The organism is Streptomyces sp. R818, from assembly GCF_056172735.1.
The window spans coordinates 1,153,758-1,210,541 of sequence record NZ_JAOCNE010000003.1; the positions used below are offsets into that span (position 1 = coordinate 1,153,758).

At 70.9% G+C, this 56,784-nt stretch carries 51 protein-coding genes, 1 tRNA gene and 2 pseudogenes (2 of these 54 running past the window's edge); 22 read left to right on the plus strand and 32 right to left on the minus strand.

Features of this window, described 5'->3' with window-relative positions; all coding sequences use genetic code 11:
* From N5I75_RS10390 to N5I75_RS10430, 9 genes are all read right to left on the minus strand, one after another.
* On the minus strand, positions 1–990 hold the 5' portion of the coding sequence (locus N5I75_RS10390) for an MCE family protein (RefSeq protein WP_476676414.1). It extends 21 nt beyond the left edge of the window; the window shows 990 of its 1,011 coding nt (coding positions 1–990); its start codon is at positions 988–990; its stop codon lies beyond the left edge, outside the window.
* 2 nt (positions 991–992) lie between these two features.
* Positions 993–2,060 (minus strand): MCE family protein, encoded by a 1,068-nt coding sequence (locus N5I75_RS10395; RefSeq protein WP_476676415.1) that lies wholly within the window; start codon positions 2,058–2,060, stop codon positions 993–995.
* Complete coding sequence (locus N5I75_RS10400) at positions 2,060–3,121, minus strand: MCE family protein (protein WP_476676416.1); 1,062 nt, start codon at positions 3,119–3,121, stop codon at positions 2,060–2,062. The genes N5I75_RS10395 and N5I75_RS10400 overlap by 1 nt, the downstream gene beginning before the upstream one ends.
* Complete coding sequence (locus N5I75_RS10405) at positions 3,118–4,365, minus strand: MCE family protein (protein ID WP_476676417.1); 1,248 nt, start codon at positions 4,363–4,365, stop codon at positions 3,118–3,120. Before N5I75_RS10405 ends, N5I75_RS10400 begins: the two co-directional genes overlap by 4 nt.
* Before the next feature lies 1 nt (position 4,366).
* A complete protein-coding gene (locus tag N5I75_RS10410) occupies positions 4,367–5,173 on the minus strand; it encodes an MlaE family ABC transporter permease (RefSeq protein ID WP_476676418.1) in 807 nt (268 codons plus the stop codon).
* Between the two features lie 8 nt (positions 5,174–5,181).
* Complete coding sequence (locus tag N5I75_RS10415) at positions 5,182–6,039, minus strand: MlaE family ABC transporter permease (protein ID WP_476676419.1); 858 nt, start codon at positions 6,037–6,039, stop codon at positions 5,182–5,184.
* A 193-nt stretch (positions 6,040–6,232) separates the two neighbouring features.
* Positions 6,233–7,213, minus strand: coding sequence for an ABC transporter ATP-binding protein (locus tag N5I75_RS10420; RefSeq protein WP_476676420.1), 981 nt, complete (start codon positions 7,211–7,213; stop codon positions 6,233–6,235).
* Positions 7,214–7,613: 400 nt separating this feature from the next.
* Positions 7,614–7,862 (minus strand): hypothetical protein, encoded by a 249-nt coding sequence (locus tag N5I75_RS10425; protein WP_476676421.1) that lies wholly within the window; start codon positions 7,860–7,862, stop codon positions 7,614–7,616.
* Positions 7,863–8,105: 243 nt separating this feature from the next.
* The gene (locus tag N5I75_RS10430; protein ID WP_476676422.1) at positions 8,106–9,041 is read right to left on the minus strand and encodes a hypothetical protein; all 936 of its coding nucleotides are present in this window, start codon (positions 9,039–9,041) and stop codon (positions 8,106–8,108) included.
* Positions 9,042–9,494: 453 nt separating this feature from the next.
* Between N5I75_RS10430 and N5I75_RS10435 the strand changes: the two genes are divergently transcribed.
* The 3 genes and pseudogenes from N5I75_RS10435 to N5I75_RS10445 all read left to right on the plus strand — a co-directional run bounded on the left by N5I75_RS10435 (position 9,495) and on the right by N5I75_RS10445 (position 13,209).
* Positions 9,495–10,097 carry a hypothetical protein gene (locus N5I75_RS10435; RefSeq protein ID WP_476676423.1) on the plus strand — a complete coding sequence of 201 codons (603 nt, stop codon included), beginning with the start codon at positions 9,495–9,497 and terminating at the stop codon, positions 10,095–10,097.
* Positions 10,098–10,558: 461 nt separating this feature from the next.
* Positions 10,559–11,803, plus strand: a pseudogene (locus tag N5I75_RS10440) (DUF6801 domain-containing protein); the annotation flags it as partial.
* A 194-nt stretch (positions 11,804–11,997) separates the two neighbouring features.
* On the plus strand, positions 11,998–13,209 hold the full coding sequence (locus N5I75_RS10445; protein WP_476676424.1) for a PucR-like N-terminal domain-containing protein: 1,212 nt from the start codon (positions 11,998–12,000) through the stop codon (positions 13,207–13,209).
* Here N5I75_RS10445 and N5I75_RS10450 read toward each other — a convergent pair.
* Genes N5I75_RS10450 through N5I75_RS10460 form a run of 3 tightly spaced genes read right to left on the minus strand, consistent with a single transcriptional unit; the run spans position 13,196 to position 16,263 of the window.
* Positions 13,196–13,393, minus strand: coding sequence for a DUF397 domain-containing protein (locus N5I75_RS10450; protein WP_476676425.1), 198 nt, complete (start codon positions 13,391–13,393; stop codon positions 13,196–13,198). The genes N5I75_RS10445 and N5I75_RS10450 overlap by 14 nt on opposite strands.
* The gene (locus N5I75_RS10455; RefSeq protein ID WP_476676426.1) at positions 13,362–14,207 is read right to left on the minus strand and encodes a helix-turn-helix domain-containing protein; all 846 of its coding nucleotides are present in this window, start codon (positions 14,205–14,207) and stop codon (positions 13,362–13,364) included. Before N5I75_RS10455 ends, N5I75_RS10450 begins: the two co-directional genes overlap by 32 nt.
* Before the next feature lie 31 nt (positions 14,208–14,238).
* Positions 14,239–16,263 (minus strand): bifunctional glycosyltransferase 87/phosphatase PAP2 family protein, encoded by a 2,025-nt coding sequence (locus N5I75_RS10460; RefSeq protein ID WP_476676427.1) that lies wholly within the window; start codon positions 16,261–16,263, stop codon positions 14,239–14,241.
* A gap of 401 nt (positions 16,264–16,664) precedes the next feature.
* Here N5I75_RS10460 and N5I75_RS10465 point away from each other — a divergent pair, with 401 nt between their 5' ends.
* Positions 16,665–18,071: an MFS transporter gene (locus N5I75_RS10465; RefSeq protein ID WP_476676428.1), complete on the plus strand. Its 1,407-nt coding sequence runs from the start codon at positions 16,665–16,667 to the stop codon at positions 18,069–18,071.
* A 37-nt stretch (positions 18,072–18,108) separates the two neighbouring features.
* Positions 18,109–18,792: an O-methyltransferase gene (locus tag N5I75_RS10470; RefSeq protein WP_476676429.1), complete on the plus strand. Its 684-nt coding sequence runs from the start codon at positions 18,109–18,111 to the stop codon at positions 18,790–18,792.
* A 3-nt stretch (positions 18,793–18,795) separates the two neighbouring features.
* Here N5I75_RS10470 and N5I75_RS10475 read toward each other — a convergent pair whose 3' ends face one another.
* On the minus strand, positions 18,796–19,197 hold the full coding sequence (locus N5I75_RS10475; protein ID WP_476676430.1) for an FHA domain-containing protein: 402 nt from the start codon (positions 19,195–19,197) through the stop codon (positions 18,796–18,798).
* Between the two features lie 103 nt (positions 19,198–19,300).
* Between N5I75_RS10475 and N5I75_RS10480 the strand changes: the two genes are divergently transcribed.
* Complete coding sequence (locus N5I75_RS10480; RefSeq protein ID WP_476676431.1) at positions 19,301–19,618, plus strand: antibiotic biosynthesis monooxygenase family protein; 318 nt, start codon at positions 19,301–19,303, stop codon at positions 19,616–19,618.
* Positions 19,619–19,696: 78 nt separating this feature from the next.
* Here the strand turns inward: N5I75_RS10480 and N5I75_RS10485 are convergent, their stop codons facing one another.
* Positions 19,697–20,329 (minus strand): hypothetical protein, encoded by a 633-nt coding sequence (locus N5I75_RS10485; RefSeq protein ID WP_476676432.1) that lies wholly within the window; start codon positions 20,327–20,329, stop codon positions 19,697–19,699.
* Positions 20,330–20,335: 6 nt separating this feature from the next.
* Entirely contained in the window at positions 20,336–20,986 is a 651-nt protein-coding gene (locus N5I75_RS10490) for a hypothetical protein (RefSeq protein ID WP_476676433.1), read from the minus strand.
* Between the two features lie 170 nt (positions 20,987–21,156).
* On the opposite strand from N5I75_RS10490, the gene N5I75_RS10495 reads away from it, so the two are divergent.
* Positions 21,157–21,660: a GNAT family N-acetyltransferase gene (locus N5I75_RS10495; protein WP_476676434.1), complete on the plus strand. Its 504-nt coding sequence runs from the start codon at positions 21,157–21,159 to the stop codon at positions 21,658–21,660.
* Between the two features lie 103 nt (positions 21,661–21,763).
* Here N5I75_RS10495 and N5I75_RS10500 read toward each other — a convergent pair whose 3' ends face one another.
* Positions 21,764–23,806, minus strand: a complete 2,043-nt coding sequence (locus tag N5I75_RS10500; RefSeq protein WP_476676435.1) for an MDR family MFS transporter — start codon at positions 23,804–23,806, stop codon at positions 21,764–21,766.
* 172 nt (positions 23,807–23,978) lie between these two features.
* Between N5I75_RS10500 and N5I75_RS10505 the strand changes: the two genes are divergently transcribed.
* The gene (locus N5I75_RS10505; protein WP_476676436.1) at positions 23,979–24,836 is read left to right on the plus strand and encodes a peptidoglycan-binding domain-containing protein; all 858 of its coding nucleotides are present in this window, start codon (positions 23,979–23,981) and stop codon (positions 24,834–24,836) included.
* Between the two features lie 230 nt (positions 24,837–25,066).
* Here the strand turns inward: N5I75_RS10505 and N5I75_RS10510 are convergent, their stop codons facing one another.
* The gene (locus N5I75_RS10510; protein ID WP_476676437.1) at positions 25,067–25,723 is read right to left on the minus strand and encodes an HAD-IA family hydrolase; all 657 of its coding nucleotides are present in this window, start codon (positions 25,721–25,723) and stop codon (positions 25,067–25,069) included.
* Between the two features lie 456 nt (positions 25,724–26,179).
* On the opposite strand from N5I75_RS10510, the gene N5I75_RS10515 reads away from it, so the two are divergent.
* The 3 genes from N5I75_RS10515 to N5I75_RS10525 all read left to right on the plus strand — a co-directional run bounded on the left by N5I75_RS10515 (position 26,180) and on the right by N5I75_RS10525 (position 29,293).
* Entirely contained in the window at positions 26,180–26,836 is a 657-nt protein-coding gene (locus N5I75_RS10515) for an HNH endonuclease family protein (RefSeq protein ID WP_476676438.1), read from the plus strand.
* A 138-nt stretch (positions 26,837–26,974) separates the two neighbouring features.
* The gene (locus N5I75_RS10520; RefSeq protein ID WP_476676439.1) at positions 26,975–28,669 is read left to right on the plus strand and encodes an alkaline phosphatase D family protein; all 1,695 of its coding nucleotides are present in this window, start codon (positions 26,975–26,977) and stop codon (positions 28,667–28,669) included.
* A gap of 174 nt (positions 28,670–28,843) precedes the next feature.
* Entirely contained in the window at positions 28,844–29,293 is a 450-nt protein-coding gene (locus N5I75_RS10525; protein WP_476676440.1) for a DoxX family protein, read from the plus strand.
* A 63-nt stretch (positions 29,294–29,356) separates the two neighbouring features.
* Here the strand turns inward: N5I75_RS10525 and N5I75_RS10530 are convergent, their stop codons facing one another.
* Positions 29,357–29,968, minus strand: coding sequence for a superoxide dismutase family protein (locus tag N5I75_RS10530; protein ID WP_476676441.1), 612 nt, complete (start codon positions 29,966–29,968; stop codon positions 29,357–29,359).
* Between the two features lie 239 nt (positions 29,969–30,207).
* Between N5I75_RS10530 and N5I75_RS10535 the strand changes: the two genes are divergently transcribed.
* Complete coding sequence (locus tag N5I75_RS10535; RefSeq protein ID WP_476676442.1) at positions 30,208–30,855, plus strand: DedA family protein; 648 nt, start codon at positions 30,208–30,210, stop codon at positions 30,853–30,855.
* A gap of 339 nt (positions 30,856–31,194) precedes the next feature.
* On the opposite strand, the gene N5I75_RS10540 is transcribed toward N5I75_RS10535, so the two are convergent.
* Complete coding sequence (locus N5I75_RS10540) at positions 31,195–31,434, minus strand: DUF2277 domain-containing protein (RefSeq protein WP_476676443.1); 240 nt, start codon at positions 31,432–31,434, stop codon at positions 31,195–31,197.
* Between the two features lie 85 nt (positions 31,435–31,519).
* Between N5I75_RS10540 and N5I75_RS10545 the strand changes: the two genes are divergently transcribed.
* Complete coding sequence (locus N5I75_RS10545) at positions 31,520–31,858, plus strand: hypothetical protein (RefSeq protein WP_476676444.1); 339 nt, start codon at positions 31,520–31,522, stop codon at positions 31,856–31,858.
* A 202-nt stretch (positions 31,859–32,060) separates the two neighbouring features.
* Here N5I75_RS10545 and N5I75_RS10550 read toward each other — a convergent pair.
* A tRNA-Val gene (locus tag N5I75_RS10550) sits at positions 32,061–32,135 on the minus strand.
* Between the two features lie 1,159 nt (positions 32,136–33,294).
* Here N5I75_RS10550 and N5I75_RS10555 point away from each other — a divergent pair.
* The 3 genes from N5I75_RS10555 (at position 33,295) to N5I75_RS10565 (ending at position 35,698) form a co-directional block, all read left to right on the plus strand.
* The gene (locus N5I75_RS10555; protein WP_476677016.1) at positions 33,295–34,677 is read left to right on the plus strand and encodes a hypothetical protein; all 1,383 of its coding nucleotides are present in this window, start codon (positions 33,295–33,297) and stop codon (positions 34,675–34,677) included.
* An 82-nt stretch (positions 34,678–34,759) separates the two neighbouring features.
* Positions 34,760–35,467 (plus strand): FadR/GntR family transcriptional regulator, encoded by a 708-nt coding sequence (locus tag N5I75_RS10560; RefSeq protein ID WP_476676445.1) that lies wholly within the window; start codon positions 34,760–34,762, stop codon positions 35,465–35,467.
* A gap of 9 nt (positions 35,468–35,476) precedes the next feature.
* Positions 35,477–35,698 (plus strand): FmdB family zinc ribbon protein, encoded by a 222-nt coding sequence (locus tag N5I75_RS10565; protein WP_476676446.1) that lies wholly within the window; start codon positions 35,477–35,479, stop codon positions 35,696–35,698.
* A 286-nt stretch (positions 35,699–35,984) separates the two neighbouring features.
* Here N5I75_RS10565 and N5I75_RS10570 read toward each other — a convergent pair whose 3' ends face one another.
* From N5I75_RS10570 to N5I75_RS10580, 3 genes and pseudogenes are all read right to left on the minus strand, one after another.
* Entirely contained in the window at positions 35,985–36,716 is a 732-nt protein-coding gene (locus N5I75_RS10570) for an HAD family hydrolase (RefSeq protein ID WP_476677018.1), read from the minus strand.
* Between the two features lie 80 nt (positions 36,717–36,796).
* Positions 36,797–39,204 (minus strand): annotated as a pseudogene (locus tag N5I75_RS10575) (phosphoribosyltransferase).
* Positions 39,205–39,266: 62 nt separating this feature from the next.
* The gene (locus tag N5I75_RS10580; protein ID WP_476676447.1) at positions 39,267–40,433 is read right to left on the minus strand and encodes an HpcH/HpaI aldolase/citrate lyase family protein; all 1,167 of its coding nucleotides are present in this window, start codon (positions 40,431–40,433) and stop codon (positions 39,267–39,269) included.
* Between the two features lie 215 nt (positions 40,434–40,648).
* On the opposite strand from N5I75_RS10580, the gene N5I75_RS10585 reads away from it, so the two are divergent.
* Entirely contained in the window at positions 40,649–41,521 is an 873-nt protein-coding gene (locus N5I75_RS10585) for a TerD family protein (protein WP_476676448.1), read from the plus strand.
* A 43-nt stretch (positions 41,522–41,564) separates the two neighbouring features.
* Here the strand turns inward: N5I75_RS10585 and N5I75_RS10590 are convergent, their stop codons facing one another.
* The 6 genes from N5I75_RS10590 to N5I75_RS10615 form a co-directional block, all read right to left on the minus strand.
* On the minus strand, positions 41,565–42,311 hold the full coding sequence (locus N5I75_RS10590) for a TerD family protein (RefSeq protein ID WP_476676449.1): 747 nt from the start codon (positions 42,309–42,311) through the stop codon (positions 41,565–41,567).
* A 195-nt stretch (positions 42,312–42,506) separates the two neighbouring features.
* The gene (locus N5I75_RS10595) at positions 42,507–43,652 is read right to left on the minus strand and encodes a DUF475 domain-containing protein (RefSeq protein WP_476676450.1); all 1,146 of its coding nucleotides are present in this window, start codon (positions 43,650–43,652) and stop codon (positions 42,507–42,509) included.
* A gap of 81 nt (positions 43,653–43,733) precedes the next feature.
* Positions 43,734–44,309 (minus strand): TerD family protein, encoded by a 576-nt coding sequence (locus tag N5I75_RS10600; RefSeq protein WP_365561353.1) that lies wholly within the window; start codon positions 44,307–44,309, stop codon positions 43,734–43,736.
* Between the two features lie 160 nt (positions 44,310–44,469).
* Positions 44,470–45,045 carry a TerD family protein gene (locus N5I75_RS10605; protein ID WP_398196181.1) on the minus strand — a complete coding sequence of 192 codons (576 nt, stop codon included), beginning with the start codon at positions 45,043–45,045 and terminating at the stop codon, positions 44,470–44,472.
* A 140-nt stretch (positions 45,046–45,185) separates the two neighbouring features.
* Positions 45,186–45,644, minus strand: a complete 459-nt coding sequence (locus N5I75_RS10610) for a peroxiredoxin (protein WP_476676451.1) — start codon at positions 45,642–45,644, stop codon at positions 45,186–45,188.
* Between the two features lie 185 nt (positions 45,645–45,829).
* A complete protein-coding gene (locus tag N5I75_RS10615) occupies positions 45,830–46,261 on the minus strand; it encodes a DUF3052 domain-containing protein (protein ID WP_394434478.1) in 432 nt (143 codons plus the stop codon).
* A 454-nt stretch (positions 46,262–46,715) separates the two neighbouring features.
* Here N5I75_RS10615 and aceE point away from each other — a divergent pair, with 454 nt between their 5' ends.
* Complete coding sequence (aceE, locus tag N5I75_RS10620) at positions 46,716–49,463, plus strand: pyruvate dehydrogenase (acetyl-transferring), homodimeric type (protein ID WP_476676452.1); 2,748 nt, start codon at positions 46,716–46,718, stop codon at positions 49,461–49,463.
* Positions 49,464–50,092: 629 nt separating this feature from the next.
* Here aceE and N5I75_RS10625 read toward each other — a convergent pair.
* From N5I75_RS10625 to N5I75_RS10635, 3 genes are all read right to left on the minus strand, one after another.
* Positions 50,093–50,404, minus strand: a complete 312-nt coding sequence (locus N5I75_RS10625) for a small hydrophobic protein (RefSeq protein WP_476676453.1) — start codon at positions 50,402–50,404, stop codon at positions 50,093–50,095.
* An 80-nt stretch (positions 50,405–50,484) separates the two neighbouring features.
* Positions 50,485–50,874, minus strand: coding sequence for a peptidase inhibitor family I36 protein (locus tag N5I75_RS10630; RefSeq protein WP_476676454.1), 390 nt, complete (start codon positions 50,872–50,874; stop codon positions 50,485–50,487).
* A gap of 256 nt (positions 50,875–51,130) precedes the next feature.
* Positions 51,131–52,738 carry an MFS transporter gene (locus tag N5I75_RS10635; protein WP_476676455.1) on the minus strand — a complete coding sequence of 536 codons (1,608 nt, stop codon included), beginning with the start codon at positions 52,736–52,738 and terminating at the stop codon, positions 51,131–51,133.
* 110 nt (positions 52,739–52,848) lie between these two features.
* Here N5I75_RS10635 and N5I75_RS10640 point away from each other — a divergent pair, with 110 nt between their 5' ends.
* From N5I75_RS10640 to N5I75_RS10655, 4 genes are all read left to right on the plus strand, one after another.
* Positions 52,849–53,490 carry a TetR/AcrR family transcriptional regulator gene (locus N5I75_RS10640; protein ID WP_476676456.1) on the plus strand — a complete coding sequence of 214 codons (642 nt, stop codon included), beginning with the start codon at positions 52,849–52,851 and terminating at the stop codon, positions 53,488–53,490.
* Between the two features lie 173 nt (positions 53,491–53,663).
* A complete protein-coding gene (locus N5I75_RS10645) occupies positions 53,664–54,875 on the plus strand; it encodes an alpha/beta hydrolase (protein WP_476676457.1) in 1,212 nt (403 codons plus the stop codon).
* Between the two features lie 76 nt (positions 54,876–54,951).
* Positions 54,952–55,830: a DUF4429 domain-containing protein gene (locus tag N5I75_RS10650; protein WP_476676458.1), complete on the plus strand. Its 879-nt coding sequence runs from the start codon at positions 54,952–54,954 to the stop codon at positions 55,828–55,830.
* Positions 55,831–55,943: 113 nt separating this feature from the next.
* A protein-coding gene (locus N5I75_RS10655; protein WP_476676459.1) for a sensor histidine kinase crosses the window boundary here: on the plus strand, positions 55,944–56,784 show its 5' portion. 536 nt of this gene lie beyond the right edge of the window; the window shows 841 of its 1,377 coding nt (coding positions 1–841); its start codon is at positions 55,944–55,946; its stop codon lies off the right edge, out of view.

Genomic DNA, 56,784 nt, shown 5'->3' on the forward strand with positions numbered 1-56,784 from the left:
GGGCAGCGGCAGGAGCGGGCCGCCCATGCTGATCTCGTTGAGGTTGGCGCGGCCCATCAGCATGCGGGTCTTCGGGTCGTAGGCGTTGATGAGGTTGTTCGCGGCGAGCGGCGCGGTGTCCAGCGCCTCGGCCAGCGAGGCCCGTTGGTCGACGAGGGTCTGGGTGAGCGGCACGAGCCGTTCGACGTTCGCCTTGAGTTCGCCGCGGTTGTCGGCGATGAACGTCTTGACCTGTCCGAGGGCGGCGCCGAGTTGCTTGAGCGCGCCCGCGAGGTCGTCCTTGTTGTCGGCGAAGAAGCTGGTGACGTCGGAGAGGTTCTCCTGCGCGGTGCGCACGCCGCCGTCCTTCTCCTTGAGCATCGTGGTGAAGGTCTGGAGCTGGGAGAGGGTGGTGAACAGGTCGTCGCTGCTGCCGTTGAGCGTCTTGGCGGCCTTGCCGAACTGCTCGATGCTGTCGCCCAGCGCGGTTCCGTTGCCCTTGAGGTTCTCGGCGCCGGTGTCGAGCAGCCCGGACAGCGCGCCCTCGGCGTTGGCGCCGCCGGGTCCGAGCGCCTTGCTCAGCTCGGTGACGCTGTCGTAGAGCTGGTCGATCTCGACGGGGGTGCGGTTGCGGGACGCCTCGAGCTCGGCCCCGTCCTTCAGCTCGGGCCCGGCGGTGTAGGCGGGCGTGAGCTGCACGTACCGGTCGGCGACGACGCTCGGGGCGACGGCCACGGCGCGTGCGTCGGCCGGCACCTTCACCCCGTCGTCGATGCCGAGGGTGACCTTCACGCGCGTCCCCTCGGGTTGCACCGACTCGACCTGGCCGACCCGCACGCCGAGAACGCGCAGGTCGGAGCCCTCGTAGATGCCGACGGCCCGGTCGAAGTACGCGGTGACGCGCATGCCCTCGGAGCCCGCGGCGCGGACCCCGAAGACCCCGGCGGCGATCAGCAGGGCGAGCGCGACCCCGCCGACGAACACTTTCCTCCGTACGGTCAGTGCGCTCATGGTCAACCACCGGCCTTCACGTCGTACGCCCCGTTCTTCGGCGGCATGCAGGAGGTCTTGGGCAGCGAGGACGCGGGCAGGTAGTTCCGGGGCACGACGCCGCAGAGGTAGCTGTCGAACCAGCGGCCGTTGCCCAGGGAGTTGCCGACGAGCCGGTAGTAGGGGCCGACCAGCGCGAGGGTCCTGTCGAGCTTGCCCTGGTTCTTCTCCAGGACGGTGGTGACCCGGCCGAGCGCCTGGAGCGTCGGCTTCAGCTGCTTCTCGTTGTCGGCGACGAGCCCGCCCAGCTCACGGCCGAGCGCCTGGCTGCCGCTGAGCAGCGCCTTGATGGCGGCGCGCCGCTGCTTCAGCTCGCCGAGGAGCGAGCCGCCGTCGTCGATGAGCGTCTCGAAGCTGGACTGCTTCGTCTGGAGCGTCCTGGTCAGCTTCTTGCTGCCCGCGAGGAGCTGGGCCAGCTCCGTGTCGCGCGAGGACACGGTCTTCGACAGCGCGGAGAGCCCCTTGACCGCCGCCCGCACGTCCGGCGGCGAGTCCTTGAACGTCTCGGAGATCGTCTCGAAGCTCGTGGCGAGCTGCTTGGTGTCGATCTGGTCGATGGTGCCGCTGAGATCCTCGAACGCCTCGGTCACGTCGTACGGGGAGGTGGTGCGGGACACCGGGATGCGGGCGCCCGGGTCCTGCCGCTCGCCGCCCACCGGATCGAGGGCGACGTACTTCTCGCCGAGCAGCGTCTTGATGGCGATGGCGGCGGTGGTGCGGTCGCCGATCCAGGTGGAGTCGTCCTGGATCTCGAAGGACACCTTGACCTTGTTCCCGTCGAGGCCGACTCCGGTGACCTCGCCGACCTTGACGCCGGCGATCCGCACCTCGTCGCCGTCGTCGAGCCCGGCGGCCTCGGTGAAGTCGGCGGTGTAGCCGGTGCCGCCGCCGATGACGGGCAGGCTGGTCGCGTTGACGGCGGCGAGCCCGAGCAGCGCGAGCACCACGAGTCCGGCGACGGCGACGGCGACGGGGTTGCGCTCCTTGACCGGCTTGAGCCGGGGCCTTCTCATGGCCTTCGTCGGCGACATCACTGGCACCTCGCTTCGGTGACGGCGATGCCGGTCGGCGGCTTCGACCCGTCGGACATCTTCAGACCGCCGACCTTCGCCTCGCACAGGTAGAGGTTGAACCAGGAGCCGTACGACGAGAGCCGGGACAGGGCGGTCAGCTTGGCGGGGGTCTTGTCGAGGAAGTTCTCGATCTGCGGGATGCCGTCGCCGAGGGAGTTCGACAGCCGCCCGAGCTGGTGGATGTCGTCCTTCAGCGGCTTGCGGGCGTCCTGGAGGAACCCGGCGGTGACGGTGGTGAGGTCCCCCATCGCCTCGACGGCGTCGCCGAGCGGCTTGCGGTCCTCGTCGAACCCGGAGACGAGCTCCTTGAGGGTGGTGACGAGGTCGTCGAACTGCGCCTCGCGGTCGTTGATGGTGGTCAGGACGTCGGTCAGGTTCCCGACGACCTCGCCGATCACCTGGTCCTTGGCGGCGACGGTCGACGACAGCGAACCGACGTGCTGGATGAGGCTGTCGACGGTGCCGCCCTCGCCCTGGAGGACCTTGACGATGGACGTGGCGAGATCATTGACGTCGTGCGGCGACAGGCCCTCGAACAGCGGCTTGAAGCCGTTGAAGAGGAGGGTGAGGTCGAGCGCGGGCGTGGTCCGGTCGAGCGGGATGGTCTCCCCCGACTGGAGGTCGCCCGTGCCGTTCCCGGTGCCGCGCTCCAGGGACACGTACCGCTGGCCGACCATGTTGAGGTACTTCACGGAGGCGGTCGTCGTGCTCGGCAGGTGCCGGTCGTCGGCGACGGTGAAGGTGACCTGGGCGGTGCGCCGGTCGACGACGCGCACGTCGGTCACCTCGCCGACCTTGACCCCGGCGATCCGTACGCCGTCCCCGTCGATGAGCCCCGTGACGTCACTGAACAGGGCCTTGTACGACCGCGTATCGGTCCCGACCCCCGTGTTGGCGATGCTGAGTCCGAGCACGGTGGTGGTCAGCGCGGTGACGACGACGAAGATGAGCGACTTGACGAGCGGTCCGGCGAGGGAACGCCGCTTGACGTGCCCGAACTCCTGCGGTGCGGCGGTCACTTGAGCTTCACCTCCGTCCCCCGGTACAGCGGCCCGACGAGCGTGCTCGACCAGTCGGGCAGGTCGTCGGGCGCCGCCTTGGCGGAGGGCGCGATCAGCTCGTTCACCAGGTCGTTCTCCTGCGGCGAGTTGGCCGGGCCGAGGTCCTGCGCGGCGGAGGCGGGGGTGGCGGCGGACTTGGCCGCCGTGCCGCTCGCCGTGCCCAGGTACGGCACCGAGTAGCAGTGCGGCGCGCCGCCGGACCCGTACGACGGGGTGTCGCGTCCGGCGGAGTAGGCGCCCTTCGACGGCACGGTGGTGACGTGCACGTGCAGACCGGGCTGGTCGGTGCCCTTGCCGAGGACCTTGTCCATGCGGGGCGCGAACTCGGTGAGCGCGCGCAAGGTGCACGGGAAGGACGACGAGTACTTGGCGAGCAGTTGGAGGGTGGGCCGTGAGGTGGCGGAGAGCCGGATGATGTTGTCCTGGTTGGCGCGCAGGAAGGCGTCGAGGTCCTCGGCGGCGCGGGTGGTGGACCCGTAGGCGCCGGCCAGGTCGCCCTCCTTCTCGGCGATCGTGGCGCTGGTGGTGGTGAGGTCGGTGAGCGCGTCGAGGATGCCGGGCGCGGCGTCCGCGTAGACGTGCGAGACCTTGACGAGCTGCTTCAGGTCCTCGTTCAGGGCGGGCAGCTGCGGATTGAACTTGCGCAGGTGGGCGTCGAGCGTGGTGAGCGTGGTCCCCAGCTCGTTGCCGCGCCCTTCGAGCGCCTGCGAGACGGCGGACAGCGTGGACGACAGCTTCTGCGGCTGGACGGCGGTCAGCATCGGCAGCACGTCGTCGAGGACCTGCTGGAGCTCGACGGCGTTGGCGGACCGGTCCTGCGGGATGGTCGCCCCGGCGGCGAGCATCCGCGTACTGGGCCGACTCGGCGGTACGAGGGCGACGTACCGCTCGCCGAAGAGGGTGGTCGGCAGCATCTGCGCGCGGACGTCGTCCGGGACGCTGTCGAGGGCGCCGGGCTTGAGGGCGAGGGTGAGCCGGGCTCCGGTGGGCGTGGCGTCGATGGAGCGGACTTCACCCACGACGACGCCGCGCAACTTGACCTCGGCGCCGAGGTGCATCTCGTTGCCGACGTTGCCGGTCTCGACCACGACATCGTCGGAGTCGACGAAGTCCTTGTTGTAGACGGCGACAGCGAGCCAGATCAGCAGCGCGGGCACGACGAGAAAGACGAGCCCCGCGAGTCTGCGGCGGAGTATCTCCATGTCACCCCGCCACCTTCACGGTCGTGGTGGCGCCCCACAGGGCCAGGGAGAGGAAGAAGTCGGTGACGGAGATGAGCACGATGGCGTTCCGCACGGACCGCCCCACGGCGACGCCGACCCCGGCCGGTCCACCGGTGGCCCGATACCCGTAATAACAATGCGCGACGATCACCATGACGCTGAAGATGAGCACTTTCAGCACGGAGAGCAGCACGTCGGTCGGCGAGAGGAAGAGATTGAAGTAGTGGTCGTACGTTCCTGCCGACTGCCCGTTGAAGACGACGGTGACCAGGCGTGAGGCGAGGTAGGAGGAGAGCAGCCCGATCGCGTAGAGCGGGATGATGGCGACGACGCCGGCGATGATGCGCGTGGTGACGAGGTAGGGCATGGACCGCACGCCCATCCCTTCCAGAGCGTCGACCTCCTCGTTGATCCGCATGGCGCCGAGCTGGGCGGTGAACCCGGCGCCGACGGTGGCGGACAGGGCGAGCCCGGCGACCAGCGGCGCGATCTCGCGGGTGTTGAAGTACGCGGAGACGAACCCGGTGAAGGCGGCGGTGCCGATCTGGTCGAGGGCGGCGTACCCCTGAAGCCCGACGACCGTACCGGTCGCGGCGGTCATGGCGATCATCACGCCGATGGTGCCGCCGATGACACCGAGCCCGCCGGAGCCGAAGGCGACCTCGGCGAGCAGGCGTTGCACTTCCTTGGTGTACCGGACGAGGGTGCGCGGCACCCAGAGCAACGCCCGCATGTAGAAGAGGAGTTGGTCGCCACCGCGGTCGAGCCAGACGAGGGGGGAGGTCATGACGGGTTTCAGCCTCCCTTCGGCGGAACGATCTGGAGGTAGATGCCGGTCATCACCATGTTCACGAAGAAGAGCAGGATGAAGGTGATGACGACGGACTGGTTGACGGCGTCGCCGACGCCCTTCGGACCGCCGCGCGGATTGAGCCCGCGATAGGCGGCGACGATCCCGGCGATGAACCCGAAGATCAGGGCCTTCAGCTCGCTGATGTAGAGATCGGGGAGCTGGGCGAGGGCGGAGAAGCTCTGGAGATACGCACCCGGGGTGCCGTGCTGCAGCACGACGTTGAAGAAGTACCCGCCGAGGGTGCCGACGACGGACACCATGCCGTTCAGCAGCAGCGCGACCGACATGGTGGCCAGCACGCGCGGCACGACGAGGCGCTGGACCGGCGAGACGCCCATGACCTCCATCGCGTCCAGCTCCTCGCGGATCTTGCGCGACCCGAGATCGGCACAGATGGCGGAGCCGCCCGCGCCCGCGATGAGCAGCGCGACGATGAGCGGGCTGGCCTGCTGGATGACGGCGAGGACGCTGGCACCGCCGGTGAAGGACTGAGCGCCGAGTTGCTGCGTGAGCGACCCCACTTGGAGCGCGATGACCGCGCCGAACGGGATGGACACGAGCGCGGCAGGCAGGATCGTCACACTGGCGATGAACCAGAACTGCTCAACAAACTCCCGAAACTGAAACGGCCGCCGGAACACGGCCCGAGCGACCTCAAGCCCGAGAGCGAAGAGCTTGCCGGTCTGACGGAGGGGGCCGAGGAGGGGGTTGGGGGTAGGAGGAGCGGCCCGCTTGCCCTTGTCGCGGGGGGCGGGCGCGGGCGTCTGGGGCGGCGTGGTCGGCCGCTGGTCGATGCTCATATGCTCACTCGCCGGGTGAGGAACGCCCCCCAGGGGCGCGGGGAACTGCGCGACCAGCCACGACGGACGCCGCACTCGACGACGAGGCCGTCATTGACAGCCCCTGGGGGTCCCCCCGGACGAAGTCTGGGGGAGATTGAGGAGCGGGGTCCGGGGCGGAGCCCCAGGGCCGCACGGCAGCGCGGGGTGCCCATCACACGACACCGCCGGAGGCCATGGCGTCGGCCCCGTACGTGGCCAAGATCGCCGCCCGAGCCGACTCCGGCAACGTATCCAGCATCCCGAGCACACGAGCCCGGCGCCGAGCGACAGCGGCCCGCTCCCCAAGCCCCGGCGAGGGCTGAAGCTGCGGCACAAGAGCCCGCGGCTCGACAACAGGCTGCGAAGCCTCAGCGGCAAGCGTCGCCGCATCCTTCTCTTCCGACATCCCGATGGGCCCCGCCTTGCTGGCGGTGAGGAACTGCGCCACGACCGGCTCCCGGCTGGTCAGCAGAACTTCCCGGGGCCCGAAGGTCACGAGGTTCCGCCGGAAGAGCATCCCCATGTTGTCCGGCACGGTCGCCGCGATGTCGAGATTGTGCGTGACGATGAGCATCGTCGCGTCGATCTGCGTGTTGAGGTCGATGAGGAGCTGCGAGATGAAGGCGGTACGCACAGGATCGAGCCCGGAGTCGGGTTCGTCGCAGAGGATGATCTGCGGGTCGAGGACAAGCGCCCGCGCGAGCCCGGCCCGCTTGCGCATACCGCCACTGATCTCGCCGGGCAGCTTCCCCTCGGCGCCGATGAGTCCGACGACCTCGATCCGCTCCATGACGATGCGGCGGATCTCCGACTCCTTCTTGCGCGTGTGCTCGCGCAGCGGGAAGGCGATGTTGTCGAAGAGGTTCATCGACCCGAAGAGGGCGCCGTCCTGGAACATGAGCCCAAACAGCTTCCGGGCCTCCATGATGTCCCGCTCCGGGCTGCGCGCCATGTCGACGCCGTCGACCAGGACGCGGCCCCGCTCGGGCTTCAGCAGACCGATCAGCGACTTCAGGAAGACGGTCTTGCCGGTGCCGGACGGGCCGAGCATGACGCTCACCTCGCCGGCGGGCAGGGTGAGACTGACGTCCTGCCAGATCTGCTGCTTGCCGAAGGACTTGGTGAGTCCCTCGACTTTCACTTCGATTCCCATCGCCTCTCACCTTCAGCGAGCGAGCTCGGCAGCGCACGGTAATTCGCTTTGTACGCGCCGGACAAGATCTCGGAGCGGTTGCCCCGAACCTTTCTGAAAACTTGTCATCCGGTGACAAGAGACTGAATCGCCCCTGTCGATGGATGAGTAAAAACCGGTTCGCGGCGGGGCCCCGCCCCGCCGGGGGTACGACGAGGAAACGGGGCCCCAGCGCGGAGATGCCGACCGGAAAGGAGGATTCCGCTCGTCTCTCATGCGACTCCTGGCCAGCAGGTGGCGCCACCCAGGAGTGGAGGACTTTTTTCGACGTTACGGCCGAGTAACCTCGACTAGCAAGAGCAATTCGCCAAGATTTCGACGCCGAGCTCGCTTGTCCATTTATCACTTGCCGACAATGCGGTCAGGACGGCGGGGTGATCAGCTGCTTGGGGGCAAGGGTGTAGGCGGCCCTGATGTCGAGCGTGTCGCCCGGGCGGAAGAGCCCGAGGCACACCGCCCCAGGACCGGCGACGAGCTGGCTGGGCGGGACCCCGTTGACCCCCGTGCTCAGCCGACCGGTGGCGTTGTCGTACTGGCCGTACAGGGTTCCGGTCCACTTCGTGTTGCAACCGGTAGCGGACCAGTTGAACTCGATCCCGCTGATGGACACGTCGATCACGGAGGGGCCGGCGGCGCTGCGCCGCAGCAGGTTGATCTTCCAGGGGGCCGAGCCCGCGGTAAGGCTGAAGGGAATGCCGGCGACGATGCAGGTGGAGAACGACGGAACGAGAGTCCCGGCGGCGAGACCGTCCGAGTCACTGGTCGCGAACGAGCCCGCTATGTGCCCGGCACACCCCCAGCGCGGCGACGAGCGCGAGCCCGCCCGTCGCCGCCCTGCGCAGTACTCGCCACCTCACTTGACCGCCGAGTGCCAGTACTCGGAGAACACCTTGCCCTGGTTGGGCGCGGCGGCTGTCGGGTCGTTCAGGGTGGCCAGGTAGGTGGAGGCGCTGTTCAGGGTGAGGCTGTTGGTGCCTGAGGCCGCGGGGAGGGCGGACTTGAGGTTGACGGCCCAGTTGAAGGCGCCGAGTCCGAGGGGACCGCAGCCGCTCGCGCCCGGCGCGGCGAAGGTGGTGTCCTGCTGGTTGGCGCCGGTCAGGGCGAGCCGGCCGACCGGCCCCGTCTCGTCGGGCGTGCCGTTGGCGGCGGAGCTCTCCGCGCCGACGCTGGGCAGCGCGGCGTTCCCCGGGCGCAGGATGACGGGCGCGGACTTGGTGCCGATGTAGCAGTTGTTGCCGATCAGCGGGTTCTGCAGGTGGATGCGGACCGGGATGGAGATGATCGGCTGCCCCTCGGAGACCCCGGCGAGCAGCTGGAAGTCGGACGGCGTGCCGACGGACTCGACCGTCGCGACGACCTTGTTGACCGTGCTGTCGGTGATCTTCCCGCAGACGGCGCTGACCACAGGGATGTCGCTGGGACACATCAGCCCGAGCAGGCCCCCGGGCAGGTTGGCGGGGTCGGCCACCAGCGCGCCGCCCGACGGCGCGATCACCGTGTTGGTGCCGTCGTCGTGCGTGACGACGCCGACCTGGAGGTCGGTCTTCCCCGTCGGGACGACCGAGCTGCCGATCTTGATGACGCCGCTGGACGAGCTGGAGGAGATGCACGTCGCCTGGTTGGTGATGCCGTCGGCGCCCAGCATGGCGGCGTTGTCGACCGGGCAGCGGTTGAAGGGCGCCCAGTTCCCGTTCAACTGGGTGCCGGCCGCGCTGGACGTACCGATGGAGGCGATCGTCGCCAGGGCGGCCGTCGCGCCGAGGACGGACATGCGTCTGAGGGTGGCCATGCCGGTTTTCCCTTCTGATAGGGGAATGCGAGCCCGGACGTTACTCACCGGAAACCTTTCGCACAATGCCCTTGCTGACACTTGTTCCACTACTCGCGCGTTTAGCAGGAAGTGAGCATTCGAGGACACCGATTGCTCGGCAGGTGAGTAGTTTTCGCGGCGAGCCGCAAATTCGTCACTCCCGGACAAGGAAAGTCACGCAACCTGTCCCTGCACAGACAAGAAAAACCGCGCGTTTCGCTCCTTCCGAGGAACCTGGGGCTTTCTTATTGCGGCCTCCGGTTACTAGCTCGTAACGTCCGTCAGGAGGGCGACGAGATCCGGCCTGCGGGCTGATCCATCGCGTTGCGTTCGCGTTGCGTTGCGTTGCCTGAAATTGCGACACGGTCGCGTCGCCGCGAAGCGGTCACGCTCCCCCTTCAATTCACCCCACGATTACGCGGAGGAACCACTGTGCGCAGATTCGCCCGTAACACCGCCATCGCCGCTGCCGCGCTCGCCTCGGCCTTCGGCCTCTCGGTCTCCTCGGCCTCGGCCGGCGCGCAGGCCACGTACACGGTCACGCCCGGCGGGGCGTTCACGGCCAACGCCTCCAAGCCCACGATGAAGGTCGGCTCCGCCACCCTCTCCTGTGCCTCCTCGCAGGCGCAGGGCACCCTGAAGTCCGGGTCCGGCCTGGCGGGGGCCCAGATCGGCTCCATCACCAAGCTGACCTTCGCCACCTGCACCGTCGCCGGTATCCCGTTCACGGTCACCACCACGGCCTCGACCGCGACGCCGTTCTACGTCAACGCCACGGGCACGACGGCGAACCACATCGACGGCAACATCAGCAACATCAGTGCCACCATCACCGGTGTCGGCTGCAACGCGACCTTCAAGGGCACGACCAACGGCTGGTACGAGAACACCACGAAGACCCTGCACGTCACCGGCGGCGGCACCCTCGCCGCGCAGGCCGGCGCCAGCTGCCTCGGCCTGTTCACCGCGGGCGCGCACGCCGACTTCGTGGGCAACTACGTCATGACCGCGCAGCAGACGATCACCTCCCCGTGATCGCGTAGCACCGCCCAGCCCGCCGCCGAGTCCCCACTCGGCGGCGCCCGCGTGTTTCCAGGCAGGCGGCCAGACCGGACGCATGGACACGACACAGGAGGCAGGGAGGAGGAAGCGATCGGAAAGCGGACGGGCGCGTGACGGCTCGTGCGGGTGGCGTCGGCCTCGCCGCCTGGTCGCCGGCTGGTCCGCCCGTTCTCGAGCGACACCGCCTAGTCGGGGCGCGGTACGAGTGCGCTCTGGCCTCCCGCGATGGCCGCGGACCCACGCCACCATGCGAAAGGCGGGCGCGGACACAACGGCCTCGGGCGACACGGACGCCGAAGCCGACGCCGGACGCCACGGTTCTGACACGGACGCACGCCGCGCCGACGAAGCTGGCTCGCCCCCGTCGGAGTGGCGCACCCAGACCTGCCGGCGGCGCGGACACCGGCCGGCTGTGACGGGGCAGCCGATCCAGGCCGGCCCCCGTCCAGGTGGAGGCCGCGCTGCCACGCGCCGGGCTCGCCGATCTCCTGCCCGCGGGCGCGGAGCTGTCGAGCGAGGCGAGCCTCGGAGTAGAGGTCCGGCAGAACGAGGACAAGGCGGACGCGACGTGGTCCGGCCTCAGCGCGCGGGCCACCATGCCCACGGAGGGCGAGCAGGTGGTCCTGCCGTACAACGGGGACGTCCCCTCCGTCACGGTCGACTCGCCGGGGGACATCGAGCTGCTCGCCGGTGATCTCGCCCTGACGGTGACACCCTCGTCCGGTGCGCCGGTCACCCTCGTCTGCTCTCCGGGCAAGGACACCGAACCGCTGCTGGCGCGCGTAGCCGTACCGGGGGAGGACGAGACGGAGCCGGGCGGCTCACCGTCCTCGTCGGCGGCGCCGGGCGACGGCGGTGACGAGTCCGGCGGCGTCACCGTCACCCCCGAGGACGAGCCGAAGGCGGACGAGGTCACCTGCGGGCCGAGGCCGACCGGCGAGCGCGATATCAGCCAGGCCCCGAAACCGCCGTACCCTCCGGGTGGGGAGGCGGCCGCCGGCTTCGGAGGATGCGCCTATGCCATGGGTCTGGCAACGGTGCGCAAGCAGGACGGGTCGATGATCATCAACGACCCGTCCAAGAAACCCGGGCTCATGAACATCAGCGGCGCCATCTTCAACGCCTGGGTCGAAGATCCTGACACCGGCGCCTTCTTCTGGAACCGCTACGACTCCATCGGAAAGCTGACTCTGCCGGACGCCGATTCGACCTTCCTCAGCTTCGGTTTCACTCCGGTGTCCGCGAAGGTCGCCTTCGACAACAGCCTCGTCACCATCTCCACCGGCAGCACCAACTACGGGGAGGGCGTCTTCGCCGTCGTCACCTTCTTCCAGACCATCCGTATCCGGTCGGCCGAGGTGAACGGCGTCCCTCTCCCCGTCGGCTCCCACTGCAGGACCGAGAAGCCCTTCCGCATCACCCTGAACGGCTCCGTCAACCGCGACGGCACCGGCACCTACACCAACGTCCTCTTCGGCGGCCTCCTCAAGGGCAAGGTCGACATCCCCGCGTTCACCGGCTGCGGGACCGGTGGCGAGAACCTCAACCCGTTGTTCACCGCGTCCATCAGCGGCCCCGGCAACCAGATCGCCATGAACCAGGCCCCGGTCTGCTCTCCGGAGTACGGATTCGGCTGCCCGCCGGTCCTGGCCACCCTCCCCCCGACCAAACTCCCGTGACCGCCCTGCCCACCCGTCACTTCTCAGCCACATCCCCCACCCAGGGATCATTCTCTGCGCAACTGATGTACAACCCACAGTAGTTGGCCTAACTTCAGAGGCCCCATTGGTACGCACCTGGCGGGCGGAACCGCACACCCTGCGTGGTCCCGCCCGGCCCCCACCCGGCGCTCGGACAAGCGAGGAAAGCGGCTATGCCCCTGCCCGCGCACACGGCGGATGTCGAGGACCCCCTGGGGCCGCTGCCCCGGGAGTTCGCCCGCATCATGCGTCCCGAACTCCCCGGCCTGATCAAGGAGATCGGGGTCGAGGTCACGCGCGCGTTCCCGGAGTACGCCGCACTCCTGAGCGGACCGAACGAGGCGACGATCCGGCAGGGCGTCGAGCAGAGTCTGAAGGCCTTCGTGGACCGCGTCGCCGACCCCGCCGCCTCCACCGCGATCCGCGACGAACTGCTCCGCAAGTTCGGCCGGGTCGAGGCGTACGAGGGCCGGGACCTCAACACCCTCCAGGGCGCCTACCGGCTCGGCGCGCGCGTCGCGCTGCGCCGCGCCAAGGACCTGGGCCGCCGCTTCGACCTCTCCCCCAACCTCCTCCTGACCTTCGCCGAGGCCCTCTTCGCCTACGTCGGCGAACTCGAAGCCCTCTCCCACGAGGGGTACATGGAGGTGCAGTCGAGGACGGGCGCGGCCGGCGAGGTGCTGCGCAGACGCTTACTCCACCTCCTGCTCGCCGGAACCCCGCTGAACCACACCACCATCAGCGAACTGTGCGAGCAGGCCGGCTGGCCGCTCCCGGACCAGGTGACCCTGATCGCCCTGCGCACGCCGGGCCCCGAGCACATCCGCGCCGGGCTCGCCCCCGACGTCCTCACCGACCTCGGCGTCCCGCAGCCCCACCTGTTGATCCCCGGCCCGCTCACCGACGAACGCCGGGCCATGCTGAAGTCGGCCGCCTACGGCACGTCGTACGCGATCGGTCTGACGGTCCCGACCTCGCAGGCCGCCGATTCGCTGCGCTGGGCCCGCCGGGTGCTTCAGCTCGTCGACGACGACATCGTTGCCGACGCCCAAGCCCTGGACTGCGCCGACCATCTGGTGACGCTCTGGTTACTGAGCGACCCCGCGCTCGTCGCGGAGATCGCCCGCCGGGAACTGGCCCCGCTCGACAAGTCCTCCGGAACCCGCCGCGCCCGGCTCATGGAGACCCTGCACGCCTGGCTGACGACGCGCGGTACGGCGGAACACGTCGGCGACGCGCTCGGCGTCCACGCCCAGACCGTCCGCTACCGGCTGCGCAACCTCGAAGCCCACTTCGGCGACCAACTGGAGTCCCCGGAACGCCGCTTCGCGATGGAAGCGGCGCTCCGGGCTCTGCAGCTGCACGGCGAGATCACGGCCGGCTGAGCAGCCCGTCCCGTACGAAGCGGTGGAACGCGTCCGGCGAGAACGAGATGCTGGGCCCGGCCGGGTCCTTGGAGTCCCGCACGGCGACGGCGGCGCAGGGGGTTTCGGCGATCTCGACGCACTCCCCGCCTTGATCGCTGCTGTAACTGGACTTACGCCACTGGACGTTCGTCGACTTCGGCATAATGCTCCTCCATCACGTACCGGATCAGCTCCGCCGAGTCCCGCACGGACAGGGCAGTGGCTTGCAGGTGATCGTAACGGAGCGAACAGTCTCTGACGGTGGGCGGATTGGCCGTCGGATGGCCCTGTCCATACCCCTCGGTGTAGAGGATCGCCGGGTCGGACGGGAAGCGGAAGAGGGTGTAGGCGCTGGTCATTCCCGCATGCGGCCCCACCGGAAACGGCAGCACCTGCACATTCACCCGCGGGTTCAGCTCGTACGACAGCAGCCGCTCCAACTGCTCCCGCATCACGCCCCGCTCACCCCTCCCCATGTCCTGATAGAGCACCGCCTCCCCGAGGACGAGCCACAGCATCGGCGGCTCCTCCTTCTCCAGGATGCGCTGCCGGGCGAGCCGGACCTCCGTGCGGTCGTCCAGGTTCTCCTGGTGCAGCGCGCCGAGCACGGCCCGCGCATAGGCCCGGGTCTGGAGCAGCCCGTGCACCAGGTGTGTGTGGAAGGCGCAGATCTCGACGGCCCGCGCCTCAAGCTCGGCCACCTGCTGGAACCAGGCGGGGAGCTGAGAGCGCAGGACGAGCCCCACGAGGCGCGAGAAGAAGCCGTCGGTGCAGAGCCCGGCGTCGACGCGTTCACTGAACTCCCGGGTGGGGAGTCTGCGGCCCGTCTCCACCTGGCCCACCTGGGAGCTCGTGTAGTTGATGATCGCGCCGAGCTTCTCCTGGCTGAGGCCGACGGCCTCCCGTTGCCGGCGCAGCTCGTAGCCGTAGTAGTCGAGCGGTGAGGCGCTCGGGTCGAGGACGTTCGCGTTGGCCATGCAGCCCCCTCGGGTCGGCTGCACAGCGTAATCAACTCACTACGGCCGCATCGGACTCGTCGCCGGATTCCACCTGTGCGGGTGGTTTTTCAGCTGTACGCGCGCGGGGCCCCTGAAGCGCGTACGTCAGGAAGAAGCCGAGCGAGACGACGGCGGCGCCGCCGACCGCGTCGAGGATCCAGTGGTTGCCGGTGCCGACGATCGCGGAGACCGTGCACAGGGGGTGGATGAGACCGAGCGCCTTCACCCACTTCCGGCGGGCCAGGACGATGATGACGATGCCGCACCACAGGGACCAGCCGAAGTGCAGCGAGGGCATCGCCGCGTACTGGTTGGTGAGCTGGGTGAGCGTGCCGTAGTTCGGCTTGGAGAAGTCCTGGACGCCGTGGACCGTGTCGATGAAGCCGAGGCCCGGCATCAGGCGCGGCGGCGCGAGCGGGTACGCCCAGAAGCCGATGAGGGCGAGCAGCGTGGCGAAGCCGAGCGCGGAGCGGGCCCAGCGGTACTCGGCGGGGCGGCGCACGTACATGAGGGCGAGCAGGCTGAGCGGGACCACGAAGTGGAACGACGTGTAGTAGAAGTTGAAGAAGTCCTTCAGCCAGGTCGCGTGGTGGACGACGCCGTGGTTGACCCAGTGCTCGATGTCGATGTGCAGGAACTTCTCGATCGAGTGGATCTGCGCGCCGTGGTGCTCGGCGGTGGCCCGGCCCCCGGAGATCGTGCCGCCCGTCGCGGCGAGCCTGACCTGCTGGTACGCGGAGTAGCCGACGCGGATGAGGAGCAGTTCGAGGATGAGGTTCGGGCGGGTGAGGACGCGCCGCCAGACCGGAACCAGCGGCACCCACTTCCAGCGGGCCGGGACCGGTGCGGCGTAGTCCGTCGGGATCGGCGCCTGGTAGAGCGGGGACTCGCGGGAGAGGAAGGGGACCAGACAGGCTGCCGCGAGCGCCGCGATCAGGACCACGTTGTCCCGGAGCGGCTCCAGGGACGGCATGTTCGGCAGCATCATCTTCGACGGCAGGGTCAGCGCGAGGATGACGAGGACCGGCCACATGTAGCGGTCGGAGGCGCGTTTGCCGACGCGGCCGACGACCGCGAGGAGCACCCAGAGGAGCTGGTGCTGCCAGGTGGTGGGGGACACCGCCACCGCCACACAGCCCGTGACGGCGACCGCGAGCAGGAGCTGTCCGTCACGCGCGTACCGGACCGCGCGGCGCAGGCCGAGGACCGTGACGCCCGCGCCGAGGACGAGGAACAGCGCCTTCTCCCCCGGCCCTTCGAGGCCGAAGCGGAGCAGCATTCCGTGCAGGGACTGGTTGGCGTTGGCCGCCGGGTCGGTGGCGAGGCCCGCGCCGGCCAGGTGGTGGACCCAGTACGTCCATGAGTCGTGCGGCATCGCGGCCCAGGCGAGGCCGGTCGCGGCGACGAAGGTGACGCCCGAGGCCACGGCGGCACGTCTGCGACCCGTGAACCAGAGCAGCGGTGCGAAGAGCAGCACGGTCGGCTGCAACGCGGCGGCGACGCCGACCAGTACGCCGGAAGCCGTCTGCCCCCGTACGACGAAGCAGCCGAGCAGGACGAGGAGAACCGGGAGGATGCTGGTCTGGCCGAGCGTGAACGCGTTGCGCACGGGCAGGGACAGCATGAGCAGGCTGATCGCCACGGGCGCCGCGAACAGGGACGTCCGGCGGGAGACGGGCTGCGGCAGGGCGCGGGCGGCGACCAGGCCGAGCGCGACGACGAGGGCGAGCGAGCCGAACGTCCAGCCCCAGCCGAGCGCTTGCTCGGCGGCGCGGGAGAGCGGTTTGAGGACGAGCCCGGCGAACGGGGTGCCGGTGAACCGGTCGGGCGCGTCGTAGAGCGAGCCCTTGACGTGCAGGACGCCCTCGGGGCCGATCCACGTCTCCAGGTCGGTGAGGCGTTCGCCGCGCGGTGTGCTGAGCACGGCCACCAGTTGGCGTACGGCGAGCACGGCGGCGATCAGCCACAAGCCGACGCGCACGGCGCTCATCCGCCCTGTCGCCGCGCCCGCCGGTCCGCCCGCCGGTCCGCTCATCGGCCCTCCGTGCTCCACGTTCGCCACGCGTTCTCCCAGCCCGTTTCCACAGATCCTTCGCAGGCCCGTCCGAGGCCCTTCGCAGGCCGTCCACAGGTCCTTCTTGTAGAGGTTCGCACCGCCCCCCGTGTGAGACGCACGCAACCCCCACTTCACCTCCCTGTCCACCCGGTTTTGACCGGAAGACGGTGGCCGGTTCCGCGACAAAGATCACAAAATCGTCCGCGGGTGGCGCGCGAGGCGCCCGATGTTTGCGCAGGTTAAAGCAGCTTTACCCACGCAGCGCAGGCGACTGGCCACTTTACGTCACCTTTGCAAACGCACCTATGGTCGTTTTGAGGCCGTTCCCGCGTGGATCGGCCTCTGCCCTTGTCCCCCACGAAAGGCAGGCGAGCGGACCCTTGGCCAGCGCCACGTCCATCGCAGTCAGTACCGGCAAGGTCTCGGCCCCCGTACGGGACGCCGGGGACCGGAACCGGAAGCCCACCTCGTCCGACGTCACGGTCACCGATCCATCGCTGGTCAAGCGCGCGGTGAAGGCCGCGGCGCTCGGCAACGCGATGGAGTGGTTCGACTTCGGCGTCTACGGCTATCTGACCGCGACGCTCGGCCACGTCTTCTTCCCGACGGCGTCGAGCACGGCGCAGGTCCTGTCCACGCTCGGCACGTTCGCCGCCGCCTTCCTCGTGCGCCCCATCGGCGGCGCCTTCTTCGGCCCGCTCGGCGACCGCATCGGCCGCCAGCGCGTCCTCGCCATCACCATGATCATGATGGCGGCGGGCACCTTCGCGATCGGCCTGATCCCGTCCTACAACGCCATCGGCGTGTGGGCGCCGGTCCTGCTGATCGTGGCACGCATGCTGCAGGGCTTCTCGACCGGGGGCGAGTACGGCGGCGCGTGCACCTTCATCGCCGAGTACGCCCCGGACAAGCGGCGCGGCTTCTTCGGCTCGTTCCTGGAGTTCGGCACGCTCATCGGCTACGTGGCGGGCGCGGGCCTCGCGACGGCGCTGACGACGCTGCTCTCCGACGGCGACCTGTACGGCTGGGGATGGCGCGTCCCGTTCCTCATCGCCGGGCCCATCGGCCTGGTCGGGCTCTACGTGCGGATGAAGCTGGAGGAGACCCCGGCGTTCCAGAAGCTGACGGAGGAGGCGGAGAGCGCGCAGAAGGCGCGGCCGAAGCCGAAGCTGAAGGACATGTTCGTCGGCAACGGCAACGCGATGGCGCTCTGCATCGCCCTCGTCCTCGTCTTCAACGTCACCGACTACATGCTCCTCTCCTACATGCCGACCTTCCTGAGCGAGGAGCTCGGCTACGACGCCACGCACGGCACTCTCATCCTCATCGCCGTCATGGTCCTGATGATGTGCGTGCAGATCCCGATGGGCCGGGCCAACGACCGCTACGGGCACCGGGCCGTGATCGGCGCCGCCTGCGCCGGTTTCGTCGTCCTCTCCGTCCCGGCCGTGCTGCTGATCCGCGCGGGCTCCACCTGGGCCATCGCCCTCGGCCTGGCCGCGCTCGGTCTGCTCCTGGTCGGCTTCACGTCGTCGATGCCCTCGGCGCTCCCGGCGCTGTTCCCGACGAAGGTCCGCTACGGCTCGCTGTCCGTCGGCTTCAACCTCTCGGTGTCCCTCTTCGGCGGCACCACCCCGCTCGTCGCCGCCGCCCTCATCGCCGCCACCGGCGACCTGATGATCCCGGCCTACTACATGATGGGCGCGGCCGTCATCGGCGGGATCGCGGCGTGGCGCATGCGCGAGTCGGCGGGCAGCCCGCTGCCGGGCTCGCCCCCGGCCGTCTGATCGCTGGCGGGGGGCCACCGCGCCTAGGCTGACGGCCATGACCACTCAACCCGGCGCCCCGCAGCCCGATCCCGCCGCCGTCGACGCCTACCTCAGTGATCTGCTCGCCCCCGCCGACGAGGCCCTCGCCGGTGCCCTCGCGGACAGCGAGGAGGCGGGGCTGCCCAGCATCGCCGTCTCCGCCACCAACGGGAAACTGCTCCACCTGCTCGCCCGCCTGCAAGGGGCCCGCCGCATCCTGGAGATCGGCACGCTCGGCGGCTACAGCACCATCTGGCTGGGCCGCGCCCTGCCCGCCGACGGGTCGCTGATCACCCTGGAGTACAGCGCCGAGCACGCCGGGGTGGCGCGCGCCAACATCGCCCGCGCCAGTCTGGACAAGGTCGTCGAGGTGCGCGTCGGCGCGGCCCTCGACTCGCTGCCGGTCCTCGCCGACGAAGGCCATGTCTTCGACCTCGTCTTCATCGACGCGGACAAGGTGAACAACCCGCACTACCTGGAGTGGGCGCTGCGGATGACGCGGCCCGGCAGCGTCATCGTCGTCGACAACGTGGTGCGCGAGGGCCGCGTCGCGGAGCCCGACAACGACCGCCCGGACGTCACGGGCACCCGCGCCGCGCTCCGGCTCATGGCCGACCACCCGAAGCTCGACGCGACGGCGATCCAGACGGTGGGCGCCAAGGGGTACGACGGCTTCGCGGTGGCGTACGTCCAGGCGTAGGACTCACAGCTCCTGGTAGAAACCCACGTGCACGCTGCGCGGTCCGCCCCGGTCGAGGACGACGGCCTCGCCGGAGGCGCCGCGCGGCAGGCGGTACGCGCCGCCGTACGAGAGCGGGTGTCCCGGCCCGCCGCTCGCGCCGAGCCGGACCCGTACCTCGGCGGCGGGGTCGCCCTGGGAGCCCCGCAGCCAGTGGAGGCTCCACTCGCCCTCGGGCCCGCACCGGAACTCCAGGTGCACCCGCGAGACGAACAGCCAGTCCTCCGGGGTGACGAGCCGGCACTGGGCGGCGTCGCGGCCGACCCGCAGGACGGCGCCGGGCGCGCTGGCCGCCTCCGCCATCACCATCCCGGCGGTGGCGCCCTCGTCGCCGCCGCCCACCGCGGCCATGGTCAGTTCGAGCACCGCACACTCCCCCAGCGTCCGTCCGGGTCCGCGAGGACCGTAGGGGCGGCATCCTAAGCCTCAGCGCCCGTACGTCGCGGCGGTGTGCGGGACAATGACCCGCATGAGCATTGTGAAGATCAACGTCCTGAACGTCCCGGCCGAACAGCGCGAGGTCCTGGAGAAGCGCTTCGCGTCCCGCGCGGGCGCCGTGGAGAACTCGGACGGCTTCGAGTGGTTCGAACTCCTCCGCCCCGTCGAGGGCACCGACGACTACCTCGTCTACACGCGCTGGCGCGACGAGGAGTCGTTCCAGGCCTGGATGGAGGGCCCGATGAAGGCGGCCCACCAGGGCGGCGGCGACCGTCCGAAGCCCGCCGCCAGCGGGTCGACGGTGTGGTCCTTCGAGGTCGTGCAGCAGGCGGCGCCGAAGGGCGCGTGAGCCTCAAGCGCAGCACGGCAGTGCGGCCGGCCCCCTGAGGAAGGGGACCGGCCGCACTGGCATGTCAGGAGCAGGGCGTCACAGCTTCAGCAGGCGCTCCGCCGTCTCGCGGTAGTCGCGCAGGGCCAGGCGCAGCCGCTCCGTGTCCTCGCCCGAGTCCTGCCAGGACGTGCGCAGGGTGCGGCGGTGGCCCGCCAGGGTCTCGGTGAGGCGGGCCGTCAGGTCCTCCAGGACATGGTCGGCCTCCTCGACGGCGGCGCGGGGCTGGTCCACGAAACCGGCGACCGCGTGCTTGAGGCGGCCCGTCATGTCCTCGCGCAGGTCGTGCGCGACGAGCGTGGAGTGACCGTCGTGGTGGCCGTCGCGGTGCCCGTCATGGTGGGAGTCCTGGTGGCCGATCCCGTCGGCGGCCCGGTGGACGCCCGTGGCGTCCGTGCCGTGCGCACCGTGCGTGCCGTCCGTGCCGTGTCCGCTGAGCGGGTCCGCGCCGGCCGGGACGCCCGCGCCCGGGGCCTGCTCGCGGGGCTCGTGTCCGGGTTCGTGCCGGGGCTCGCGCGGGGCGTGCGCCGCCGGGTCGGTCACCGGCTCCTTGAACGGTTCCCTCGGCTGCTCGTTCAGCGGCGACTCGTTCAACGGGGTCGCGCCCGGCGCCGTACCGGGGGACGTGCCCGGGGCCGTGCCGTCCTGTCGCGCGCGTCCGATCTCTGCCATCGTCGATCAACTCCCCTTCGCAAGGCGCCCCTTGAGGGGGCTGTTCGTCCGGTTGTGCCGCGTGTGCGCGCCGTCCGCCGCGGCGGTGTCGTCCGTCCGGTCCCGGTGCGCGACGTGGCCGCCCGTACCGGTCAGGTCGTCGAAGAGGGCCCGCGCCTCGACCATCGCCTCGCGCAGTTCCTCCGTACCGGCGCCGATGCCGGTGTGCGCCGCCTCATGGACGCGCCGGTAGCCGTGCACGTGGTGGCCGTGGTGGACGGAGAGCGCCTCGAACTGCTCGTCGTGGCGGGTGCCGTCGGGGAAGCCGCGCTCCTTCGCGAGGTCCGAGATCAGGGCGTCCGCCTCGGCGACCGCCTCCGCGGGCGACTCGACAAAGCGCTCCTGGGCGGCGGCCCAGCGCGCCCGGTACCGCTCGCGCGCGGCCGGGTCGAGGTCGTGCGTGCGCAGCGACCCGTGCCGCCGCACCCGCTCGGTCAGCTCGGCTTCAGCGGCTTTCGTGTCGCCGTCGTGCCGGGCGACGACCCGCTCGTACTCGGGCCCGAAGCGGCTCTTGAGGCTCCGCCCGCCGCGGGGCTTGGTCCGCGCGGCGAACACGCCCGCCGCGACGACGACCACGACCCCCACCACGATCAGAGCGATGATCACGCCTGTGGACATGGCTGTCTTCCCGACCTTCCCGGTGTCCGTCGAATCTGGGTCAACTGTCAACAGTGCTTACGGTGAACCGGGTTGCCCGCCCCCGCGCCCTCAAACAGGCCGCTCTGCCGACGGCGCCGGGCGGGGTTAACCGGTTGCGGTGGACCGTCCCACGCGCCCCACAATGCGCCATGCGCACCCGCTGGACCGTCTCCCCCGAGCCGTACGACTCCGCCGTGGCCGCCGCCCTGTGGCGCGCCTACTACACGGAGGTCAGCGACCGCTGGTTCCTGCTGCACGAGGGGCGCGCCACCGATCCGGCGGACCTGGAGCGCGGGATCGCCGCCGACGATGCGGGCGCACAACTGACATACCCGCACGGCGAATTGCTGCTCGGGCGGTACGACGGCGAGCCCGCCGGGACCGCGGGTGTGCGGCTCGTGGCGCCGGGCATCGCCGAGCTGACCCGCGTCTACGTGGCCGAGGAGGCGCGCGGCACGGGCGGGGCGGCGCTGCTCGTCGCGGCGGCCGAGGACGCGGCCCGCGCCCTCGGCGCCACCCGGGTCCGGCTCGACACGCGCTCCGACCTGGTCGAGGCGCGGGCCCTGTACGCCCGGCTCGGCTACGAGGAGACGGCGCCGCACAACGACGACGTCTACGCCGAGCACTGGTTCAGCAAGGAGCTGAGCGCGTAGGCGAGGCGAGCTGAGCACATAGGCAGGGCGCGCCGAGCGCACAGCCGGGGCGTGCCGAGCGCACAGCCGGGGCGTGCCGAGCTGCACAGCCGGGGAGTTACGTTTACGCCGCGAGGCCCTGCCGATGGCTGCCGCCGTCGTGCGGGCGCTCCGCGTCGGAGCCGCACAGCTCGGCGTTCAGCTCCGACACCAGCTGGAAGAGGTCCGTGGGCCGCTCGGGCCCCCACCAGTCGCCGAGCAGCTCCGCGAGCGAGTCCTCGCGGGCCTTGGCGAGCCGGGCCGCGACCGTGCGCCCCTCGTCCGTGAGGACCATGTCGAGGCCCTCCCGGACCGCCAAGTGCCGCTCCTCCACCTGTCGCGCCGCCTCGATGATCACCTGCAGGGGTACGGCGCTGCGCTCGGCGAGGACGGCGGGCTCGGCCCAGCCGCACCGGTTCACCCGGAGCACGAGCCAGCTCGCGGCGGGCAGCAGGTCGTAACCGGACCGGGCGGTGATCTTCTCGTAGATCTCACGCCGCCCCTCGCGCGTGCCAAGGACCGACAGGGCCCGCGCCACCTCGTCACGCGAGGAGCGCTCGACCGGGTTGGAGGCGAGCGTCTGGCTCTGGTCGGGCGCGGTGACGGAGGTGCGCAGCTTGTCCTCGCGCAGGAACCAGGCGAGGACGAAGGCGAGCAGGGCGACCGGGGCCGCGTAGAGGAAGACGTCCGTGATCGACGTCGCGTACGCGTGCAGGACGGGCCCGCGCACGGCGGGCGGGAGGTCGCCGATGCCGCGCGGGTCGGCCTTGAGCGAGCCGGGGCTCACCCCGGACGGCAGCGGCTGCCCGCTGAGCGCCGAGGTCAGCTTCGTGGCGAGGCGGTTGGCGAAGATCGTGCCGAAGATCGCGACGCCGAACGAGGCACCGATGGAGCGGAAGAACGTGGCGCCCGAGGTGGCGACGCCCAGATCCTCGTACGGCACCGCGTTCTGCACGATCAGGACGAGAACCTGCATGACGAGGCCCAGGCCGAGGCCGAAGACGAAGAAGCAGGCGCTCATCTCGGCGGTCGCGCTGTTCTCGTCGAGGTTGTGCAGGAGCAGCAGCCCGATCGTGGTGACGGCCGTGCCCGCGACCGGGAAGACCTTCCAGCGCCCGGTGCGGCTGACGATCTGCCCCGAGACGGTGGAGGACAGCAGCAGCCCGATCACCATGGGCAGCATGTGCACACCTGACATGGTCGGCGACACACCTTGGACCACCTGGAGAAACGTCGGCAGATACGTCATCGCGCCGAACATCGCGAACCCGATGACGAAGCTGATGATCGCGGCGAGGGTGAAGGTGCGGACCCGGAACAGCTTCATCGGCAGCACCGGCTCCGCCGCGCGGAACTCCACGCACACGAAGACCACGGCCAGCGCCGCACCGAGCACGGCGAGCGTGATGATCTGCGGCGAGCCCCAGCCCCAGGTCGTACCGCCGAGCGAGGCGACGAGGACGAGGCAGGTGGCGACGGCGGCAATGAGGAAGGTGCCCAGGTAGTCGATACGGTGCTGCCGCCTGCGGGCCGGGATGTGCAGGGCGGCGGCGATGACACCGAGCGCGACGACGCCGACGGGCAGGTTGACGTAGAAGACCCAGCGCCAGCTCAGATGCTCGGTGAACAGCCCGCCGAGCAGCGGCCCCAGCACGCTGGTCGCCCCGAACACGGCGCCGAACAGCCCCTGGTACTTGCCCCGCTCGCGCGGCGGCACGAGGTCGCCGACGATCGCCATGGACAGCACCATGAGCCCGCCGCCGCCGAGCCCCTGGAGCGCCCGGAAGCCGATCAGCTCGGGCATGTTCCGCGCCATTCCGCAGAGCGCGGAGCCGATCAGGAAGATCACGATGGCGAGCTGGAACAGCCTCTTCCGGCCGTACTGGTCGCCGAGCTTGCCCCACAGGGGCGTCGCTGCCGTCGCGGCGAGCATGTAGGCGGTGACGACCCAGGACAGGTGCTCCAGACCGCCCAGGTCGCTGACGATGGTCGGCAGCGCCGTGGAGACGATGGTCTGGTCGAGCGCGGCGAGCAGCATGCCGAGCAGCAGCGCCCCGATCGAGACGAGGACCCCACTGCTCTTCCCGGCGCCACCGCCGCCCGCCGTGCCGATGTACTGGCTGCTCATGCCCACCTCCGACGGCTGCCTCGGTCCCTCCCATCCTGTGCGCTGCGCCCCGGTTCGTCCTGTCGAGTTCGGGCCCGGCGCTGCGGGTGATGCGCTTGGGTCTGCATAATTCGTCGCAGTTCTCGGGGAGGACCGCAGCACTGCGCACGAGTCTCGGGGAGGGGACCACGGCATGAGTGGTGAGGAGCGTCGTCGGCCCGATACGGGCCGTTCGTGCAAGGAGTGCGGGGCGGGGGCGGACGGGGGCACCGCGTGCACCTGCGAGGCGGAGGGGTTCGGCCCGCTGCGGGTCCGCCCCTACGTCACCCTGCCGGAACCGTCCCAGCCACCGCCCCCTCGCGCCCCTGACCCGTACGCCCACCCGCCCCTGCCGCCCGAGCTGCCGAGGGTGGCCGCCGCCGACGACGCCGATCCCCCGCACCCCGGGGACGCCACGCGCCGCCCCCCGCTGCTGCTCCTCGCGGCGATAGCCGGGGTGCTGAGCGTGGCGGCGCTGGTGACGGTCCTCATCTCGTCGGGCGACGGCGACACGAGCGTCGCCGCGCAGGAGGCGGGCACCCCGCTCGCCGCGACGACGCCGAACGCGTCCGGTGCGGCCCCGAGCCCGTCCGCGTCCGCAACGGAACGCACGGCCGGGCCTTCGTCGCCGCAGGTGTCGCGCGCGGCGACGGCCCCCGTGGCGCCCTCCGCGTCGGCCCCGTCGAGCACGGCGCCGCCGTCCCCGACGCGCTCGGCGTCCACGACCCCGAGGCCCTCCGCCACCGCCTCCGCCTCCCCGACACCGCGCCCGTCGCGTACGCGGCAGCAGGAGCCGCAGGTGCTGCGCCGGGGTGACCGGGGCCCGGAGGTCGGCGAGATGCAGTACCGGCTGCGCAAGCTGAACCTGTACCCGGCGGACCCGGACGGCAGGTTCGACGGCCGCACGGAGTTCGCGCTGCGCGCCTATCAGATGGCGCGCGGGGTGCGGGGGGACGACCCGGGCACGTACGGCGCGGCGACGCGGCGGCTCCTGGAGGCGGAGACGCGCTGAGGCGTCCGGGGCCGGTCGGCCGAGGGGGGCTGAGGCGTCCGGGGCCGGTCGGCCGAGGGGGGCTGGGGGTCCCGGGGCCGGTCGGCCGAGGGGGGCTGGGGGTTCCGGGGCCGGTCGGCCGAGGGGGTCTAGGGTTCCGGGGCCGGTCGGCCGAGGGGGCTGGGGGTCCCGGGGCCGGTCGGCCGAGGGGGTTGGGGGTGCCGCCGGGCAGCGGATGTGTTTCCGGCTGGTCAGCCGATGTGCAGCAGGATCTCGCCGTCGCCGGCGACCTCGACCCGTACGGCCGTCAGGTCGGGCACGTGGACCGTGGGCCCGTGCTCGCCCGCGCGCGGGCCGACACCAACGACCCGCATCCCCGCGGCGAGCCCCGCCGTGATGCCCGCGCCGGAGTCCTCGAAGACGACACAGTCGGCGGGGTCGACGCCCAGCTCGGCGGCGCCCTTCAGGAAGCCCTCGGGGTCGGGCTTGCTGGCGCCCACGTTCTCGGCGGTGACACGGACCGCCGGGTAGGGCAGCTCGGCGGCGGCCATCCGCCCGGTCGACAGCGCCAGGTCGGCCGAGGTGACGAGCGCGTGCGCGACACCGCCGGAGATCAGCGCCTCCAGGAACGCCGCGGCACCGGGCACGGGCACGACGCCGTCCATGTCGGCGGTCTCCGCGGCGAGCATCCGGGCGTTGTCGGCGTGGTTCTCCGCCATGGGCCGCTCGGGCAGCAGCAGGGCCATGGAGGCGTACCCCTGACGCCCGTGCACGACGCCCATCACCATGTCGCCGTCCAGCTCGTGCTCGGCGGCCCAGCGCCGCCAGATGCGCTCGACGACGGCGTCGGAGTTGACGAGGGTGCCGTCCATGTCGAGCAGGAGGGCACGCGCGGAGAGAACGGTCATCGGCGGGCTCCAGAACTGTGTGACGGCTGAGACGAGTGACGGCCCCGACCGCCGAGGGCCGGGACAAGGCGGCCCCGCCCACCGGTCAGGGTACGCGGGCGGGAGCCACTTTGTTCCCACACGGTACAAAACGAACCCGGGTCAGCGCCACCCGCCCAGATTCAGCCCCTCCGGCGATTGAGGAGCGGGGCCCGGGGCGGAGCCCCGTGACCCGAGCACCAACACGGGAGCCACAGGAAAGCGGGCGCACCCGAACACGACGGGGCGCACCCCAGAGAGCCACCTGGCCCAATTACCGGGCAAAACGGGGACGTTGCGGCCCGGCCCCTTGTCCCGCCCACCACTTTGACGCGACCCTGTCACCAGAAGAACACCCCCGCGCAACCCCCTCCCCCCACCATGGCCGCACGCACCCCACTCGTCCGGTCAACAACCCCCCATGTCAAGGGAGTTCACATGCTCAGCCTCTACGCGCGTCGACCCCGCACGGCCGCCCTCCTCGGCACGGGAGCGGCCACCCTCACCGCCCTCACCCTCCTCACGGCGGCCCCGGCCGCCCACGCCGCTCCGCCCACCCCCGTGACCGCCGCGACGGCCCGCACCTACCTCGCCGAGCTGACCGTCAAGGCCGAGGGCTCCTCCGACGGCTACAGCCGCGACAAGTTCCCGCACTGGATCACCCAGTCCGGCACCTGCAACACCCGCGAGACCGTCCTCAAGCGCGACGGCAGCAACGTACAGACCGGCTCCGACTGCGCTGCCACGTCCGGCAGTTGGTACTCCGCGTACGACGGCGCCACCTGGACGGCGGCGAGCGACGTCGACATCGACCACATCGTCCCGCTCTCCGAGGCGTGGAAGTCCGGCGCGAGCGGCTGGACGACCGCCAAGCGCCAGTCGCTCGCCAACGACCTCACCCGCCCGCAGCTCATAGCGGTCACCGACAACGTGAACCAGTCCAAGGGCGACCAGGACCCCGCCGAGTGGATGCCGCCGCGCACCGCGTACGCCTGCACGTACCTGCGGATGTACGTGCAGGTGAAGCACTACTACGACCTGTCGGTGGACTCGGCGGAGAAGTCCGCGATCCAGTCGAAGCTGAGCGGCTGCTGACCGCCGGCTGACCCCTCTCCCCCCGCCCGCTCCCCCGCTCGGCCCCGGTGTTCCGTACCGTACGGACGTCTGCAAACGACAACGGACGACGACGGACGACTACGCAACACCGACCGAGCGATACGCGGAGGAGGCGACGTGGCGAGGCTGCGCCTGGGACCAGTGCTGAGGTACGTGGACGAGGAGACGGCGACGGTCTGGGTCGAGGCGAGCCGGCCCTGCGTCGCCGAGGTGCGCTGCGCGGACGGCGCGTCGGGCAGCGCACCCACCTTCCAGATCGACGGCCACCACTACGCGCTCGTCCCGGTCGGCGGCCTCACGCCGGGCACCGAGACCGCGTACGAGGTGGTCCTGGACGGCGGCACGGTCTGGCCCGAGCCGGACTCCCGCTTCCCGGCGAGCACCATCCGCGCCCCGCACTACGAGGCGGCGGACGCCCAGGTCCGCGTCACCTTCGGCTCCTGCCGCTGGGCCGCGCCGCCCGCCTCGGGCTCCTCCTGGCGCGAGCGCGGCCGTGAGCTGGGCGGCGAGCACGACCCGGTCGGCCCGGACGCCCTCGACACCCTGGCGGCCCGCCTCGCCGCCGACCCGTCGGCCGAGCGCCCGGACGTCCTCGTCCTCCTCGGCGACCAGGTCTACGCGGACGAGACCTCACCGGCGACACAGGAGTGGCTGTCCCGCCGCCGCGACCTGGACGAACCGCCCGGCACGCAGGTCGCGGACTACCAGGAGTACACGCACCTCTACTACGAGTCCTGGCTCGACCCGGAGATCCGCTGGCTCCTCTCCACGGTCCCCAGCCTGATGCTCTTCGACGACCACGACGTGATCGACGACTGGAACACCAGCGCCGCCTGGCTGCGCGACATGCGCGCGAAGCCCTGGTGGCAGGAGCGCATCCTCAGCGGCCTCATGTCGTACTGGGTGCACCAGCACATAGGCAACCTGCCCCCGTCCGAACTCGCCGACGACCCCGTGTACGCGGCGGTGCGCGCGACGCCCGACGGCACGGACGCGCTGCGCGCGTTCGCCGCCCGCGCCGACACCGACCCGACCTGCGCCCGCTGGAGCTACCGGCGCGACTTCGGCCGCGTACGCCTGGTCATGATCGACACCCGGGCCGCCCGCGTCCTCGACGAGGAGAACCGGGCGATGCTCGACCCGGACGAGGAGCGCTGGGTGCGCGAGCAGGTCCTCGACGGCCAGGACAGCGCGCCCGGCGCCTACGACCACCTCCTCATCGGCTCGTCCCTGCCATGGCTGCTGCCGCATCTCATCCACGACGCGGAGAACTGGAACGCGGCGATGTGCCACGGCGAGCGCGGTGCCCGCTGGGCGCGGCGCGGCGAGAAGCTGCGCAGGCGGGCCGATCTGGAGCACTGGCCCGCGTTCCCGAAGTCGTTCGACACGCTCACGGACCTGGTGGCGGACGCGGGCCGGGGCCCGGCCGCCCCCGCGACGATCTCGGTCCTCGGCGGCGACGTGCACCACGCGTACATCGCGGAACCGACCTGGCCGACCCCGGCGGACGGATCGGCGCCGACCGCGCGCATCCTCCAGCTCACCTGCTCACCCGTGCACAACTCGATCCCGGGTTACATGCGCCTCGCGTTCCGCTTCGGCTGGAGCCGATGGGGACGGGCCATCGGGCGCGGCCTCGCCCGGCACGCGCGCGCGGCCCCGCCCCGGGTGCGCTGGCGCAGGTCAGGCGGCCCCTGGTTCGGCAACCACCTGATGACGCTGACGCTGCGCGGACGCTCCGCCGACCTCTCCCTCGACCAGGCCGACGCGCGGCAAGGCCTGGTCAGGAAGGACCACCGCAAGATCACGTAAAAACCGACAACGCGCCGCAAGCGGAACCGGAACTTGGCCGAATGTTGAACTTGCAAGCTCTAGTTAGGTACACCTAACCTGTGCTTCTTCCAAGCCGGTGGCAACGGCGGCAGCGTCGGCGCCGACTCCATCGGTGACATCGGTTCGTCCCCAACCGACCGAAGGAGCCCCACCATGACTGGACGTCTCAACAGCGCCCAGCCCTATGCCCTCGGCCTGTTCCGCATCGTCATCGGTCTGCTCTTCGCCTGCCACGGCGCCGCCTCGCTCTTCGGCGTCCTCGGCGGTTCGATGGGCGGCGGCACCGTCGAAGCGGGCACCTGGCCCAGCTGGTACGCGGCCGTGATCCAGCTCGTCGGCGGCGGAATGGTCCTGCTCGGCCTCGGCACCCGCGCCGCCGCGCTGATCTCGTCCGGCTCGATGGCCTACGCGTACTTCAAGGTCCACCAGCCCGAGTCGCTCTGGCCGCTGCAGAACGGCGGCGAGGCGTCGGCGGTGTTCTGCTGGACCATGCTGCTGCTCGTCTTCACGGGCTCGGGCGCGTTCGGCCTCGACCGGCTGTTCGCCGGGCGCGGCGAGCGGCCCGAGGAGGCGCGGCCGGAACGGGCGACGGTCGCGGCCTGAGCCTCGCGCGCAGCGACGTGACGGCCCGGCCGCTGCCGAGCGGCCGGGCCGTACCCACGGGCGCTACAACCCCTGGCCGAACGCCGGACCGGCGAGCGGCTGGTTGCCGAACGGCACGGTGAAGCAGGCCACGCGCTTCCCGGCGCCGCCCGGCGCGTCATGGATCACGACCGACCCGGCCTCGCCGTCCCGCAGCCCCCACTCCTTGTGGACGACGGCCTTGCCCGCGCCCTCGGCGTCGGTCGTGAAGTCGAGCCAGACCTCGTTCGCGGCGTCCGCCTTCGCCGGGTCGGCCACGTGCTGGTAGTGCCCGCCCGCCGCCTCCGGGTCCGCGCCGCAGGCGTTCTCGTGCACGTGCGCCCCGAACGCGTGCGAGGGGGCGAGGCCCTCGACGTCCAGGCGCACCGTCATCCGGTCCCCGCTGCCGCTCTGCGTCACCTTGATCGACGACGCGGCAGGCACCAGCTTGGTGTCGTACGTCATCGCGGGCGACGGCAGGAAGGCCATGGGCGGCGAGAACGTCGCCTCGCTCTGCACGAAGTACGCCCCACCGCCCGTGGCCTCCATGACCCCGCTCGTGGTTCCCGTGGCCCCCGTGGCCTCTGCCGCTCCGCCGCCGCCCGCCGCCAGCACGGCCGCCGCGAGCGCGCCGGTCACCATTCCTGCCACCACCATCGCCAGTCCCCTTCATCTTCTTCGTCGCTTCTGGATCGTTGGTACGCGACGGGGCGGCGCGGCGCCGCCCGGGACGGCGCACCTGGGTGAGCGCAGTCGGGTGAACGTGAGATGGGGAACATCTGTACCCCTTGCGTACCTCGTGCGACACACCGGGCGTACGCTGTACAGCTGTCATGACGCCGCTCCCGCCTGGAGGAACGGTCCGGGGGAACGTTTCGTACGGGAGTTGGCTAGCAGTGCTGGAGAGCGTGGGGTCGCTGACCGGAAGTCCATGGATCTACGCGATCGTGGCGCTCTCCGTGCTCTTCGACGTCTTCGTGCCCGTGCTGCCGAGCGGGGTCCTCGTGATCACCGCGGCGACGGCCGCGGCGGCGGGTTCGGGCGCGGCGACCGGCGCGGTTCCGCACGGAGTCCCCGACCTGCTGGTCCTGACGCTGAGCGCGGCGACGGCGTCCGTCCTCGGTGACCTCGTGGCGTACCGGCTCGCGTGGCTCGGCGGTGAGCGCCTCGACCGCGCCATCGCCCGCTCCCGGCGTCTGACCACCGCGCAGGAACGGCTCGGCGGGGCGCTCGCCCGGTCCAGCGGCGGCCTGCTCGTGATCATCGCCCGCTTCGCCCCCGCGGGGCGCTCGGTCGTCTCCTTCGCGGCCGGCTCCGCGCATCGCAAGGTCCGGGAGTTTCTGCCCTGGTCCGCTGCGGCCGGGGTGGCTTGGGCGGGGTACAGCGTGGCGCTGGGCTACTTCGGGGCGCAATGGCTCGGCGCCAGCTGGCTGTCCACGGTGGTCTCCCTGCTGGCGCTGATCGGAGCGGGCGTCATAGCGGCCTACGTGATGCGCCGCCCGACCCCGCAATCCCAGGAGGCGGCACCCGCCCCGGGAGCCTAGAAGGCGCCTCGCACGCGCTATCCGCCCCGAAAGGGGTGCCGCACCACTTCCCGCGCCCGACGCGCACATCGTGGTTGCTCGCGCAGTTCCCCGCGCCCCTGAAGCGTGCGGCTTCGCCGCAGCTTCATTGGGGGCGTCGCGCGCGGCCTCACTGAGATGGCGCACGAAGTGCGCATCTCAGGGGCGCGGGGAACTGCGCGAGCAACCACAACGGCGCCGCACCCGCCCACACTCCCAGGGGCGCGAGGAACTGCGCGACCAGCCACGACGGCGCCGCGCCCGCCGACGCTCCCCAGGAACCGAGCCCCCGGCCGGCCAGCCCTCACCAGCCCAGGGCGCTCAAGATCCGGCCCCCCGCGCGGCAGCGCCAGCGCCCCGCACCTCGAGCCCCCCGAGCAAAACCTCCGTAGCCCGCGCAACCTCCTCCACGGCCCGCTCGAACACCTCCCGGTTGTGCGCGGCGGGCGCCCGGAACCCGGACACCTTCCGCACGTACTGCAGGGCCGCGGCCCTGATCTCGTCCTCCGTGGCTTCCTCGGGGAGAACGGGCGGACGAAGGGTCTTGATGCTCCGGCACATACCTCCAGTCTGCTCCGATCACACGTTCGCGTGAATGGCCCGAAGCCCCTCGCACACCAAATTCGAACAGACGTACCATTGCCGGGTGGCAGCGACCGATGACCCCGACTTCGATTTCCCGAGCGACCTCCGCGCCGGCCAGGAGGAGCTGCACCAGATCAGGGCCGAACTCCTGGCCCTCCTCAAGCGGCTCCCGTGGTCGGTGGCGCCCGCCGACGCGATCAGCGACACCCAGGGCTGGCGCAAGCTGGAGCGCCCCGCCTCACCGGGCTGGACCGAGGACGAACAGGCCGAGGTCGAAAAACTCCGCAGGCGCGAACTGGAACTGGCCGTCTTCGTGACGTGCCACCGCTACTGGCGGGACCTCTCGGGCCCGGACTCGGTACGGGCCCGGGCCCGCCTCAAGCACGTACACGGGGCCTGACAGCCCGGCTGCCGTCGCCGCGCAGGCCGCCTCCGCTCCCGTATCCGCTGCCCCAGCGGCGGACCGGGCATCCCGGACGGATCGTGCACGTGGAACCCCCACCGGGTGACCGCCAAAGCCAGCTTGCGGCGCGCATACCCGCGCAGGAACGAAAAAGGCCCCCGGCGCATCCGCCGGGAGCCTCTGACGTACTCCTTGCCACTGGTGGGCGCGGACGGTTTCGAACCGCCGACATCCTGCTTGTAAGGCAGGCGCTCTACCCCTGAGCTACGCACCCCAGATTCCGGGACAGCCTACCTTGCCGCAGGCAGTGCACCGCAAACCCGTAACGGTCGGAACGACTGCGGGGGTTATCCCCACCTGCGATCCGGTGGCCGGCCGCATCCCGCCAGAGGCTCGTACAGCCGTACGTTCATGGGGTGCCGCCCACCGGCCCGGCACCCCGGAACCAGAGCGGGAAGCAGCAGCAGGCAGCGCAAGCGCAGTCGCCGCAGGGGGAGTTCACCATGACCGTCCAACCGTCCCGCACCACACGCGGCCCCCGCACGATCCGCGGTCTCGCCGCCGCGGCGGCCGTGGTCGCCGTCGCCGCGACGGCCACGGCGTGCGGCGCCGACTCCTCCGACGACGACCACCCGGACCACCGCGCGTTCGCCCTGCAGGGCCGCACCCTCACCGTCGACTCGGACGACGCCGCCCTGGAACTGATCCCGGGCGATAGCGACAAGGTCGAGGTGACCCGCTGGTTCCAGGGCTCCACCGTGATCGGCTCCGATCCGAAGGTCACGTGGAAGTGGCAGGCGGACGAGGACCGCCTGACCCTGCGCCTGCACTGCAGCGGCTTCATCGCCGACTGCTCGGCGCGCCATCGCGTGGAGGTCCCGCGCGGCGTCGCCGTGGTCGTCCGCAACGACGACGGCAGCGTCCGCGCCCGCGACTTCGACAAGGGGCTCGACATCTCGACGAAGGACGGCTCGGTCCGCGTGCGGAACGTCTCGGGCCCGCTGCGGCTGAGCGGCGACGACGGTTCGCTGCGCGCCTCCGGCGTGGACGCCCGGCAGGTCTCCCTGCACACCAAGGACGGCTCCGCGCACCTCGCCCTGCGCACGGCCCCGACCGGCTCGACGCCACCAGCGACGACGGGTCGCTCACCTTCGAGCTGCCCGGCTCGGCCACGTACCGCGTGGACACGCACACCGACGACGGCCGCGTCGACGTCTCGGTCCCCCGTGACGAGGCCAGCGCGCACCGGATCACGGCCCGCGCGCAGGACGGAAAGGTCACGGTGCGCACAGCGGACTGAACCGCGGGCGGAACCACGGACGGACCGGCTCGTGTGTTCGCTCTTGACCGGTGGGAGAATGGACACCGGCCAGGGCGGACGACGGCACGGGGAGTGGTTGGTGACGACGGCGAAGAACGAGCGCCTCGACGGGATGCGCCCGGCCACGACCGAGACCGCGCCGCGCGTGCGGCGCGGACCCCGCTCCCGTTCCCACCATCGACTGCACGACCTCCTCGTCCTCGCGCTGCTCCCGCTGCCCCTGCTCACGGCGGCCACGACCGCCGCCTTCGCCGGTGGCGGCACCCGGAAGTGGTTCGGCGGCCGTGCCGAGTCCCAGCGGGCGGAGGCGCAGGCGGCGAAGGACGCCGCCGCCGCCGCGTTCTACGAGCTGGACACCGCGCAGCGGGACCTGCGCATCTCGATAGAGACCATCACCGCGGTCGACGACTCCCCCGCCGCGCGCCGCGCCGTCGGCGACTTCGAGCGGCTCGGGACCCGGATCGACGAGGTCAGCGCGCAGTACATCAGCGCGGTCGACGCCCATGACCTGGACCGGGACGATCTGGAGGCGAGCGTCGCGGCTCGCGCGCGGGCCGATCTGACGCAGGCCAAGGACCAGCTGACCCGGACCAAGCAGGACCTGGACCGGTTCGCGCAGGGGCTCGGGCCGCTGCTCGGCAAGGCGGAGACGCAACTGGCGCGGCTGGCGCCGTCCGTCGAGCGCGCCCGGCAAGCGCTGCTCGCCGCGACGACCGCCCTGGACACGGTCCGCGCGGCCGGGCTCAAGGCCGACGACCTCGCCGGACGGCTCGCGGCGCTCGGCCCCGAGCTGACCAAGCTGAACGAGGGCGCGGGCCGGCACGGCGTCCCCGAGACGCTGGAGCGCGCCGAGCGGGTCGCGCGGGACGCCGAGTCCGTACGGGCGGAGGCCGAGCGGCTGCCCGAGCGGGCCGCCGAGATCGACCGGCGTCTGGTCTCGCTGCGCACCCGGGCACAGGCGCTGACCACGCGCGCCGGGCAGGTCGAGCCGGTCCTCAGCGAGCTGCGGCGCCGGTTCGCCGCGGCGTGCTGGCAGGACCTCCAGGGCGTACCGGACCTGGCCGCGGAGAACGTGCGGCAGGCCGAGACCAAGCTCGCCGAGGCCCGCGCCGCGCGGGACGAGCAGCGCTGGCCCGACGCCACGTCGCGGCTGTCCACCGTGCGGGCGCTGCTCAACACGACGGACGAGTCGGTCTCCGCCGCCTCCGACCGGCTGCACCGGCTGAACGCCGTGTCCAAGGACCCGCAGCAGGAGATCGACCGCACCCGGTTCGCGATCCGGGACGCGCAGCGCCTCGCCATGGCGGGCCGCTCCACGCCCGACCCGCGCCACGCCCGCCCCCTCGACGACTCCGTGGCCCGCCTCGACCGCGCCGTCGAGGGTCTGGAGGGCCGCCACCCGGACTACTGGCACTTCCTCACGGAGACGGAGGCGGTGCGGGAGACGGCGGCCCGGGTCGTGACGCGGATCCGCGAGGAGCGCGGCGGCGCCTGACACGACGGTGCGCGGCGCTCCCAACCGGCCCCTCTCCAGGGCGAATTGATCTCACGCGGCCACCCGTGCGAGCCTGCTCCGCATGACCAGCTCACCGCCGCTGCCGCACGGGCACGACGTGCACCGCGCCGCGGTCGAGACGCTGGCCCGCCGCATCACGGACGGTGCGTACGACGTCGGCCGCCGTCTGCGACCGCCGCTCCTCGCCGCCGAGCTGGGGCTCCTGGAACCGGTCGTCGGCGAGGCGGTACGGGTCCTCGCGGCGAAGGGCGTCGTGGACGCCGGGCACCGGGTCCTGCCCCGGGCCGAGTGGAACGTTCTGGACGCGGACGTCCTGCGCTGGACCTTGGCCCACGAGCCCCTCGGCCCTCTCGACGTCTTCCCCGACCTGCACGAGCTGCGCCGCGCCGTCGAACCGTCCGCCGCCGCGCTCGCCGCCCAGTTCCGCTCGCCGGACGACCTGCGCGCGCTGGACGCGTCCCTCTCGGCGATGGCCGAGGCGGAGCGCCTGGCACACGCCCCGCACGCGGAGCTGGCCGCACGCGCCGACGTCGCCTTCCACACCACCCTCCTGACGGCCTCGGGCAACCGTTTCTTCGCCCGCCTGGCCCACGTCCTGGCCCCGCCCCTCACCGCCCGCGGCGAACGGGTCCACGCGGGCCCGCACCCCCACCCGCTCCCGGCCCACGCCGAGGTCGCGGCGCGCGTACGGGACCGGGACGCGGACGGCGCCTACACGGCGATGCTGGAACTCCTTGACCTCTCGCTCCGGGCCGACCCGACCCCGTAACCTCGACCCATGCCTCGTTACGAATACCGCTGCCGCACCTGCGGCGACACGTTCGAACTCCGCCGCCCCATGTCCCAGTCCTCGGCCCCCACACCCTGCCCCGCGGGCCACGAGGACACGGTCAAACTCCTGTCGACGGTGGCGGTCATGGGCGCCGCGACCCCGACCCCGTCCCCGGCCCCCTCGCCGGGCGGTGGCGGCGGCTGCTGCGGAGGCGGCTGCTGCGGCTAGCCTCCGGCGGGAGCGGGCGGTGGGTCGGCCGGGCCCGACAACGGGGAAGGCGCAGCGAAGCCGCACGCCTTCAGCGGCGCGGGGAACTGCGCGACCAGCCCCCACCGGCTCGCAGCGGAGAAGGCGCGGCGCAGCCGCACGCCTCCAGGGGCGCGGGGAACTGCGCGACCAGCTTCCCCTGGCCCGCATCGGAGAAGGCGCGGCGCAGCCGCATGCCTTCAGGGGCGCGGGGAACTGCGCGACCAGCCCCCACCGGCCCGCAGCCGCGATCACACCTACAGCCCACTCACAACTGCCCCAAGAACCCCCTCAGCACCGCCTCCCCCGCCAACACCCCGCTCTCAGGGAGCACCGTGAGGCCCGGGTTCGTCCACCCCGCTTCCGCCAGTTCGCCGTGGGCGGGGCGCCAGGCGTGCGTCACCGCGTCCAGCAGGTCCGCGTCGAGGAGTGAGTCGCCCGCGCCCAGGGTGCGCTCCGCTCCGGTCCTGCGGGCCACCTCGCGCACCGCCGCGCCCTTGGTCAGCGGCTTCGGGACGGCGTAGACCTTGCGGCCCTGGAGGGAGACGTTCCAGCCGACCCCGTCCGCCCACGCGGCGAGCTCCTTGACCCAGCCGGGCGGCAGCAGAGCCCGGTCGACCACGAGGTAGGCGAACAGGTCCTCGGCGACCCGTTCCTTCAGCAGCCACGCCGGGTCCGCGGCGCCGACCATCCGCGCCCGCACCTCCGCCAGCGGCGCGCACCCCGCCTCGATCCCGGCGGCGACCGCCGCACTCCACTCGGGGTCGGACACCCCGTCGACCAGGATGTGCCCGCCATTGGCGCAGATCGCGTACCGCGACACCGGCCCCGGCAGCCGCACCCGCCCGTACTGCTCCCGCGTCCGCGTCGTCGTCGGCACGAAGACCGAGCGCCGCGCCACCTCCGCGAGCAGCGCGGCCGCGTCCTCCGTCACGTACGACAGGGGTCTGCTCTGGTACACCTCCACGCAGAGCAGGCGCGGCGCGAGCGCGTCGGGCATGGTCAGGCCGAGCGCCCCGGCGGAGTAGATCAACGTACGGTCGAGGTCGCTGGCGACCACGACCGGGGCAACAGCGGAGCTCACTTCGCCGCCACCGCCTTGCCGTCGCCGCCCGTCGCCCCGCGCGTGTACCTCGGGTGGATCAGCCCGACGCAGGTGTACGGGAGGTCGGCGACCTCCTCCACCGGCACCCCGCGCTGTTCCGCGAGCAGCCGCACATGCGCGAGGTCCGCCCCGGCGCCGGCCCGCGCCAGGATCTTCCACGGCACGCGCCGCAGCAGCACCCGTGTCGTTTCGCCGACGCCCGGCTTGACGAGGTTCACGTCGTGGATGCCGTACTCCTCGCTGATCCGCTCCACGGCGGCCCAGCCCTCCCACGTCGGCGCGCGATCGGCCCCGAGCATGTCCTTGACGTCGGCGTCGACAGCGTCCCGTACCGCGTCGAACCGCTCCTCGACCACATCCAGGAAGTGCCGCGACACGTCCGAACCGGCCAGCTCCGCGTAGAACTTGGCGCCGTGGAAGTCGTCGGGCCCGACGAGGTCCGAGCGGAGCACGGTGCGCGATATCAGCCCGGAGACCGTGGAGTTGAGGCAGGCGGAGGGGATGAGGAAGTCCTCGCGCGTCCCGTACGTCCGCACGCACGAGCCGGGATCGGCGAGCACCGCGATGTCGGGGTTGAATCCCTCGAACTCCGCGACCGCGGCGGACAGCTCGCGGGTGATCGCCCCCTTGCCCGTCCACCCGTCGACGAAGACGACATCGGCCGGGTCGTGGTGCGCGGCGAGCCAGCGCAGCGCGTTCACGTCGATACCCCGGCCGCGCACGATCGAGACCGCGTAGTGCGGCAGTTCGAGCCCGTGCCGGCGCAGTGCCCAGCGCCGCATGAGCACACCGACCGGCGTCCCCGCGCGCGCGAGGGAGACCAGGACCGGCCGCGGCGAACGCTCGGCGAGCACCGTCTCCGTGACGACACCGACCGCGCGCGCGATCCGCTCGGCGGACGCGTCGAGCGCGGCGTGGAACAACTCCTGGTACTGCGGGCTCGGTTGGTACTCGACCGGCAGCGACTCGGCGTAGTGCGCTCCCCCGCTCTGGATGGCCTCCTCGCGCTCCTCGGTCGGCGCCTCCAGGGTCACGTCCGAGAGGTCCTGCAACAGCCAGCCGACCTCGTCGGGCGCGTACGAGGAGAAGGCGGGGCCGCGCAGCGGCTCGGGCAACGTCATGGAGGGCCTTTCCTGAGTCCCGCCGGGCACGTACGACGGCAGCACGACCACCACCACCCGCCCGGCATGTTCGGCCACGCGCGCCAACAACCCTTCGGGCGCGTCGAGTTCGGCCCGGTCGCCGACCGAGTCGAGCACGACGACGACCGTGTCGAAGCCGCCGCCCGCCACGTTGTACGCGTACCGCTCACCGGGCCCGTCGGCGGGCGCGTCGTGGGCGGGGAAGACGAGGCGGGTGCGGATCGCGTACCCGGGGTCGTCGACGGCGAGGACCGGCGAACGCGTCGTGGTGGAGTACGAGACGTCGGCGCCGGCCGCCTCCAGGGCGGTGGCGAGGCGCAGCGGCGCGTACATCAGCTCCTCGTTGCCGAGGACGAGTACGCGCCCGCGCGTGTGCGGCGCGAGCCGTGCGGCCATGCCGGGCAGCGCCGCTTCGAGGCGGGCCCGGTGGGCGGGGGTGAAGCCGTGCCGCCCGCCGTCCGGCACCCCGACCGGCCAGCCGGGATCGCCGACGCGGACGATCTCACCCCGCTCCCGCCGGGCCACGGGCACACCCGCACCCTCGTGAGCGGCGACGAGCGCCTGCCCCTTCTCCAGGACCCCTCGGGCAGCCGCACCGAACCCCGCGCCATGGCCACCAGGTCGACCCGGGCGCCGATCTCCTCCGCGAACGCGTCGAGCCGCCCCTGGTCGCCGGGCGAGCGCATGTCGACGAGCGCGACGATGACGTAGTGCGCGCGGGCGTGCAGCTCGTGCAGGGCGCGGATGGTGTTCAGGACCGTGTTGCCGGTGGAGAACTCGTCGTCGACGAGGACCAGCGGCCCGTCCCCGGCGAGCAGCGCGGGGTCCTCGGGCAGCAGGAGGTGGGAGGTGGCGTGCGAGTGGGACTCCTCGAAGCCGCCCGCGCGGGCCACTCCGTCGACGGGGCGGCGCGTGGAGTGCAGGTAGGGCGCGAGCGCGAGGCCGTCGGCGACCGAGTGGCCGAGGCCGGTCGCGGTCTCGGCGTACCCCAGGACGACAGCGCGCGCCGCGGCTTCGTCACCGAGCAACTCCCTTACTCGCACGCCTAGTTCACGCCCGGCCGCCCATATCACCGAGGGGCGCTGCGGCACGTGTTTGCCGAGGACGTTCGAGACGAGCAGATGCGCGCGCTTGGGGTTGCGGCGCAGGGCGAGCCCGAGGAGTTCGGTCAGCCCTTCGTCCCCGGCCAGCTCGACGCCAAGCCGCTCGGCGACCCACGTACCCGACCACACGGTGTTCACTTTGTTCTCTGCGTCCTTCGCTCGAATGGCGGCCTCGGCCGTGGTCTCGGTCCTGCCCTGGGTCATGACGCGGGCAGCCCCGCCGTCAGCAGCTCCACGAACCCGACGTCCTCGCGTGCCACGCCGAACGCCTCCGCGCGCCGCAGCGTCCGCTCGGCCCAGGCGCGGTGCGGCTTCACCTCGTTCATCTTGTTCGTGTACGCCGACCTGAGGACCCCGCCGCCGTCCCGCTCGGGGCGCAGGATGTCCTGCGCGTCGCTGTACTCCTCGTGGCTGACGACGGAGAGCGCGTGCACGGGCAGGACGTGGGAGGGGTGGATGCAGGTCTTGCCGAGCAGGCCGTTGGCCCGGTCCATCTCGATCTCGCGGAGCAGCCCGTCCAGGTCGTGCTGGATGAGCGCCTCGCGCAACGGTTCCGCGCCCTCTTCGAGGAAGGGGCTGCGGCGCAGCTGCGGCTTGAACATGCGTTCCTGGTGGCGGAAGTACTCCCAGACAGGACCGGTGACCGTGAACCCGGTGCCGTCGGCCCGGCCGAGGCGGTTGACGACGTCGCCTATGACGGAGGCGACGATCTGGACGTCGTACGCGGTCATGTCCGGCGGCCTGCGCAGCCCGTACGCCGAGCAGAAGTCGGTGACGCCGAGGCGCAGGGCGAGGACGCGGTCGCGGTACTTGTCGACGGTGCGGGCGATCCCGTCGAGCGTCTCGGTGCGCGTCTCCAGGTGCAGCAACTCGGGCGACTCCAGGACGGGCATGGCGAAGAGCCTGCGCCCGGTGGACATCTCGGCGGCGGTGAGCGCCTCCAGGAACGGAACGCCCCGCTCCTCCGTGAACTTCGGCAGTACGAATCCGGACAGCAGCGCGACGGCCGCTCCGAGGCGGTGGACGAGGTCGGTGATCTGCCGCGGTTCGCGTACGCGGATGAAGAGCATCGGGGTCTCGACACCGCGCGCGGCGAGGTCGGCGAACTGGCGCACCAGGTTCTCCTCGGCGCCGCTGACCTCCCCGTCGCTGATCGAGTCCTCCAGGCACAGCACCATGGAGACGACGCCGCGGGCGGCCTGCTTGAGCACGTCGTCGGCGAGGCGGGGCCTCGTCGCGGGGCTGTAGAGGGTGGCGCCGAGCGCCGCCGCGAGCAGGTGGGGCGGGGAGTCCGGACCGAAGGGGCCCGGCTCCCGGTGGAACAGGCGTTCCCGCACCTCAGGCGCAATGTGCCCGAAATGACGCATAGGTCTCCCCCGTTTCCTCTGGGCCGCCTGGCTTGATGTGGCCGGTAATAGTACGTACAAGACTGTGTCAACAGTTCCCGGGTGCAATGAAATCCTGGTAACCCGTGGATGTCGGACGCCGTGCCGCCCGGCCGGTGCCCTCCCGGTGCCCCCGTCCCCTCGAACGCGAGTACCCCGCGTTGTCCCGGCCCACCACGGGAAGGCAGGATGACCGTATGACGCACGCGATGCTCAAGGGGGCGAACGTCCCGCTCGACGCCACGGCGGTGCGCGCCGTGCTCCGCTGGACCCCCGGGCAGGGCGTACCCGCGGTGGACGCCTCCGCGCTGCTCCTCGGCGCCGGCGGCAAGGTCCGCTCCGACGAGGACTTCGTCTTCTACAACCAGCCGCGCCACCCCTCGGGCAAGGTCTGGCGGCTCGGCCAGAAGCGCGTGCCCGAGGGCATGACCGACACCCTCCAGGCGGACCTCGCGGGGATACCGCAGGAGATCACCCGCATCCTCTTCACGGCCTCCGCCGACGAGGTCGCGTTCGAGCACGTGCAGGCGCTGCGGATGTTCGTGTACGACGCCACGGCCGAGGGCGCCGAGCCGCTCGCCCACTTCGACGTCAAGCCGGAGACGGGCGCGGAGACCGCGATGATCTGCGGCGAGCTGTACCGGCGCGGCGACGGCTGGCGGCTGCGCGCGGTCGGCGAGGGGTATTCGAACGGCCTGGTCGGGCTCGCCACGGACTTCGGCATCTCGGTCGACGAGTCGGCCGCGGCGGAGCCCGCGCCCAGCCCGCCCGCGCCGGCTCCGGCCACACCGACCGGCGCCGCACCGGCCGGCTCCGCACCGGCCGGCTCCGGGCCCGACACGTCCGCGCCGACCGTGCCCGCGCCCTACCCCGCGCAGGCGGCTCCCGCCCCGTCCTTCCCGCTGCCGCCCCAGCAGCCGCCGTCGTACGGGTATCCGCCGCAGCCCGCGGCACAGCCGGCCCCGCCGTCCCAGCCCGCGTACGGCTATCCGCAGCCGGTCGCGGCGACGGCGCACCCGGACCCGGAGTTCCGCCTTCCGCCGCAGGGGCCGCAGTTCATCGGGCGCTGAGCGGGTACGGGGCCGGGGGCCGGCGCTACAGGTGCGGGGAGGGCTAGCGCTCCCCCACCTTGGACTTGTAGCCGCGGCCCCACTGCAGCCCCCACCCGTACAACCGGTCCAGCTCGGCCTGGAACCCGTACACGAACTTCACCTCGCGCCGTACCACCAGGTCGCCCTTGACGTTCTCGATGGAGACGACGGCGCAGGAGCGGGCCTGCGGCGCGCGCTCGTCCAGGCTGATCTCGATGCGCGGGCCGTTGCTGGGGTACAGCGTCACGATCGCGTGCGTACGGTCGAAGGCCGGCGTCTGGTCGTAGATGTAGACGAAGACCAGCAGTCGTTTGATGGCGTCGCGGTGGTCGAGGTTGACGTAGATGGTCTCGCCGGACGCCGAGCCGAACCGGTCGTCCCCGCTGAGCTTCACGTACGGCGGCGCGTTGAGCGAGCCGAAGAAGCTGCCGAGCGGCTGTACGACGCCCTTGTCGCCGTCGGCCAGCTCGTACAGGCAGCCGAGGTCCAGGTCGACGTTGACCATCGACTGGGTGTGCGCCTGGACGACGTCCGGTTTGAACATGGAGAACGGGTGGCGGATCAGGCTGTTCTTCTCGAAGCCGCCGATGTCCGAGGTCCGCATCCGCCAGGACAGGTTGATACGGAGGTTGCCGGTCTCCGCGCCCTGTTTGGAGAGCGAGACGACCGGATGTCGTTTGGTGAGTTCGATGGAGTTCGTCGCCGCGCTGCCCGAATCGAAGTCGAACTGCGCGGAGCCCCCGCGCCAGAGTTTGTCCCACAAGGACATGCCGCCCCCAACTGCCGATACCGAGTTCGCCCGTTCATGCCGATCATGCCGAACGGGGCGGTCGCGGGGAGACATTGTCTCGCGCGACCGCCCCGTCCAGAGCGTTCCAGGATTGTGCCCCGGCTAAAACTCCGGGCACATCGGCCCAGGTCAGGTCCTGTTCGGGCAGGGCCAGTGCGATCAGGGCCTGTTCGGTCAGACTCCGGAGGGGACCTCGCTCTTGTCCGGACTGTCCGCGTTGCCCTCCTCGGCCGCGAGGCGCTTGTTGCGGCGGACCGAGGAGAAGAACGACCAGGCGATCAGGACGACGCCGATGAGGCCGGTGATGATCTCGTTGATCTCGTAGCGGATGGTGACGAGCAGGATCACGGCCAGGGCGCCGATCGCGTAGTGCGCGCCGTGCTCCAGGTAGACGTAGTCGTCGAGGGTGCCCTGGCGGACCAGGTAGACGGTGAGGGATCGGACGTACATGGCGCCGATGCCGAGGCCGAGCGCCATGATGACGATGTCGTTGCTGATCGCGAAGGCGCCGATCACGCCGTCGAAGGAGAACGACGCGTCCAGGACCTCCAGGTAGAGGAACATGAAGAACGCGGCCTTGCCGGCCAGGAGCACGGCCGACTTGGGCTTGCCCTCGCGGGCGGCCTGCTCCTCCGCCTCGTGCTCGCGTTCCTCCTCTTCCTCGAGCCGGTTCTCGAAGAAGCTGGAGAGCCCGCCGACGACGAGGTAGGTGATCAGGCCCGCGACGCCGGAGATGAGCACCGTGGACTGCTTGTCGGCGTGGACGCCGCCGTGCTGGTGGGCGTGGATGGCGAAGGTCATGGCGCAGACGAGGAGCACGATCAGCGCGATGCAGACCGACAGCATGTCGACCTTGCCGAGCTTGGCGAGGGGGCGCTCCAGCCAGCCGAGCCACTTGATGTCCCGGTCCTCGAAGATGAAGTCGAGGAAGATCATCAGCAGGAACATGCCACCGAAGGCGGCGATGGACGGGTGCGCGTCGGTGACCAGCTGCTGGTAGCGGTCGGGCTGGTTGAACGCGAGGTCGACGGCCTCGATCGGGCCCATCTTGGCGCTGATCGCCACGATGACGACGGGGAAGATCAGGCGCATGCCGAAGACGGCGATGAGCACGCCGATCGTGAGGAAGATCTTCTGCCAGAAGGCGTTCATCTTCTTCAGGATTCCGGCGTTGACCACCGCGTTGTCGAAGGAGAGCGAGATCTCCATGATCGCGAGGATCGCGACGAGGCCGAGCGCCGTCCAGCCGTCGTAGAACACCGCGGCGATCAATCCGAGCACGGTGATCGCGAACGACCAGCCGAAGGTTTTCAGAACCACTGACTACCCCATCGTGTGTACGGGTTTCCCCGTGCTGGTTGTACGGGGCTCCCCCGCTCCGTGCACGGCTTTAGCAACGCTTTATGAAACGTTGACTCCGAAGTCTAGAGCGATGCCGCGCAGACCGGACGCGTACCCCTGGCCCACTGCACGGAACTTCCACTCGCCGCCGTACCGGTACAGCTCGCCGAAGATCATCGCGGTTTCGGTGGAGGCGTCCTCGGAGAGGTCGTAGCGCGCGAGCTCCTGGCCGTCCGCCTGGTTGACGACGCGGATGAACGCGTTGCTCACCTGGCCGAAGGTCTGCCCGCGGTTGTCCGCGTCGTGGATCGAGACGGGAAAGATGATCTTGTCGCAGGTGGCGGGCACCTTCGAGAGGTCCACGATGAGCGACTCGTCGTCACCCTCGCCCTCACCCGTGAGGTTGTCACCGGTGTGCTCGACCGAGCCGTCCGGGCTTTTGAGCTGGTTGTAGAAGATGAACCACTCGTCGCCCATCACCCGGCCGCCGCTGCACAGCAGCGCGCTGGCGTCCAGGTCGAAGTCGGCCCCGGTGGTGGAACGTGCGTCCCAGCCGAGCCCGACCAGGACCTGCGTGAGGTTCGGTGCGGCCTTGGAGAGGGAGACATTGCCTCCCTTGGCGAGCGTGACGCCCATGATCCCTGGTCCTCCCCGCGTGTAAGACGGTGCTGTTGTCGAGCGCGTCCGGCGCCGCACTGCGAGAGTGCGGCGCCGGACGGGTGAGCGTGGTGCGCGTGGGGCGACCGCCGGGACGGTGACTGTTCGTACGGCGATCGCCCGTGTGGCTGCTGTCGGCTCAGACGTTGACGCCGAAGTCCTGCGCGATGCCGCGCAGGCCCGAGGCGTAGCCCTGGCCGACGGCGCGGAACTTCCACTCCGCCCCGTTCCGGTACAGCTCGCCGAAGACCATGGCGGTCTCCGTCGAGGCGTCCTCGGAGAGGTCGTAGCGGGCGATCTCGGTGCCACCCGCCTGGTTCACGACGCGGATGAACGCGTTGCGCACCTGGCCGAAGGACTGCTGACGGTTCTCGGCGTCGTAGATCGAGACCGGGAACACGATCTTGTCCACGTCGGCCGGGACCGTCGCGAGGTCGACCTTGACCTGCTCGTCGTCGCCCTCGCCCTCACCGGTGGTGTTGTCGCCGGTGTGCTCGACCGAGCCGTCCGCGCTCTTCAGGTTGTTGAAGAACACGAAGTCCTGGTCGTTGCGGACCTTGCCCTCGGCGCTGATCAGGATGGCGCTGGCGTCCAGGTCGAAGTCCGTACCGGTGGTGGTGCGGACGTCCCAACCCAGGCCCACGACGACCGCTGTGAGGCCAGGGGCCTCCTTGCTCAGCGATACGTTGCCGCCCTTGCTGAGGCTGACTCCCACGAGTCCTCCCTATGGTCTGTAGGGGCGGGGAGCCCCGTAGTGCGTCTTGTATCGGATCAACGTCTGGATCCTAGTGAGGGGTTCCCGCCCCGGCGAGGTTCCCACCGGGTGTCGTACCCCCAGAATCCGGAAGAGGCGCTTTACAGGACTTCGAGCGCCTTCGCGTACTCGTTCAGGTCACGGGCGTCGGGGAGGCCGTTGACGACGGTCCAGCGGACCACGCCCTCCTTGTCGATGATGAAGGTGCCGCGCACCGCGCAGCCCTTCTCCTCGTCGAAGACGCCGTACGCGCGCGAGGCCTCGCCGTGCGGCCAGAAGTCGCTCAGGAGCGGGTACTCCAGGCCCTCCTGCTCGGCGAAGACCCGCAGCGTGAACGGGGAGTCGTTCGACACGGCGAGCAGCTGCACCTCGTCGTTGACGAACTTCGGCAGCTCGTCACGGAGCGCGCACAGCTCGCCGGTGCAGACGCCGGTGAAAGCGAACGGGTAGAAGAGCAGCACCACGTTCTTCTCGCCGCGGAAGTCCGAGAGCTTCACGGTCTCGCCGTGCTGGTTCTTCAGCTCGAAGTCCGGAGCCTTGGTGCCGACCTCGATCGCCATGGTGAAGCTTCCCTTCGGTGGGGCTGTTCGGGTGGCTTCACCCTAGTTGGCGGCGGGAAAGCACGTTCACGACGGGCCACCGCCGCGCCCGCGCCGGGCATGCGCCGAGGCCCCGCGGGCGCACGTGTGCACCCGCGGGGCCTCCTCTGGGGTCTCCCGGGTCCTTTCCGGTCCCGCCGGGACGGTTACCGCTTCTTGGCGGCCGTCTTGGGCGTCACCAGCCTGCTCCCGGTCCAGTCCTTGCCCACGCTGACGCCCTTGGTCTGCGAGAGCCCGGCGGTCGTGGCGGCCTCACCGATCTCACTCGGCTCGACGTACCCGTCCCGCCCGGTCTTCGGCGTCAGAAGCAGGATGTAACCGCCGTCTTCGATGTACGTGGTGGTGTCCACCAGCGCATCAGTAAGGTCCCCGTCGTCCTCACGGAACCAGAGCACCACGGCATCAGCCACGTCGTCATAGTCCTCGTCGACGAGCTCTGTGGCGGTTGTGGCCTCGATGGCCTCACGGAGCTCCTGATCGACGTCCTCGTCGTAGCCGATCTCCTGGACCACCATGTCGGTCTGGAAACCAAGCCTTGCGGCAAGGTTCGTCTCCGCGTGGTCCGCGGTCGCGCTCACGGATTGCCTCCTGATCATGTTTACGAAGTTGTCTGCAGCTTCGCGCACGCGCGAAGCGTTGGCCGTAGTCCACACGTGCGCGACGGATCGCGCAAGTACCCGGCCGTCGAGACCGCCGAAACGGTGACGTTCCAGGCCGTGCCACCACAACTCCTGTCAAGGATTCCCGCAGGCCGGTGATGTACGCCACAGCATTCTGCCGGGTTTGCCCGCCCTGCGCCGACACCGAGCGTAACCGCCCCGCCGAATTACTTCGCACAGAGATGACGATTCCGATTCCGAGGTACACGATGGACAAGGGTGTACCCGACGGCGTACGCGACAGTGGGCGATGCTCGACCGACCGAGGACGGACGGCCGCGCACCGCCGGCAGCACCACCGCCCCTGGCACCGGCGGTGGCATCGGCGGCGGCGCACCACCGAGAGTGGCATCACCGACAGTGAAGGAACAGCGTGGTTTCCGGATCCGATCGCAACCCGATCATCATTGGCGGTCTCCCCAGTCAGGTCCCGGACTTCGATCCGGAAGAGACGCAGGAGTGGCTCGACTCCCTCGACGCCGCGGTCGACCAGCGCGGCCGCGAGCGAGCCCGCTACCTGATGCTCCGACTCATCGAGCGGGCCCGCGAGAAGCGCGTGGCCGTGCCCGAGATGCGCAGCACGGACTACATCAACACGATCGCCACCAAGGACGAGCCGTTCTTCCCCGGCAACGAGGAGATCGAGCGCAAGGTCCTCAACGCCACGCGCTGGAACGCCGCGGTGATGGTCTCCCGCGCGCAGCGCCCCGGCATCGGCGTCGGCGGCCACATCGCCACGTTCGCGTCCTCGGCGTCCCTGTACGACGTCGGCTTCAACCACTTCTTCCGCGGCAAGGACGACGGCCGCGGCGGCGACCAGATCTTCTTCCAGGGGCACGCCTCGCCCGGCATCTACGCCCGCGCGTACCTCCTGGACCGCCTCACCGAGAACCAGCTCGACGCCTTCCGCCAGGAGAGGTCCAAGGCGCCGAACGGGCTCTCCTCCTATCCGCACCCACGCCTCATGCCGGACTTCTGGGAGTTCCCGACCGTCTCCATGGGCCTCGGCCCGCTGGGCGCGATCTTCCAGGCCCGGATGAACCGCTACATGGAGGCGCGCGGCGTCGCCGACACCTCCGACTCGCACGTGTGGGCCTTCCTCGGCGACGGCGAGATGGACGAGCCCGAATCCCTCGGCCAGCTCTCCATCGCCGCCCGTGAGGGCCTGGACAACCTGACCTTCGTCGTCAACTGCAACCTGCAGCGGCTCGACGGCCCGGTGCGCGGCAACGGCAAGATCATCCAGGAGCTGGAGTCCCAGTTCCGCGGCGCCGGCTGGAACGTCATCAAGCTGGTCTGGGACCGCAGTTGGGACCCGCTGCTCGCGCAGGACCGCGACGGCGTCCTGGTCAACAAGTTGAACATCACGCCCGACGGCCAGTTCCAGACCTACGCCACCGAGCCCGGCTCCTACATCCGCGAGCACTTCTTCGGCGACGACCACCGGCTGCGCGCCATGGTCGAGAACATGACCGACGACCAGATCCTGCACCTGGGGCGCGGCGGCCACGACCACAAGAAGATCTTCGCGGCGTTCACTGCGGCCAAGGAGCACAAGGGCCAGCCGACGGTCATCCTCGCGCAGACGGTCAAGGGGTGGACCCTCGGCCCGAACTTCGAGGGGCGCAACGCCACGCACCAGATGAAGAAGCTGACGGTCGACGACCTGAAGGGCTTCCGCGACCGGCTGCACATCCCGATCTCCGACGCGCAGCTGGAGGGCGGCGCCCCGCCGTACTACCACCCCGGCCGCGACAGCGAGGAGATCCAGTACATGCACGACCGCCGCAAGGCATGCGGCGGCTACGTGCCGACCCGTGTCGTGCGCGCGAAACCGCTTCAGCTGCCGGAGGACAAGACCTACGCCACGGTCAAGAAGGGCTCCGGGCAGCAGTCGATCGCCACCACCATGGCGTTCGTCCGGCTCCTGAAGGACCTCATGCGGGACAAGGAGATCGGCAAGCGCTTCGTGCTGATCGCGCCCGACGAGTACCGCACCTTCGGCATGGACTCCTTCTTCCCGAGCGCGAAGATCTACAACCCGCTCGGCCAGCAGTACGAGTCCGTCGACCGCGACCTCCTCCTCGCCTACAAGGAGTCGCCGACCGGCCAGATGCTCCACGACGGCATCTCCGAGGCGGGCTGCACGGCCTCCCTCATCGCGGCCGGTTCCGCTTACGCAACGCACGGCGAACCCCTCATTCCTGTCTACGTCTTCTACTCGATGTTCGGTTTCCAGCGGACCGGCGACCAGTTCTGGCAGATGTCCGACCAGCTGGCGCGCGGCTTCGTCCTCGGTGCGACCGCGGGCCGGACGACCCTGACCGGGGAGGGCCTCCAGCACGCCGACGGCCACTCCCAGCTCCTCGCCTCGACCAACCCCGCCTGCGTCGCCTACGACCCGGCGTACGGCTACGAGATCGCCCACATCGTCAAGGACGGCCTGCGCCGCATGTACGGCCCGACGGCCGACGGCAAGCCCGGCGAGGACGTCTTCTACTACCTCACCGTCTACAACGAGCCGATCCAGCACCCCGCGGAACCCGCCGACGTCGATGTCGAGGGCATCCTCAAGGGCATCCACCGCATCAGCACGGGCACCTCCGGGGAGATCCCCGCGCAGATCATGGCCTCGGGCGTCGGCGTCCCCTGGGCCATCGAGGCCCAGCGGATCCTCGCCGAGGAGTGGAACGTACGGGCCGACGTCTGGTCCGCCACCTCCTGGAACGAACTGCGCCGCGAGGCCGTGGACGTCGAGCGCCACAACCTGCTCCACCCCGAGGAGGAGCAGCGCACGCCGTACATCACGCGCAAACTCTCCGGCGCGCAGGGCCCGTTCGTCGCCGTCTCCGACTGGATGCGGTCCGTGCCCGACCAGATCGCCCGCTGGGTCCCCGGCACCTACCAGTCCCTCGGCGCCGACGGCTTCGGCTTCGCCGACACCCGGGGCGCCGCCCGCCGCTTCTTCCACATCGACGCCCAGTCGGTGGTCGTCGCGGTCCTCACGGAACTGGCCCGCGAGGGCAAGGTCGACCGCTCCCTTTTGAAGCAGGCGATCGACCGGTACCAGCTCTTGGATGTGACATCGGCCGATCCTGGGACAGCGGGCGGTGATGCGTAGGGCTCCGCGGGGGTAGCGGGTCGGGCTGGGGCCGGCTGGGCCGGATCGGGTCGAGTTGGATCGGCTGGGTCGGGTTCGGCCCCGGGTCGGGTTCGGCCGGGTCGGGTTCGGCCCCGGGTCGGGGCGAATTGGATCGGCTGGGCCGGGTCCGGCCCGGTCTGGCCCGCGCGGTTCCGGCCCCGGGTGGGATGTGGCTGGGCCTGGCCCGGCCCGGTCTGGCCCGCGCGGTTCCGGCCCCGGGTGGGATGTGGCTGGGCCTGGCCCGGCCCGGTCTGGCCCGCGCGGTTCCGGCCCCGGGTGGGATGTGGCTGGGCCTGGCCCGGTCGGGCCAGGGTGCGGCTGAGTTGGGTCGGGAGCGGGCTGCGCGGCTTCGCTGGGGGCGGGCCGGGTGGGCTGCCCTTCGGCGGCTCTCTCGGGGTCTCCCTGAGCGCTGGATGGTTGGCGCTCAGGGTCGCCGAGCGGTGCTCCAGTCATCGAGGCTCGTTCGCGCGACCCCGCCCCGCGCTCGGGCAACCCGGGCTTTCGTCTCCGCGATTTACCGGACCAAAGGTCGCCCCGATGGCACTGCCCCGGGCCGGACGCACCCGCCCGGGGCGGTGGTCAGGGCGGTCAGTCGATCGGGCCCGGGGTCAGAGCAGACCGCCCGCGGCGGTGCCGGTCGCCGAGGCGAGCCATACGACCGCGAGCAGCGTGTCGATGGCACCGAGGACGACGGCGACCAGCGCCGACACGGACTGCGTGCCGGTCCAGCGCCGCCCCATGGCCAGCCAGCCGCAGACCAGGGCGACCGGACCCAGCAGAATGCCCAGGACGAAGAACCCTGCGATCGCGCTGACGAGGCCGATGATCGCGAGCGACGCGCGGTCCGGCCCGCTCCGCGATCCTGCGCGGCCGCGTGAACGGGGGTGCTTGCGCGTGGTGTGACCGAAGCCCGCCATCATCACTCCTCGAGTTCGTCTGCACTCGGGCGATGAATCGGGTACCCCGTCTGCCGCCGTCTACCACCGGCACCCCCGTGCCGTCATCTTTCCCAGACCTTGAACGCGCGGGCCCGGTACGGCGATTCGGGCTCCCAGGTACCGCTGCCGGGGTAGGTCTGGAACTCCCCGGTCTCCCCGCACTCGGCGGACTGGTACGTGGTGACGGGACGGCCGGTGCGGTTGGCGAGGGACGCCGCGCTGCTCCCCTCCGGCAGCGCGACGCAGCTCTCGATGTCGATCCCGGCCAGCTCGTAGGTGTGCCGGGGCCCCTTGAACCCGGTCTTCTCCCAGAGACAGAGCTCCCCCGCCCCGCAGTCTCCGAGTTTCGGTGGTGCCGCCGCGGCGGGCCCTGGCGGCAGGGCCATCACCCCGAGCACCGCCGCGGCGACGCCGACGATGACCGCGACCGGCATGCTCGCAGGACTGTGCATGAACGTACGCATATCTCTGAACCCCCGTGTTGTGTCGACCAGTTGCGTTCGCGACTGATCGCCTGGCACCCACCTTGGCCCGGAGGATCCGGTTCCGGGAAGGGCTTCCGAGCGACGTCACCCGGATAAGCGAAAGCCCCCGGAAAGTTCCCGGGGGCTTCCCCCACACGAGCGGTTTCAACGCCCTGTCGACGGCTTAGGGCGGTACTGCCCTCCCCCATGAGCTGGGGTTTCGGGCACCGGGACCGCCCACGGCTCAGATGTGCGCGGCCCCCGCCGCGTCCGCGTTGTCGCCCCGCTTGGTCAGCATCGCGACGAGGATCGCGACGACCGCGACACCGCAGGCGACCAGGCAGGCCAGGCTCATGCCGGAGATGAAGGTGTCGTGCGCGACGCCCGTGATCTTCTCCGCGAGCGCGGCGGGCGTGCCGGGCGGCACCGGAGCGGCACCGACCTGGACGGCCTCGGACGCCTGGTCCAGCTGCGTCGGGGATAGCGGCGGAAGCTTGGCGTCCGTCCAGTTGCCCGCGAGGTCGCTGTCCACCTTCGACGCCATCACGGCACCGAGGACGGCGGTGCCGAGGCTGCCGCCGATCTGCATCGCGGCCTGCTGGAGGCCACCGGCGACACCGGACAGCTCCATCGGCGCGTTGCCCACGATGACCTCGGTGGCGCCCACCATGACGGGCGCGAGACCGAGTCCGAGCAGCCCGAACCAGACGGACATGATGCCGCTGCCGGTGCCCGCCTCGAGCGTGGACATGCCGTACATGGCGATGGCCGTGCACGCCATGCCGCCGGCGAGCGGGATGCGCGGACCGACCTTCGTGATCATCGCGCCGGCCAGCGGCGAGGCGACGATCATCATGCCGGTCAACGGCAGCAGATGCAGACCGCTGTCGATCGGGCTCATGCCGTGCACGTTCTGCAGGTAGAAGGTGACGAAGAACAGGCCGCCCATGAACGCGATCGCCATGAGCACCATCAGCACCACACCGGCCGACAGCGGCACCGAGCGGAACAGTCCGAGCGGGATGAGCGGCTCGGCGACCCGGGTCTCCCATATCGCGAACAGCACGAAGCAGAGCACCGCCGCGGCGAGGAACGTCCACGTCAAGCCGGAGCCCCAGCCCCATTCGGGCGCCTTGATGAGGGCCCAGACGAGACAGAACATCGCGCCGGACAGCAGCACGATGCCGGGAATGTCGAAGGACCGCGGCGCGTTCTCGGCGCGGTGGTCGAGAAGGATGACGAGCCCGAGGATCAGGGCGAGGACGCCCACGGGGACGTTGATGAAGAAGACGGACTGCCAGCTGACGTGCTCGACGAGCACGCCGCCGAGGATCGGGCCGCCCGCGGTCGACGCGCCGATGACCATGCCCCAGATGCCGATCGCCATGTTCAGCTTCTCGGCGGGGAACGTGGCGCGCAGCAGGCCCAGCGCGGCGGGCATGAGGAGCGCGCCGAACAGGCCCTGGAAGACGCGGAAGGTGACGACGAACGCGATGCTGTCGGACAGTCCGATGGCGCCCGAGGCGGCGGCGAACCCGACCACGCCGATGAGGAAGGTCTGCCGGTGTCCGAACCGGTCGCCGAGCTTGCCCGCGGTGATGAGCGTGACCGCGAGGGCGAGGAAGTAGCCGTTGGTGATCCACTGGACGTCGGCGAAGCTCGCGCCGAGGTCCTTCTGGATAGCCGGGTTGGCGATGGCGACGATGGTGCCGTCGAGGGCGACCATCATCACGCCGATCGCGACGGAGAAGAGGGTCAGCCAGGGGTGGCCGCGCAGCCCCTTGGCCGGTGCCGGGACGGGGTCGGGTCCCGGAACCCGGTCCGCCTTGTCGACAGTGGTCTGACTAGTCATACGTTCGAGGCTAGTGACAGCGCCTGACAGTTGACAAAGCATTTCACAAGTCGGTAACTGTCACGTCGCTCACACTACGGTGGACTGCACAAACAGCTCGAAAGAGGACCATGACGACTCGGTTGAACCTGCGTGAACTCAAGAAGCAGCGCACGCGAAACGCCTTGCTGCGCGCCGCGCTTGAGCTCTTCACGTCCCAGGGCTTCGAGTCCACCACGGTCGACGAGATCGCCGAGGCCTGTGAGGTCTCCCAACGCACCTTCTTCCGCTACTTCGCCAACAAGGAGGAGGCCGCGTTCGCCGTCCAGCAGATGGTGGAGTCCCGCTTCGTCGCCGCCTTGCGCGAACGCCCCGCGCACGAGAGCCCGTTCGAGGCGCTGCGCCATACGGTGGTCGGCACCTGGGAGGCGCTGAGCCGCTCGGTGGAGGAAGTCATCCCGGTCGAACTGCACATGCGCACCTACCAGATGATCGAGTCGACTCCGGCGCTGCTCGCCGCACATCTGCGCCGCTCCATCGAGCTGGAGGAGGAAATCGCCCGCGTGATCGCAAGGCGGGAGGGGCTCGACGTGGACACCGACCCCCGTCCGCGCGTCGCGGTGGCCGCGTTCAGCGGGGTGATGCGGATGACGGGGCGACTGTGGGGCGCGGGTGAGGACCCGAGCCTCGACGCCATCCGCGACCTCACCGAGTCCTACCTCGACCACTTGAAGCCGTCTCTGGGCGAGCGGTGGAATTCCGACGGAGCGTGAGCGCTTCTGCGTGACGCCGGTCGCACCCACGCGCGCGTGGGCTCGCCGATCCCTCACGCAGGGTGAAGGCAAGCCCGTGACTGCGTCTGCTTTTGCCCAAAAACCCCGTTGGAAACGTGATCTGTCTCACCCATGGCACGGAGCGCTGTGAGCTTCTCCTAGGGTGTCCCGCAGTGACTTCCTTCGACTCCTCCCCCCAGCTCAACGTATGGCGCGCGCTGCTCGCGCTGACCGTCGTGTTCATCATGCTGGCGACCACCGGGTGGACCGCGGTGCGCCATCACCGGGGCGCCTCGTCGCCGCTCCAGGCCGCGCTCACCTCGTGGGAGCACGGCAGACTCGACGGACACGCGCTGCCGAGACCCGACGGCTCCCCCGCCCGTCTCGCCCGCTTCTTCGCCTCACTCTCCGAACACCAGCGCGGTCGGCTCGTGGCGCGCTACCCCCTCGCGGTCGGCAACATGAACGGCGCCCCCGTCGAGCTGCGCTACCGCGCCAATCGCCGCGCGCTCGACCAGGCACGCGCGGTCGAGGCGAAGCGGGTGCACGACGTCCGGCTCTCCGCGGTCGGCCAGGCCAATGCCTCAGAGCGCATGAAGCGCTTCGCGCTCCTGACCAACCCGGACCGCCAGATCCTCGCCTTCGACCCCATGGGCTCCGGCCGCGTGGCCGAGGTCTTCGGCGACCTCGACAAGGCGCAGCGCGTCTCCGTCGTGGTGCCGGGCGTCGACACGAACGTCCTGACCTTCCAGCGCACGTTCCGCGCGTACTCGGCCCCGGTGGGCATGGGCCGCTCGCTGTACGCCGCCGAGCGCGCGGCGAGCCCGCGCACGCGCACCGCCGTCATCGCGTGGGCCGACTACACCGCGCCCGCCGGCCTCGGTGTGGACGCCGCGACGTCGATGCGCGCCGACGACGGCGCGGTCCGGCTCAACGCGATGCTGCGCGGCCTGCCCGGCCGGTCTCCCGTCGCCCTGTACTGCCACAGCTACGGCTCCGTGGTGTGCGGTGTCGCCGCGCACCACCTGCCCGCGCGCGTCAGCGACATCGCGGTGGCGGGCAGCCCGGGGATGCGGAGCGAGAACGTCGCCGGACTGGGCACCCACGCGCGCGTGTGGGCCACCCGCGACAAGGACGACTGGATCCAGGACGTGCCCTACATGGAAGTGGGCGGTCTCGGGCACGGTGCGGACCCGGTCTCCGCGGGCTTCGGTGCACGGGTCGTCTCCTCAGCAGATGCCAAGGGCCACACCGGTTACTTCGCACCGGGCACCGAGAGCCTCAGCAACTTCGCCGAGATCGGCACTGGCTCGTACCGTTCGGTTCGCTGCGCGGGCGCGGATGCACAGTGCCGGAAAGGATTTTCCGGTAGTACCTCTGTCTGACGCGCGTAGAAATCGGTGAAACAGTGGTCCGACGCAACAGGCGACGGAGGCGCGCATGCCGCATACGATGAGCCGCATGGGTGACGTACTGGCCGGATTTCATGCCGCCTGGGAGTTCGAGTCCGACTCCGTGCTCATCCGCTTCGAACGGGGGATCCGCACACCGAAGCTCCTGCAGGCGCTCGGTGAACGCCGCATCCCCCTGGAAGCGATCGCGGCGGTGACCTTGACTCCTGGTAAGCGCGGGACCGTGGTGCTGCACGCGGAACCGAGACCCGGCGTGGATCCGTTGATGGATGCCGCGGCGGGCCAGCTCAAAGAAGCCTGTGATCCTTACCGTCTGGTGCTGCCGGCCGAGCGGGAGACCCTCGCGGAGTACTACGCGGACGAACTGCGCGGCATGCTCGACGCCGACAAGGACCTGCGGTCGGACGGTTACCTGGTGGCTCCGCCCGAGGCCCCGCTGCAGTTCAAGGCGTACGACGGCAAGGCCTCTTTCGACGGAACCTCGGTGTCCTTCCGCTGGTTCTGGACGGGAGCCTCGTCGGCGAAGTGGAAAGCCGGGGACAAGACGTTCCCCGTCGCCGACCTGAGCGGCGTGGAGTGGCGCTCCCCCGAACTGTTCGAGGGCTACCTGCGCCTCGTGCACCGAGCGACGGCCGAGGACCAACCGGGCCAGGCCGACCAGGACCCGGCCGCCGTCGTCTTCGGGCTCGGCTACGGCCCCGTGCACGAGTCCCTGCCCTTCGCCGCCTCGGTGCTCGCCGCCGTACGGACCAGGAGTCCCGCTCCCTCGTCGGCCGGCCAGCTCCGCGCCGACGCCGCTGCGACCGGGCGCCGCGACCCGGCGGACATCGCGGACCGCATCCGCCACCTCGGCGAACTGCACCAGGCGGGTCTGGTCACCGACGCGGAGTTCTCGACGAAGAAGGCCGAACTCCTCGCGGAGCTGTAACAGGGAGCTGTCGCAGCCAGACTGTGACCGCTGGTGATACCTGGGTATGAGGTGCGGTTGAGCACCTCGGTATGACGGCACACCCCCTGCCCATTGCCTACGCTGATCGGGCGATGAGCACTCCGCCGCCTCCACCCGAGCACGCCCCCCGCCCACCGGACGAAGAGTCCGGGCGAGGGGGCCGACGCCATGCGCTGATCCACACCTTGCGCCGCACCGGCGACAGGCTGGCCGCGGCCGGTTCCGCGCTCACGACCGCTGTGGGCGGGGACCGCTCCGAGCCGCTGCTGGCCCAGGCGCCCAAACGCTGGATGCGGCTGCTGCCGTACTTGATCGCGTCGGGGTTCGTCGCGGTGCTCATCCCGGTCACCACACAGGTGCTGTCGCACGACTACGGAGTGGGCGGCGGCCTCGCCGGTGCCATCGGCGTGGCGCAGGCCGCTCCGCTGCTGCTCGCGGTCAGCCGCCCGCTGACCGCCTGGCTCATCATGATCGTCGCCGCCACGCTCGGCGCGATCCCCGTGCTCCAGGGCGACGCACACCACCCCTCGCCGTGGACGCCCATGGTCGTCGTCGGATATGTGCTGCTGTGCATAGCCCTGGCGCTGCGGGAGAGCCGCCGCAGGCTGGTCGGCATCTGGCTCATCACCGTCGTTGTCAGCATCGTCCTGGGCATGTTCCGTGACGGGTCGAGCCAGGACACTGGCGTGCTGCTCATCGTCCTGAGCGGCGGAGTGCTCCTTCTCGGCGCCCTGCTCCGGGAGCGGGGCGAGACACAGCGCAAGCTCGTCGAGCAGGAGACGATCAGCGAGGCCGAGCGGACTCGCCGCACGCTCCTGGAGGAACGGGCCAGGATCGCCCGGGAGTTGCACGACGTCGTGGCCCACCACATGTCGGTGATCACCGTGCAGGCGGACTCCGCGCCGTACCGGCTGCAGGGCCTGTCCGGGGAGA

Bases quoted from the DNA above. Each gene is read 5' to 3' on its own strand.
- N5I75_RS10495 (WP_476676434.1), top strand. From the start codon at position 21,157: ATGCGCACCCGCTGGACCGTCTCCCCCGAGCCGTACGACTCCGCCGTG.
- N5I75_RS10490 (WP_476676433.1), bottom strand. From the start codon at position 20,986: ATGTCCACAGGCGTGATCATCGCTCTGATCGTGGTGGGGGTCGTGGTC.
- N5I75_RS10540 (WP_476676443.1), bottom strand. From the start codon at position 31,434: ATGTGCCGGAGCATCAAGACCCTTCGTCCGCCCGTTCTCCCCGAGGAA.
- N5I75_RS10505 (WP_476676436.1), top strand. From the start codon at position 23,979: ATGAGTGGTGAGGAGCGTCGTCGGCCCGATACGGGCCGTTCGTGCAAG.
- N5I75_RS10450 (WP_476676425.1), bottom strand. From the start codon at position 13,393: ATGCCGAAGTCGACGAACGTCCAGTGGCGTAAGTCCAGTTACAGCAGC.
- N5I75_RS10650 (WP_476676458.1), top strand. From the start codon at position 54,952: ATGGGTGACGTACTGGCCGGATTTCATGCCGCCTGGGAGTTCGAGTCC.
- N5I75_RS10590 (WP_476676449.1), bottom strand. From the start codon at position 42,311: ATGTCCTTGTGGGACAAACTCTGGCGCGGGGGCTCCGCGCAGTTCGAC.
- N5I75_RS10460 (WP_476676427.1), bottom strand. From the start codon at position 16,263: ATGAGCGGACCGGCGGGCGGACCGGCGGGCGCGGCGACAGGGCGGATG.
- N5I75_RS10555 (WP_476677016.1), top strand. From the start codon at position 33,295: ATGCGCCCGGCCACGACCGAGACCGCGCCGCGCGTGCGGCGCGGACCC.
- N5I75_RS10455 (WP_476676426.1), bottom strand. From the start codon at position 14,207: ATGGCCAACGCGAACGTCCTCGACCCGAGCGCCTCACCGCTCGACTAC.
- N5I75_RS10500 (WP_476676435.1), bottom strand. From the start codon at position 23,806: ATGAGCAGCCAGTACATCGGCACGGCGGGCGGCGGTGGCGCCGGGAAG.
- N5I75_RS10445 (WP_476676424.1), top strand. From the start codon at position 11,998: ATGCCCCTGCCCGCGCACACGGCGGATGTCGAGGACCCCCTGGGGCCG.
- N5I75_RS10640 (WP_476676456.1), top strand. From the start codon at position 52,849: ATGACGACTCGGTTGAACCTGCGTGAACTCAAGAAGCAGCGCACGCGA.
- N5I75_RS10560 (WP_476676445.1), top strand. From the start codon at position 34,760: ATGACCAGCTCACCGCCGCTGCCGCACGGGCACGACGTGCACCGCGCC.
- N5I75_RS10485 (WP_476676432.1), bottom strand. From the start codon at position 20,329: ATGGCAGAGATCGGACGCGCGCGACAGGACGGCACGGCCCCGGGCACG.
- N5I75_RS10625 (WP_476676453.1), bottom strand. From the start codon at position 50,404: ATGATGGCGGGCTTCGGTCACACCACGCGCAAGCACCCCCGTTCACGC.
- N5I75_RS10405 (WP_476676417.1), bottom strand. From the start codon at position 4,365: ATGGAGATACTCCGCCGCAGACTCGCGGGGCTCGTCTTTCTCGTCGTG.
- N5I75_RS10525 (WP_476676440.1), top strand. From the start codon at position 28,844: ATGACTGGACGTCTCAACAGCGCCCAGCCCTATGCCCTCGGCCTGTTC.
- N5I75_RS10610 (WP_476676451.1), bottom strand. From the start codon at position 45,644: ATGGCGATCGAGGTCGGCACCAAGGCTCCGGACTTCGAGCTGAAGAAC.
- N5I75_RS10470 (WP_476676429.1), top strand. From the start codon at position 18,109: ATGACCACTCAACCCGGCGCCCCGCAGCCCGATCCCGCCGCCGTCGAC.
- N5I75_RS10430 (WP_476676422.1), bottom strand. From the start codon at position 9,041: ATGGCCACCCTCAGACGCATGTCCGTCCTCGGCGCGACGGCCGCCCTG.
- N5I75_RS10395 (WP_476676415.1), bottom strand. From the start codon at position 2,060: ATGTCGCCGACGAAGGCCATGAGAAGGCCCCGGCTCAAGCCGGTCAAG.
- N5I75_RS10515 (WP_476676438.1), top strand. From the start codon at position 26,180: ATGCTCAGCCTCTACGCGCGTCGACCCCGCACGGCCGCCCTCCTCGGC.
- N5I75_RS10580 (WP_476676447.1), bottom strand. From the start codon at position 40,433: ATGCGTCATTTCGGGCACATTGCGCCTGAGGTGCGGGAACGCCTGTTC.
- N5I75_RS10530 (WP_476676441.1), bottom strand. From the start codon at position 29,968: ATGGTGGTGGCAGGAATGGTGACCGGCGCGCTCGCGGCGGCCGTGCTG.
- N5I75_RS10570 (WP_476677018.1), bottom strand. From the start codon at position 36,716: ATGCCCGACGCGCTCGCGCCGCGCCTGCTCTGCGTGGAGGTGTACCAG.
- N5I75_RS10600 (WP_365561353.1), bottom strand. From the start codon at position 44,309: ATGGGCGTCACGCTCGCCAAGGGAGGCAATGTCTCCCTCTCCAAGGCC.
- N5I75_RS10635 (WP_476676455.1), bottom strand. From the start codon at position 52,738: ATGACTAGTCAGACCACTGTCGACAAGGCGGACCGGGTTCCGGGACCC.
- N5I75_RS10565 (WP_476676446.1), top strand. From the start codon at position 35,477: ATGCCTCGTTACGAATACCGCTGCCGCACCTGCGGCGACACGTTCGAA.
- N5I75_RS10585 (WP_476676448.1), top strand. From the start codon at position 40,649: ATGACGCACGCGATGCTCAAGGGGGCGAACGTCCCGCTCGACGCCACG.
- N5I75_RS10630 (WP_476676454.1), bottom strand. From the start codon at position 50,874: ATGCACAGTCCTGCGAGCATGCCGGTCGCGGTCATCGTCGGCGTCGCC.
- N5I75_RS10510 (WP_476676437.1), bottom strand. From the start codon at position 25,723: ATGACCGTTCTCTCCGCGCGTGCCCTCCTGCTCGACATGGACGGCACC.
- N5I75_RS10410 (WP_476676418.1), bottom strand. From the start codon at position 5,173: ATGACCTCCCCCCTCGTCTGGCTCGACCGCGGTGGCGACCAACTCCTC.
- N5I75_RS10480 (WP_476676431.1), top strand. From the start codon at position 19,301: ATGAGCATTGTGAAGATCAACGTCCTGAACGTCCCGGCCGAACAGCGC.
- N5I75_RS10420 (WP_476676420.1), bottom strand. From the start codon at position 7,213: ATGGGAATCGAAGTGAAAGTCGAGGGACTCACCAAGTCCTTCGGCAAG.
- N5I75_RS10415 (WP_476676419.1), bottom strand. From the start codon at position 6,039: ATGAGCATCGACCAGCGGCCGACCACGCCGCCCCAGACGCCCGCGCCC.